This is a genomic window from Mycobacterium sp. E3339 (genome assembly GCF_001666915.1).
Lineage (GTDB): Bacteria > Actinomycetota > Actinomycetes > Mycobacteriales > Mycobacteriaceae > Mycobacterium.
Genome location: NZ_LZIZ01000247.1, coordinates 1 through 55,632, shown reverse-complemented (window position 1 = coordinate 55,632; position 55,632 = coordinate 1). Strand labels below are relative to the sequence as shown.

Below are 55,632 nucleotides of genomic sequence, written 5' to 3'. Positions count from 1 at the left end.
TGCTCGGCCTGTACGTGTCGGGGCATCCGCTCAACGGGGTGGCGCACCTGCTGGCCGCCCAGGTGGACACCCAGATTCCGGCCATCCTGGACGGCGATGTCCCCAACGAGACGCAGGTGCGGGTGGGCGGCATCCTCGCGTCGGTCAACCGGCGGGTGAACAAGAACGGAATGCCCTGGGCGTCAGCGCAATTGGAAGACCTCACCGGCGGCATCGAGGTGATGTTCTTCCCCCACGCGTATTCCGCCTACGGCGCCGACATCGCCGACGACGCGGTGGTGCTGATCAACGCGAAGGTCGCCATCCGTGACGACCGCATCAGCCTGATCGCCAACGAGCTTGTGGTGCCGGACTTTTCCAACGCCCAGCCGAACCGGCCGATCGCGGTCAGCCTGCCCACCCGGCAGTGCACCATCGACAAGGTCAGCGCGCTCAAGCAGGTGCTGGCGCGCCATCCCGGCACCGCCCAGGTGCACCTGCGGCTCATCAGCGGAGACCGGATCACCACCCTGGAGCTGGACGCCTCGCTGCGGGTGACGCCCTCGCCCGCGCTGATGGGCGACCTCAAGGAGCTGCTGGGCCCCGGCTGCCTCGGCAGCTAGTGCATCGTGGCGCGCCTAGGGCGACGCCACGTCCACCCGAACCATCGCGCTGTCGGCCCACACGCCGCGGTCGCGCGCGCGGCGCAGCTTCTCGCGCAGCGACAGGTTTCGGTGCACGTTGGTGACGCCCGGGATCTTGAGCAGCGGCACGATGTTCCACTGCCAGCCATACCGTTCGTGCAGCACGCGGTTGGCCCGCTGGGCGTCGTCGCCCGAGAGGATGGTGGCGCGGCCCGCAAGGGTCGTCGCGCCCGGTCGCACCCGGCCGCGGTAATCGCAGGCGGTGAGTTCGACGTCGCGGCGCGTGGCCAGCCGCTTCGTCTTCGGCCCCACCTTGGTGCGGAACAGCAGTGCGTCGCCGTCGACCCCGAACCAGATCGGGGTGTCGACGGGGGTGCCGTCGCGGCGAAACGACCGGAGCAGGGCGTAGCGGGCCGCGGCCAGCCCGTCGAGTGAATGTGTGTGCATGGCCCCAGTCAACGACTTAGAGTTGGCTCTAAGTCAAGGAGGCCGGAATGAGCGCACAGCTGACCATCGGCGAGGTGGCCCGCCAGGCCGGCGTCGCCGCGACCACGCTGCGCTACTACGAACAGATCGGGTTGGTGCCGCCGCCGGTGCGGCTCGGTGGCCAGCGTCGCTACGACGATTCGGTGCTGGCCCGGCTGGAGGTCATCCGGCTGTGCAAGTCGGCCGGCTTCGCGCTGGAGGAGATCCAGCTGCTGTTCGCCGACGACGCCCCCGGGCGGCCCGCCAGCCGCGCGCTGGCCGAGGCCAAACTCGCCGCCATCGACGCGCAGATCGAGTCGCTGGCCCGGGCGCGCGCCGTGATCGAATGGGGCATGCGCTGCACGTGTCCCTCAATCGACGCATGCACGTGCGGGATTCACACCGCGTTGCCCGCCTGAGCAAGGGAGTTCCATGAGCCAGCCGCCCACCATCGCGGTGCAGAACTTCTCCCACGTCTGCATCGGCGTCTCCGACATCGAGGCGTCGCGCGAGTTCTACACCGCGGTGCTGGGCATGGACGTCGTGTTCGACATCGAACTCGACGGCGCGGGCCTGGCCGCGGTGACCGGCGGGGTCACGCAGCGGGGCCGGATGATCGGCGGGCTGATCGGCGGCGCCATGGTCGAACTGCTGTCGTTGGGCGACGTCCCCGAATGCCCGAGCGGGCCGCACCTGGGCTACACCAACGTCTCGTTCCGCGTCGACGACCTCGACGCCACCTACGACGCCGTGCGGCGCGGGCATCCCGACGTCCGCGCCGAGCCGCCCGTCGACATCGGCGGGGTGCGGATGTTCTTCATCCACGACCCCGACGGCACGCCCATCGAATTGCTGCAGCTGCCCGCCCGCATATCGAGCACGCTGCAGCTGTGGCGCCCCGATACCGCGTGATGTGTTCCGCGCCACTACCCACGCACGTACGCTCACACACATGACGACACCCGAGCGTCCCGTCACCCTATGCGAGGCGTTTGCACGCAACGCGTCGATCGATCCGGACGCCGTCGCGCTCCGCACGCCCGGCGACACCCAGACGCTGACGTGGACCGAGCTCGCGGCGCAGGTGCGCAAGGTCGCCGCGGGCCTGGCCGGCCTGGGGGTGGGCCGCGGCGACACGGTCTCGCTGATGATGGCCAACCGCATCGAGTTCTACCCGTTCGAGATCGGCGCCCAACACCTGGGCGCCACTTCGTTTTCGGTGTACAACACGCTGCCCGCCGAGCAGCTGACGTACCTGTTCGAAAACGCCGGCACCAAGGTCGCGATCTGCGAGGAGCAGTACGTCGACCGCATCCGCGCCAGCGGCGCGCCGATCGAGCACATCGTCTGCATCGACGGTTCGCCGCCGGGCACGATCTCGGTGGACGACGTGTACGCCGCCGCGCGCGAGGGCTCCGACTTCGAGGCCACCTGGCGGGCGGTGCGGCCCGACGACGTCGTCACGCTCATCTACACCTCCGGGACCACCGGAAACCCCAAGGGCGTCGAAATGACCCACGCCAACCTGCTTTTCGAGGCCTACGCCCTCAACGCCGTCCTGCCGTCCCAGTTCGGCGACCGGGTCACCTCCTACCTCCCGACGGCCCACATCGCCGACCGGGTGATGGGCCTGTACGGCCTGGAGGTGTTCGGCGCCCAGGTGACGGTCGTCTCCGACGTCCGCGCCATCGCCGCCGCGCTGCCCGACGTGCGGCCCACGGTGTGGGGCGGGGTGCCCCGCGTGTGGGAAAAGCTCAAGGCCGGAATCGAATTCGCGATCGACAACGAGGCGGACGAGGTCAAGCGTCAGGCGCTGCGGTGGGCGATGTCGGTGGCCGCCAAGCGCGGCGCCGCCCTGCTGGCCGGTGAGCCGATCGCCGACGAGTTGGCCGCCGAATGGGCCCAGGCCGACGAGCTGGTGCTGTCCAAGCTGCGCGAGCGGCTGGGCTTCGGTGAACTGCGCTGGGCGGTTTCGGGGGCGGCGCCCATCCCCAAGGAGACGCTGGCGTTCTTCCTCGGTCTGGGTGTTCCGATCGCCGAGGTGTGGGGGATGTCGGAGCTCAGCTGCGTCGCCAGCGTCAGCCACCCCCGCGACGCGCGCCTGGGCACCGTCGGCAAGCTGCTTCCGGGGCTCGAGGGCAAGGTCGCCGACGACGGCGAGTTTCTGGTGCGCGGTCCGCTGGTGATGAAGGGGTATCGCAAGGAGCCCGCCAAGACCGCGGAGGCGATCGATGCCGACGGCTGGTTGCACACCGGCGACATCATCGAGGTCGACGACGACGGCTATCTGCGGATCATCGACCGCAAGAAGGAGCTGATCATCAACGCGGCCGGAAAGAACATGTCGCCGGCCAACATTGAGACCACCGTCCTGGCCGCCTGCCCGATGGTCGGCGTGATGATCACCATCGGCGACGGTCGGCCCTATAACGCCGCGCTGATGGTCTTCGACGCCGAATCGGTCGCTCCATACGCGGCCCAGCACGGCCTGGCCGACGCGTCACCCGCGGCCCTGGCCGCCCACCCCGACGTCATCGCCCGGATCGCCGCGGGCGTGGCCGAGGGCAACGCCAAACTGTCCCGGGTGGAACAGATCAAGCGCTTCCGCATCCTGCCGTCGCTGTGGGAGCCCGGCGGCGACGAGATCACGCTGACCATGAAGCTCAAGCGCAAGCCGATCCTGTCGAAGTACGCGACCGAGATCGAGGAACTCTACGCGCCCGAGCTGCACCCGGACGTGCACGAGCCTTCGGCCGCGACGGTGCAGCCGGCATGAGCGGGGGGCCGGGGTCGACCGCCCGTGAATTTGGCCGAGCCGGCGCACGAAAGCTGCTGCAGCGTACCGGATTAGTCGCGGAATCGACGACACCGCTGCCGACCGACCCGGCGGAGGTCGCCCAGTTGCTCGCCGCGCCGTGGTACGACGAGCGGCTGCGCGGGCTGGCCGACGAGCTCGGGCGCGACCTGGCCGACGTGCGCGCCGAGGCCGCCAGCTACCTGCGGGAGATGGCGCCCTCGCTGGACGAGCGGGCGGTGCGGGGATGGCGCAGCTTCAGCTGCTGGCTGATGCGGGCCTACGACGTGCTGGTCGACGAGGACCAGATCTCGCAGCTGCGCAGGCTGGATCGCAAAGCCACACTGGCGTTTGCCTTTTCGCACCGCTCCTACCTTGATGGCCTGTTGCTGCCGGAAGTGATTCAGGCCAACCGGCTCTCGCCCGCGCTGACCTTCGGCGGGGCCAACCTGAACTTCTTCCCGATGGGGGCGTGGGCCAAGCGCACCGGCACCATCTTCATCCGGCGCCAGACCAAAGACATTCCGGTGTACCGCTTCGTGCTGCGCGCCTACGCCGCCCAGCTGGTGCAGAACCACGCCAACCTCACCTGGTCGATCGAGGGCGGGCGCACCCGGACCGGCAAGCTGCGGCCGCCGGTGTACGGCATCCTGCGCTACATCAGCGACGCCGTCGACGAAATCGACGGCCCCGAGGTGTATTTGGTGCCCACCTCGATCGTGTACGACCAGCTGCACGAGGTCGAGGCGATGACCACCGAGGCCTACGGCGCGACGAAGCGGCCCGAGGATTTCCGTTTCCTGATCCGGCTGGCGCGCCAGCAGGGCGAGCGGCTCGGCCGGGCCTACCTGGACTTCGGTGAACCGCTGCCGCTGCGCAAGCGCCTCGAGGAGCTGCGCGCCGAGGAGTCTCAGACGGGCACCGAGATCGAGCGCATCGCGCTGGACGTCGAGCACCGGATCAACCGCGCCACCCCGGTCACCCCGACCGCGGTGGTGAGCCTGGCCCTGCTGGGCGCCGACCGGTCGCTGTCCATCAGCGAGGTGCTGGCCACCGTGCGGCCGCTGGCGAGCTACATCGCCGCGCGGAACTGGACGGTTGCCGGCGCCGCCGACCTGACGAACCGTTCGACGATCCGCTGGACGCTGCACCAGCTGGTGGCCTCGGGAGTGGTCAGCGTGTACGACGCGGGCACCGAACCCGTCTGGGGCATCGGCGAAGACCGGCATCTGGTCGCGGCGTTCTACCGCAACGCCGCCATCCACATCGTGGTCGACCGCGCGATCGCCGAGACGGCGTTGCTGGCCGCCGTCGAAGACGCCGAGGCCTCGGTCGAGGGCTTGGTGTTGCCGTCGGCCGTGCGCGACGAGGCGCTGGCCCTGCGCGAGTTGCTGAAGTTCGAGTTCCTGTTCTCGGCGCGCGCCCAGTTCGAAAAGGAGCTCGCCGACGAGGTGCGGCTGATCGGGCGGGTGGAAGACACCAGCAAGGCCGCCAGCGCCGCCGATGTGCGGGGGCTCCTGGAGAAGGCCGACCTGCTGCTGGCGCACCTGGTGTTGCGTCCGTTCCTGGACGCCTACCACATCGTCGCCGACCGGCTGGCCGCCTACGACGACGAATCATTCGACGAGGGCGCGTTTCTCGCCGAGTGCCTCGAGGTGGGCAAGCAATGGGAACTGCAACGCAGGATCGCCAGCGCCGAGTCGAGGTCGATGGAATTGTTCAAGACCGCCCTGCGGTTGGCCCGCCACCGCGAGCTGGTGGACGGCTTCGAGGATCTGACCATCGCGAACCGGCGCCGCGAGTTCGCCGACGAGATCGCCACGGCGGTCCGGCGCGTCAACGCGATCGCGGGCCTGGCCGGTGCGCGGTAGGCGGCGGCGCATCGTTGTCGGCGAAAACTTGTCGGACCCCCCTGCGATGATGAATTCATGTCGTCGGTCGCATCGCCTCCCTTAGAGGTGAATCCTGCTGAGCGGCTTGAGGTGTTGTTCGACGAGCTGGCCGAGTTGGCCGGTCAGCGCAACGCGATCGACGGGCGCATCGTGGAGATCGTCGCGGAACTGGGTCGCGGCGACCTCTGCGGCGTTACGGGCGCGCGGTCGGTCGCGGCGCTGGTGGGTTGGAAGATCGGCCTGTCGTCGGCGAACGCCCACACGATCACCACCGTCGCGCGGCGGCTCGAGGAGTTCCCGCGCTGCGCGCAGGCCATGCGGGAGGGGCGACTGTCGCTGGATCAGGTCGGCGTCATCGCGGCGCGGGCGGGTGAGGGATCCGATGAGCATTACGCGAAGTTGGCCCGGGTCGCCACGGTCAACCGGCTGCGTACCGCGGTCAAGCTGGAACCGCGTCCCCAACCCGATGCTCGGCCGCAACCGCAACCCTCGATCACCAAGACCGCCGACGAGGACTTCAGCTGTTGGCGGATCAAACTTCCGCACCCGGATGCGGCGAAGTTCGACGCGGCGCTGGCGTCGCATCGCGATGCGCTGGTCGCCGAGTGGAAGCGCGATCGCGGCAATGAAGGCTGCGCATCCGATGCCGCGCCGCCGTTACCGGGCACGCTAGAGGCGTTCATGCGCCTGGTCGAGGCCGGTTGGGATGCCGAGGCGGCCCGCAGGCCGCACGGGCAGCACACCACGGTGGTGGTGCATGTCGATGTCGAGCAACGCGCCGCCGCGTTGCATTTGGGTCCGTTGCTCACCGACGCCGAACGCCGATACCTGACCTGTGATGCCACGTGTGAGGTTTGGTTCGAGCGGGACGGCGAGGTGATCGGCGCCGGCCGGGCGACCCGGCAGATCAGCCGGCGGCTTCGCCGCGCGCTCGAGCATCGCCACCCCATGTGCGCGGTTCCCGGTTGTGGCGCCACCCGCGGTCTGCACGCCCACCACATCCGGCATTGGGAAGACGGCGGCCCAACGGAGTTGGCCAACCTGGTGCTCGTTTGTCCCTTTCACCACCGGTTGCACCACCGTGGCGGCATCACGATCACCGGAACCGGCGACCATCTCGTCGTCACCGACAGCTCGGGCCGCCCGCTGAGTGCGGGATCGCTTGCGCGTGCGCCCGACCGTGCCCCGCCCGCCGTCCCGCCGTGGCCCGGGCCCTCCGGCGAGCGGGCCGACTGGTGGTGGTACGACCCCTTCGAGCCGCAGCCGCCGCCGGCGAGCAACTAGGTTGGTGTTCGGACCATCAACCGGCCACCGAACGGAGCCTCACGATGACCAGCGTCGACAATCCCATTCCGCCGCAGGACTTATCGGGGATCGTGGGATGCCGGTTCATCTACACCTACGCCAACGGCTGGCGCTACGAGATGTATGTCAAGAACGACCGAACCATCGACTATCGGATCCATTCCGGTCATGTCGGCGGGCGGTGGGTCAAGGGCCAAGAGGTCGACCTGGTGCAGCTCGACACCGACAGTTACAAGATTTCGTGGACCGAGCCGACGGGCACATCGGTGGCCGTCAACGTCATGCCCGGCAAGCGGCGAATCCACGGCGTGATCTTCTTTCCTCAGTGGATCCGCCGGCACGGCGAGCGCACGGTGTGTTTTCAGAACGATCATCTCGACCAGATGCGGGCATACCGCGATGAGGGACCGACCTACCCGATCTTCACCGTGCCGGAATTCGCCTACATCACACTGTTCGAGCGTGTCGGTGCCGACGACGAATCGGTGATCGACGTCGCCCCCGGCCAGCTTCCACCGGGCTGGGCCGACCGCACGAATTGACACGTCGCCACGTACCGAATCGAGGAGTCGATGAGTGACAAGTCCGGCGAGCCCACCCGCCCGCTGATCGCGTTCACCACCGGTGCCAACGCGCCGCCGATCACACCGGCCCCCATCAGCCGGCCGTGGATGTCGGCGATGCGAAACGGTTGGCCGAACCGGTGCCTGCCGATGCTCATCGCCAACCAAAGTGGCTGGGAATTGCGCAATCCGTGCGCGTTCACCGCCACATGGATGGGCGGGGACGAGAGCATGGGGGTGATCATCGCGCCCGACCGGCGCGACCCCGGTCAGCTCCTGCCGTTCAGCCACTTCGGTCACGGCATCTTGACGTGGCACCTGCCGATGCTGTTTCGCACCCCGCCCGGCTACAACCTGCTGGTCCGCGGGCCGGCCAACTACCCCAAGGACGCCGTGTCGCCGCTGGAGGGCGTCGTCGAGACCGACTGGGCCACATCCAGTTTCAGCATGAGCTGGCAGATCACCCGAAAGATGATGCCGGTGCGATTCGAGGTCGACGAGCCGATCTGCATGATCGTCCCGCAGCGCCGGGCCGAGCTGGAAGAGTTCGCCCCGGAGATCCGGCCGATCGAGTCCGACGAGGACGTGCGCCGCAAGCACGAGTTCTTCCTCCGCTCGCGCAACGAGCTGGGCCAGGCCCAGGCCGCGACCAACACCGCCGTGGGTGAAAAAGTGCCGTGGCAGGGCGACTACACGCGCGGCAGGCATTCCGACGGCGAGGCCGGGGCCCCCGACCACCAGACGCGCATCCACCTTCGCCCGTTCGTCGAAACGCGGCCGTAGGCGATCTCGACCGCACCGGCGCCCGCCGGGCGCGCGGCATAGAGTTGGTGCCATGCCGCTTTCAGGGGAGTACGCGCCGAGCCCATGGGACTGGTCCCGCGAACAGGCCGAGAAGTACGAGCAGTCCGGCGGGACCGAGGCCACGGACATGAAGGGGAAACCCATCATCGTGCTGACCACGATCGGGGCCAAGACGGGCAAGCTCCGCAAGACCCCGTTGATGCGGGTCGAGCACGACGGTCAGTACGCGATCGTCGCCTCGCTCGGCGGGGCGCCGAAGCACCCCGTCTGGTACCACAACGTCGTCAAGAACCCCCGGGTCGAGCTGCAGGACGGCGGCACCACCCGCGAGTACGACGCCCGCGAGGTGTTCGGCGATGAGAAGGCCCTCTGGTGGGAGCGCGCCGTCGAGGCCTGGCCCGATTACGCCGAGTATCAGAAGAAAACGGACCGCCAGATCCCGGTGTTCGTGCTGACCCCGGTGGGCTGAATTCCGAAGTTGGCTCCCCGGCGTGGCACCATTGATCGGTGTCCGCCGAACTGAGCCAGAGCATGGGGCCGGCGGCTCTGCTGTCCGGGGCTGACATCGACGGCGCGGCCAAGCGCATCGCCGCGGTCGTCACGCCGACGCCGCTGCAGTTGAGCGATCGGCTGTCGGCGATCACCGGCGCGAACGTCTACCTCAAGCGGGAAGACCTGCAGGTGGTGCGCTCCTACAAGCTGCGGGGGGCCTACAACCTGCTGGTGCAGCTGTCCGACGAGGAGCTGGCGGCCGGGGTGGTGTGCTCGTCGGCGGGCAATCACGCGCAGGGCTTCGCCTACGCGTGCCGGACCCTGGGCGTGCACGGCCGGGTCTACGTGCCCGCCAAGACCCCCCAGCAAAAACGCGACCGGATTCGCTACCACGGCGGGGAGTTCATCGAGCTGATCGTGGGCGGAACGAGCTACGACCTGGCCGCCGAGGCCGCGCTGGCCGACGTCGAACGCACCGGCGCCACGCTGGTGCCGCCGTACGACGACCTGCGCACCATCGCCGGCCAGGGCACCATCGCCGTCGAACTGCTCGATCAGCTGGACAGGCTCGGCGCGGGGGAGCCCGACCTGGTGGTGGTCCCGGTCGGCGGCGGCGGCTGCATCGCGGGCATCACCACCTACCTGGCCGAGCGGACGGCGAACACGTCGGTGCTGGGCGTCGAACCGGCCGGCGCCGCGGCGATGATGGCCGCGCTGGCGGCCGGCGAGCCGGTGGAGCTGGACCACGTCGACCAGTTCGTCGACGGCGCCGCGGTGCGGCGCGCGGGCACGCTGACCTACGCCGCGCTGGCGGCGGCCGGCGACATGGTGTCGATCACGGCGACCGACGAGGGCGCGGTCTGCACCGCGATGCTGGACCTCTATCAGAACGAGGGCATCATCGCCGAGCCCGCGGGCGCACTGTCGGTCGCGGGGCTGCTGGAAGCGGACATCGAGCCCGGTTCCACCGTGGTGTGCCTCATCTCGGGCGGCAACAACGACGTGTCGCGCTACGGCGAGGTGCTCGAACGCTCGCTGGTGCACCTGGGCCTCAAGCACTACTTCCTGGTGGACTTCCCGCAGGAGCCCGGCGCGCTGCGCCGGTTCCTCGACGAGGTGCTGGGCCCCGACGACGACATCACCCTGTTCGAGTACATCAAGCGGAACAACCGCGAGACCGGCGAGGCGCTGGTCGGCATCCAGCTGGCGTCCTCGGCCGACCTGGACGGCCTGCTGGCCCGGATGCGCGCGACCGAACTCCACGTCGAACGCCTGGAACCCGGGTCGCCGGCCTACCGCTACCTGCTGTTCTAGACGCCGGGCCGCGCTGCATGGACCAGCAGTATGGACCCGGCGCGGGCGGGTTCGGTCTGGTCGGCGCCGGCATCACCGTTTTCCTTGTCCTGCTTGCGTGGCTGGCGATTGGGGTTGCCCGGCGCGGGCCCCCGTTCCGGACGCTCATGGGAAGGGTGTCGGAAACGCTGACCTGGGCCCGTGACCGGATCGGCGACCGGGGGTGGTCGCTGGCGCGTCGGTGGCCCGAGAGCGAGGTCGCCGGTGCCGCGCTGCTGCTCGGGATGGTCGTGGTCGTCGCGCTCGCGGTCGGCTTCAGCGAGGTGCTCGAGTACGTGCTCGAGGGCGACGGCATCGCCGGAATCGACCAGCCGGTGACCCGCTGGCTCGCGGCCCACCGCGAGCTGTGGCTGACCGCCGCCCTGCGGGCGGTCACGATCGCGGGCGGACCGCTATTCCTGACTGCGGTCGCGTTCCCGATTTCCGTTGCCGCGGGTTACCGGTGCCGGTCATGGCGGCCCGTGCTGCTCGCCCTGGTTGGCGGCGGTGTGGTTCCGCTGGTGCTGTTCATCGCCAAGGCCCTGGTAGGCCGAAAACGTCCGCCCCTGCCGTTCGCCCTCGTCGACGCGGACGGGTATTCGTTCCCGTCCGGGCACGCCACCGGCACCGCCGCGATCATGGTGATCTCCGCGTGGATGCTGACCCGCTGGCTGATCCTGCGGTGGGCCGGGCGGGTGATCGTGTGGACCGTCGCGATCGGCTCGGCGTTCCTGATCGGGTTCTCGCGGGTGTATCTGGGAGTCCATTACGTCAGCGACGTGCTCTCCGGCTGGATGCTGGGCCTGGCCTGGGCCGGCACCGTCATCCTCGTCGGAACCTGGTGGGACGACAGCCTGCGCGTTGCCGCCGTGAGGCTCAGGCCCGGCGCTCCCTGAGGTATCCCGGCACCGGCAGCGCCGGGGCGAGGTCCGCGGCCGGCACCGGCGCCCCGGCCGTCACGCTCAGCGGCACCACTCCCGCCCAGTAGGGCAACGCGCAATCCTCCGGATCGTCGTCCGGGCCGCCGGCGCGCACCTTGGCCGACACCTCCAGCAGGTCCAGCGCGAGCATCCCGGTGGCGGCCAGCTCGCGCGGATCGGGGGGCCGGCAGTCGGCGGCGCGCCCGGGCGCGATGTGGTCCAGCAGGCCCGCCAGCGCCCGCGATTTCTCGCCCGCGTCGTCGACGACGCGCGCGGCGCCCAGCGCGACCACCGAGCGGAAGTTCACCGAGTGGTGCATGGCGGCGCGCGCCAGCACCAGCCCGTCGACCAGGGTGACCGTGACGCACACGGGCAGGCCCGACGGGGCCGCCCTGGCGGCGAGCAGGGGACCCCCGCCGGTCGAACCGTGCAGGTAGAGCGTCTCGCCGAGGCGGACGTGGGTGGTCGGCAGGACCACCGGGCGGCCGGCGCTGAGGTAGCCCAGGTGGCAGATCGGCGACTCGTCCAGGATCCGGTGCACGGTCTCGCGGTCGTAGCGGGCGCGCTCCCGGTAGCGGGTGGGCGTCGTGCGCGGAGTCGGCTGGTATCCGGTGTCCATTGCGTATGCCTTTGTTCTAGTACATAATTAATTGCGTGCCAGTACAAAACAGCATAACCGGAACGGGCGCGGAGTCCATAGCGGCCAGCATCGAAGAGGCGGTCTCGACCGGCGCGCTGGCGCCCGGTGACGCCCTGCCGCCCGTCCGGGAACTGGCCGCCCAGCTCGGCGTCAACGCCAACACCGCGGCGGCGGCCTACCGCCTGCTGCGCCATCGAGGGGCCGTGGAAACGGCCGGTCGCCGCGGCACCCGGGTGCGGCACCGCCCGGCGACCACCCCCCGGTCGCTGCTCGGGCTCGACGTCCCCGCCGGGGTGCGCGACCTGTCGACCGGCAATCCCAACCCCGCCCTGTTGCCCCTGGCGGGCGCCACGCTGCCCGCGCCGGTGGTCGGCCGCCCGGTGCTGTACGGGCAGCCGGCCATGTCGGCGGCGTTGGTCGAGTTCGCCCGGGCGGCGCTGTCCGCCGATGGCGTTGCGGCCGAACACCTCGCGGTGACCAGCGGGGCGCTCGACGGCCTCGAGCGCGTCCTGACCGCCCATCTGCGTCCCGGCGATCGGGTCGCAGTCGAGGATCCGGGCTGGGGGAACGTGTTCGATCTCCTTGCCGCCCTAGGGCTTTCGGCCGAGCCGGTCCGGGTCGACGACGATGGACCGCTGCCGGCCGACCTGGCGGCGGCGCTGGACCGCGGTGTGCGCGGGCTCATCGTCACCACGCGCGCCCAAAACCCCACGGGCGCTGCGCTATCCGCCGAGCGCGCCGACGCACTCCGGCAACTGCTGGCGCGCCGGGGCGGTGACGTGCTGCTCATCGAAGACGATCACTGCGCCGGCATCTCCGGCGCGCCGTTGCACACCCTGGCCGGTGCGACCCGGCATTGGGCGTTCGTGCGGTCCGCGTCCAAGGCGTACGGGCCCGACCTGCGGGTGGCCGTCCTCGCCGGCGACCACCGCACCGTCGAGCGCGTGCACGGGCGGCTGCGGCTCGGGCCGGGCTGGGTGAGCCACCTGCTGCAGGACCTGGCCGTCAGCCTGTGGTCGGACGGGGCGGCCGCGCGCCTGATCGCCATGGCCGAGCGGCAATACGCCGACACCCGCCGGGGGCTATCCGCCGCCTTGGCCGAGCGTGGCGTCGCCGCGCACGGCAGGTCCGGGCTCAACGTGTGGATCCCCGTGCCCGACGAGACCGTCGCGATCACCCGGCTGTTGCGCGCGGGCTGGGCCGCGGCACCCGGCACCCGATTCCGGATCGGCACGCCGCCGGGCATCCGCGTCACCATCGCGGACCTGACCGCCGGCGAGATCGGCCCCCTGGCCGACGCGATCGCCGAGGCAGTGCACAGCGCGGGCCGCCCCAGCGTCTAGATCAGGCCCCTTCGGGGCCACCCAGGCCGGGACCGGTCCACAACAGCGCGACGCTGCGGTCCCGCGGCGCCTCGTCGACCACGACGAGCGGAGCCGGCACCGGCTTCTTCTTCCTCAGCAGGCCGATCAACCGGCCGAACGCGAATTGAGTCATGGCCGAATCATCGGCGGTGGCTCGCCCCGCCGCTCACCGTTATCCACAGCGCAGGATGGCGACCGACTGGCCTTCCAGCACCGCGCCGTCGGCCTCGACCGCGGGCTCGCCCCACGCCAGGATCACGTCTCCGGCGACGGGCACCCGAACCGGTTCGGCGCCGAGGTTGCACACGATGCGCAGCCCGCCGCGGGACACGCTGATCCAGCGCTGTTCCTCGTCGTAGTCGACCGCGAGCCGCTCCAGCCAGGGGTCGGCCAGGTCGGGGTCGCCGTGGCGCAGCGCGATCAGGTCGCGGTAGAACCGGTGCAGCCGGCCGTGTTCGCCGGCGTCGACCTCGTCCCAATCGAGTTTCGAGCGCGCAAACGTCTGCGGGTCCTGCGGGTCGGGGATGTCGTCGGCGTCCCAGCCGTGTTCGGCGAACTCGGCCTTGCGCCCCTGGGCGGTGGCCTGGGCCAGCTCCGGCTCCGGGTGGGAGCTGAAGAACTGAAACGGCGTGGACGCCCCGTACTCCTCGCCCATGAAAAGCATTGCGGTGAAGGGCGTCCCGAGCGCCAGCGCGGCCTTGATCGCCAGCTGTCCGCCGGTCAGGTTCTGCGACGGGCGGTCACCGAGGGCACGGTTACCCACCTGGTCATGGGTGCAGGTGTACGCGACCAGGCGGGTGCCCGGGATTCCCGAGAACTCGGTGGTGTCCAACGGCCGGCCGTGCCGGCGGTGCCGGAACGACGAATAGGTGGCGGCGTGAAAGTAGCCGTGGCGCAGGGTCTGGGCCAGGGTGGCCAGGCTGCCGAAATCGGCGTAGTAGCCCTGGCGTTCGCCGGACACCGCCGTATGGATGGCGTGGTGGATGTCGTCGGCCCATTGCGCCGTCAGGCCGTAGCCGCCGCGGTCCCGCGGGCTGATCAGCCGCGGGTCGTTGAGATCGCTCTCGGCGATCAGCGACAGCGGGCGCCCCAATTGCTGTGCAAGCCAATCCGTTTCGGTCGCAAGCTCCTCGAGGATGTGGATGGCGGTGGTATCCACCAGCGCGTGCACCGCGTCCAGTCGCAGCCCGTCGGCGTGAAAGTCGCGCATCCAGCGCAGCGCGCAGCCGATGATGTAGCGGCGCACCTCGTCGGAATAGGCGTCGGCGATGTTGATGCCCTCGCCCCACGGGTTGCTGGCCGACGACAGGTAGGGCCCGAACTTGGGCAGGTAATTGCCCGACGGTCCGAGGTGGTTGAACACCGCGTCGATCAACACGCCCAGCCCGCGCGCGTGGCAGGCGTCGACGAAGGCGACCAGGCCGTCGGGGCCGCCGTAGGGTTCGTGCACGCTGTACCACAGCACCCCGTCGTAGCCCCAGCCATGCGTTCCGGCAAAGGAATTCACCGGCATCAGCTCGACGAAGTCGACGCCCAGGTCCACCAGGTAGTCCAGCTTCTCGATGGCGGCGTCGAAGGTGCCGGCGCTGGTGAAGGTGCCCAGGTGCATCTCGTAGATCACCGCGCCCTCGACCGGCCGGCCCTTCCAGTCGCCGTCGGTCCAAGTCGCGCCTGCCGGGTCCCACAGCTGGGAGCGGGCGTGCACGCCGTCGGGCTGGCGGGCGGAGCGCGGGTCGGGCAGCACGGTCGGGTCGTCGTCGAGCAGGAAGCCGTAGCGGGCGTCCGGGGCGGCGTCGACGGACGCGTGCCACCAGCCGTCGTCGGAGCGGGTCATCGGGTACACGCCGCCCTCGACGTCGAGCCGAACCGACTCCGGTTTGGGCGCCCACACCCGGAATTCAGTCATGATGGCGCTCCAGCAGCGCGACGGGCAGCTCGGCGAACAACTGGGCCGCCGCCGTCGGCCCGTCCGCGATGACCCCGCTGAGCGCGTCCTTCCAGGTGCCCTCGGGCAACGCCAGAACGGTGTTGCCCCAGCCGCTTTCGGTCAGGCGCACGGTCCACCGGGTCACCGCGACCACGACGTCGGAGCCCCGGCGGAAGGCCAGCACGTGATCGCCGGCGTCGCCGTTGGCCAGCACGGGGACGTAGTCGCCGCGCAGGAAGCTGTCCGGGTGGGCGCGTCGCACCTGCAGCGCCGTGGTGACGACCCGGATCTTGGGATGCTCGAGCGCCTTCAGCGCGGCGCGCCGGGCGGCGTAGTCGACGGCCCTGCGGTTGTCCGGGTCGACCAGGCTGTCGTCCCACAGCTCGGTGCCTTGGTAGACGTCCGGTATCCCGGGAACGGTCAGCGCGAGCAGCTTCTGGCCCAGGGCGTCACTGGCGGCGTGCGGATTGAGCTGGCCGACCAACTCGGTCAGCTGGCCGGCCAGCGGGCCGTCGAACACGCCGTCCAGCCACCTGTGCACCGCGTCCTCGAACTCGGTGTTCGGCTCGTTCCACGAGGTGTGCCAGGCCGCCTCCCGGATGGCCTTCTCGGCGTAGGCGTGCAGCCGCTCGCGCAGCTCGTCGGTGATTTCGCCGCTGACCGGCCACACGCCGAAGATGTTCTGCCACAGGAACTGTCCGGTCGCGGGGTCGGGGGACGGTGCGGCGACCTCCCAGCGGGCGAGGAACTCCGTCCACAGCGACGGGACCTGGGAGAGCACCCCGATCCGGGCCCGGACGTCCTCGCCGCGTTTGGTGTCGTGGGTGGTCAGCGTCGTCATCGTGTGCGGCCACAGCCGGGCGCGGGCCGCGGAGCTGTGGTGGAACTCGGCCGCGCCGACACCGAAACGGTGCGGTTCGCCGCCCACCTCGTTGAGCGACACCAGCCGCGCGTCGCGGTAGAAGTAGCAGTCCTCCACCGACTTGGCGGTGACGGCACCGCAGAGCTGCTGCAGCCGGGTTGCCGGTTCGCCGCCGCGGGCCAACGCCGCGGCGAGCACCTGCAGGGCGGGCCCCAATTCCGGTGACTGCGTTTGCGTTTCGGCCAGTGCGGTGGGCATGACCGCCGCCAGGCCGGGGTAGTCGCTGCGGTACACACCGATGTGGGTGAGCAGCGCGGCCACCGCTTCCGGCAGTTGCGGGTGATCGGTTCCGGCGGCCGCGACGATGCTGCGGCGCAGCCGGCGCAGTTCGCTTGCCAGCGTGTCGGTCGTCGCGCGGATCTTCAATTCCGCCAACATCTTCGGGGTCGCGGCGTAGTCCACTCCCGCCGACTCCACGAGCGCGGTCAGCGCCGGTGCGCCGTTCGGGTCGACGAAGACACCGCCGATCTCGCGGAGCACGTCGTAGCCGGTGGTGCCCCCGATGGGCAGCGTGGGTTCGAGCGCCTCGTCGACCGCGAGGATCTTCTCGATGACGATCCAGGTCTGCGGGCCAACCGATTCCCGCAACCACGCCAGGTAGCCGCAGGGATCCGACAAGCCGTCCGGGTGGTCGATGCGCACGCCGTCGACGAGCCCGTCGGCCGCCCAGCGGGCGACCTCGGCGTGGGTGGCGTCGAACACGGCGCGGTCCTCCTGGCGCAGCCCGGCCAGGGAGGTGATCGAGAAGAAGCGCCGGTAGCCGCACACGCCGTTGCGCCAGCCCACCAGCCGGTAGTGCTGGCGGTCGTGCACCTCCGGTCCGGAGCCTTCGCCGGTGCCGGGGGCGATGGGCAGCGCGAGGTCGCCCAGCCGCAGCAGGTCGCCGTCGACCTTGAGATCGGCGGCGTCGTCGTCGGAACCCAGGATCGGCAACACGATGCGGCCGTCCTCGTCGAGCTCCCAGTCGATGTCGAAATACGTTGCGTACTGCGACGATCGGCCATGCCGCAGGACGTCCCACCACCAGGCGTTCTGTTGGGGCTGGTCGACTCCGACGTGATTGGGCACGATGTCGACGATCAGCCCGATGCCCCGTTCGCGCGCGGCCGCCGAGAGCCGGGCCAACCCGTCGCGGCCGCCGAGTTCGGGGGAGACCGTGGTGGGGTCGGTGACGTCGTAGCCGTGGTTGGAGCCGGTGGCCGCGGTCATGATCGGGGATAGGTAAACGTGGGAGACCCCGAGTTCGTCCAGGTAGTCCAGCAGGTTTTCGGCGTCGGCGAAGGTGAACGCGAACCCGCTGGCCTCACCGCGCAGCTGCAACCGGTAGGTCGAGAGTATCGGAAAAGGCATGCGTCACATGGTCTTACGTAAGACCAGAAGGGAGCGCCCGGGCAGCGAGACCTTCTCTTCGGCGTTCACCTGCTGGTCGGCGTCACCCGCCGGGTGATTGGTGTCCAGTTCCACGGTCCACTCCTGCGCATAGTCGTCGTTCGGCATCACGAACTCAACCGGTTCCTCACCGGCGTTGAAGCACAACAGGAATGAGTCGTCGACCACCCGTTCACCGCGTGCGTTGGGTGCGGTGATGGCCTCGCCGTTGAGGAACACCGCCACACACTTGTGAATGCTTTCGCCCCAGTCCTCGTGCGTCATCTCCCGGCTGCTCGGGTTCAGCCAGGCGATGTCGCGGACCTCTTCGCCGGTTCGGATCGGCTCGCCCTCGAAGAACCGGCGCCGGCGGAACACCGGATGGTTTTTGCGCAGCGCGGTGACCTTGCGCGCGAAGGCCAGCAGGTCGGCATTCTTGTCAACCAATGACCAATCCATCCAAGACAATTCGGAGTCCTGGCAGTACACGTTGTTGTTGCCGTTCTGGGTGCGGCCCAGCTCGTCGCCGTGCGCGATCATCGGCGTGCCCTGGCTAAGCATCAGGGTCGCCCAGAAGTTGCGCATCTGGCGCCGGCGCAGCGCCATGATCTCCGGGTCGTCGGTCGGTCCCTCGACGCCGCAGTTCCACGAGCGGTTGTGGCTTTCGCCGTCCCGGTTGTCCTCGCCGTTGGCCAGGTTGTGCTTTTCGTTGTAGGAAACCAGGTCATTCAGCGTGAACCCGTCGTGGGCGGTGACGAAGTTGATGCTGGCGCTGGGACGCCGGCCGGTCGCCTCATACAGGTCCGACGACCCGGTCAGCCGGGAAGCGAATTCGCCCAGGGTTGCGGGCTCGCCCCGCCAGTAGTCACGCACAGTATCGCGATACTTCCCGTTCCACTCCGTCCACAAACCCGGGAAATTGCCGACTTGATAGCCGCCCTCGCCCACGTCCCACGGCTCGGCGATCAATTTCACCTGGCTGACGATCGGATCCTGCTGCACCAGGTCGAAAAAGGCGCTCAGCCGGTCGACGTCGTGCAGCTCGCGGGCCAGCGTGGCGGCCAGGTCGAATCGGAACCCGTCGACGTGCATCTCGGTCACCCAGTAGCGCAGCGAGTCCATGATCAGCTGCAGCACGTGCGGGTGGCGGGCGTTGAGGCTGTTGCCGGTACCGGTGTAGTCCTTGTAGAGCCGCAGGTCGGTGTCCACCAGTCGGTAGTACGCGGCGTTGTCGATGCCGCGGAAGTTGATCGTCGGACCGAGGTGGTTGCCTTCTGCGGTGTGGTTGTAGACCACATCGAGGATGACCTCGATGCCGGCCTCATGAAAGGTGCGCACCATCCACTTGAACTCTTGGACGCTCGCCTTGCGGTTGGCCGCGTACTGATTGTGCGGGGCGAAGAAACCGAATGTGTTGTAACCCCAGTAGTTTCGCAAGCCCAGGTCGAGAAGTCGCGAATCGTGCATGAACTGGTGCACCGGCATGAGCTCGATCGCCGTGACGTTCAGCGATTTGAGATGATCGATGACCAAGGGATGGGCCAGGCCGGCGTAGGTGCCGCGGAGTTCCTCGGGGATGCCCGGGTGGGTCCGGGTCATGCCCTTCACGTGGGCCTCGTAGATCACCGTCTCGTGGTACGGGGTGAGCGGCGACCGGTCCGAGCCCCAGTCGAAGAAGGGATTGCTCACCACGCTGGTCATGGTGTGGCCCAGCGAGTCGACCATCGGCGGCGTCCCGGGGTCGGCGTTGTCGCCGTCGGGGCCGACGGCCTTCAGGTCGTAGGAGAACAACGCCTGGCCGAAGGTGAAGTCGCCGTGAAAGGCCTTGCCGTACGGGTCGAGCAGCAGCTTGCTCGGGTCGCACCGGTGGCCGGCGGCCGGGTCGAACGGCCCGTACACGCGGAAGCCGTAGCGCTGGCCCGGGGTGATGTTGGGCAGATAGGCATGCCAGACAAAGCCGTCGACCTCATCGAGGGGAATCCGCGTCTGGCCCCCCGCGTCGTCGATCAGACACAACTCGACCTTCTCGGCTATCTCGGAGAACAACGAGAAGTTGGTCCCCGCGCCGTCATAGGAGGCGCCCAGCGGGTAGGGGTTGCCCGGCCAGACGGTGGCCAGTCTCGGCTGTTGGTTGCCAGCTACGCCTGTTTCTGAAGCGTGATCGTTGGTCGGCACCATCTGACCTTATCCGCGCTCGGCGGCGCGGGGCGCGTCACCACCAACCGGTATTGGCCGCGATCTGGCGGCCCAATTCGCCCACCATGGTCCGCACGTACGTGGGGGTGAGGTGATGGGCTCCGTGGTAGATCAGCACGTTTCCTTCGACGGGGCGGCACACGTCGGCACGGCAGATCGCGTCCGACATGTCGAGGACCTTCAGCAGCGGGAACTGGGTGACGAAGTCCAGCGTCTGATTGCGGTCGGACAACACGTCGGATCGCTTGATCGCGCACGACTGGGGATTGCCTTGCTTCTTGGCCAGGCAGTCCGCCGGGTCGAATGGCTGGCCGTTCTTCACCAGCCATGGGGTGTCGCGCATGCCGAGGATCGGAATGTTGTTGTCGGAGAAGCGTTGCCAGATTCCGATGTAGGTGGCCGGCATCACGTCGCCGGACTTGATGTTCCACGGCCGCGTGGTCGTGGTGAACACGTAATCGGGGCGGTCGGCGATGACCTTCGCCATGGTCTGTTCCACCCACTGCCGGCACTGCGGGTAGGCGGCGTTGTTGCCCATGATCAACGGGACTTCCTCGGTGGACAGCGGGCAGCCCATCTTGAGGTATGTCACGACCTTGAAGTGGTGCATCCTGCCCAGCAGCTCCAGCGCGGGCAGCCAGTGTTCGGCGTGCGAGCCGCCCGCCAGCGCGATGGTGCGTTCGGCGGCGACGTCGCCGTAGGTGCACACCACCACCGCCGGGTTGACGAAGTCGCTGATGCAACCGTCGCGGGTGGAGGTCGGCAGGTCCTCCTTGACCTCCAGGACGCTGGGCCGCATCGGCAACGCTGGCACCCGCAGCCGTTCGGTCAGGGCGCGCGCCCCGGGGTAGTCCTGCGGATTGAGCACGCTGAGTTCCTTGCCCGCGGCCCGCAGCACCGTGACGTGCTGACGCCAGGTGAACGACGTGGCGGTCAGCGTGACCCCGAGCAGCACGATGGCGGTGCCCAGCGCCACCGTGGGCCGGGGCAGGCGCGCCAGCCACGCGGGCGCGGGCGCCGGTGACCGCCCGGCCGTGCGGTACCGCAGGGGATCCTCGACGAGCCGGGTGGTCAGGTGCGCCAGCAGGCCCGAGACCAGTAGCACCGCCGCGCCCTCGACGAAGCCGGCGTGCCGGTGTCCGGTGAACGACAGCCAGAAGATCAGCAGCGGCCAGTGCCACAGGTACAGCGAGTACGCCATGGCGCCCAGCGCCACCAGCGGCGGGGCCGCCAGCAGCCGGTTCGGCAGCGGTAACCGGCCGCCGGCGGGGGCGCCCCGCAGGTTGGCCCCGGCGAGGATCATCAGCATGGTGGCCCCGACGGGGACCAGCGCCCACGGGCCCGGAAACTCATTCACGCCGTCGATCAGCGCCCCGCATGACACGATCGCGGCCAGCGCGACGGTGGCCACCACCGTGCGTACCCACATCGGCCACCGGATGGCCGGCACGAGCGCACCGACCAGCGCGCCGAGCAGCAGCTCCCAGCCGCGCGCGAAGCTGTTGTAGTAGGCGGCGGCCTGGTCGTCCTGATGCGCCACGATCGCGTAGACGAACGAGGCCACCGTCAGCGCGGTCAGCAGCACCAGGAACAAGGTGCGCAGGTGCTTGCCCAACGGGCGCCGGAACAGGTACGCGCACCCCGCGATCACCAGCAGGAAGCCGACGTAGAACTGGCCCTGCACCGACATCGACCAGATGTGCTGCAGCGGGCTGACGGATTCACCCGCGCGCAGGTAGTCCGACGCGGTGTTGGCCAGCTCCCAGTTCTGGTAGTAGCCGAGGCTGGCGAGGCTCTGGTCCGCGAACGTCTCCCAGCGGGTCTCCGGCTGCACCAGGATCGTCAGGACGGCGCAGCCCGCCAGCACCACGACCAGGGCGGGGACCAGGCGGCGGACGAGCCGGGTGAGCTCCGCCACCGGCGACAGGGTGACCGCCGGGTTCAGCGCCGCGCGAATGATCTTGCCGCCGAAGAAGAATCCCGACAGCGCCAGGAACACGTCGACCCCGCCGGAGACCCGGCCGAACCAGATATGGAACACCGCGACCAAGGCGATCGCGATGCCCCGCAGGCCGTCGAGGTCGTAGCGGTAGAACCCCTCGCCACGCGCTCCCTTCGCGACCGGTTCCGCGGTCGCGACCGGTGTGCAAGGCGGTGACAGGGTCGGCATGGTTACCAGTTAATTTACCGAAAACCGCCACCCGCTCCCGATTAGGAGCAGGTGGCGGCGTTAGGGAGTCCCGGGCGGCGCCGGGAATTTACCGGGTGGTGCCGGCGGCCGGGGGCAAGAACGGAGATTGCTGGGGCGGCAGCAGCTGCACCGGGGCCCGCTGCACCGGCGCTTGCTGGATCGGCGGCTGCCACAGCGGCGCCTGCGGCGCCGGGACCTGCTGCACCGGGGCCTGCTGCACCGGCGCTTGCTGCAGCGGGGCCAGCGCGGACTGCTGCTGCAGCGGCGCCTGCTGCACCGGTGCCTGCGGCGTCGCCGGCTGCTGCACGGGCGCTTGCTGCAGCGGGGCCTGCGCGGTGGGCGCCTGCGCGGCGGGCAGTTGCTGGAGCGGGGGCTGTTGCAGCGGGGCTTGCTGCGCCGGCAGCTGCGCCGGGACCTGCTGCGGCAGCGCCTGGACCGGCGCCGAGTCGGCGCCGAGGACGCGGACCATGTACGGCGTCATGCCGTTGGCGCGCACCGGCGAGACCTGCACGACGTCGCCGACCTCGAGCATCTGGTTGTTGCCCAGGTACATCGCCACGCTCTGCGTGCCCTCGGGCCCGTAGAAGATCAGGTCGCCCTTGCGCGCCTGCTGGGGCAGGATTTTCTGGCCGACGCGGTAGATCGCCCCGGACGAACGCGGCAGCTTGATGCCGGCGCCGGCGTAGGCGTACTGCATCAGGCCGGAGGCGTCGAACCCGACGGTGTTGATGCCCGTCCCGGTGCCCCGGGTGGGCCCGTTGATGCCGCCGCCGGCCCAGGAGAACGGCACGCCGCGCTGGGAGAGCCCGCGCGCGATCACCACGTCGGTGGCCTGCTGGTAGTCCATCGGCCGGGTGCCCGGGTCGGCGGACGCGATCAGCGGAGCCGCCACCGGCGCCGCGAGCATCGCCAAACCGATCGCGAAGGCGTAGATGCGTTTCATTGTTCTGGCCTCTCAGGGGCTCACGGGCCTCGGCGCGGTGACTTCACGCCTGGGCCGCCTGTTCATGACCCGGGCGGGACCCCCACGTTGGGGCCGACGCCGCTGCATGACGCTTGCGGATGTGACAGCGGGTCAAAGCCCCTGTTTCACATCAGTCACTAAAGCCACTCTGACAACAGAAGTTATTAGCCGCCAGGCCGCCGGGGGATTTTTTGTCGTACCGTGACCGGACGGTGACTGGGTGACCCAATTCCGTATGCGCCGTTGTGATTTGGGTCTCAGTGAAAGCGGCGAGGCCCGGGCCGCGGCGGCGGTGCGCCTACATCCAATAGCGTTCGCTAAAGGTCGTCAGGATCGAGCCGGCGACGGAGCTGACCATGAGCAGCGTGAGGGCCAGCACTGGCCAGAAGGACATGAACCAGCCCTTCAAGATGGAAACGAGCGGGCCGACGACGGCGGCGGCGATCGCCGCGCCGATGCCGCCCCACACCACCGGGCGGATGTAGTAGTCGACCCCGAACGGCACCGGCCCGCAGGTCTCGTCGGCGCACACGTGCTCGAGGAAGCCGAACAGCCGGGTGGGCCAGGTCGTCGCGGTGGCCAGGACGATGAGCAGGGCCAACAGGGCGACCGTGCAGACGACGTCCCACGCGGCCAGCCGCACCCGCATGACCCGCGGGGCTTCGTCGTCGTAGTCGACCAGCGGGGAATCGGTGTCCGCGGCGGGATTGCCCGGCGGATGCGGCGTAGCCATCGGCTCCCATGCTCCCCGATGGCCGGAATTTGTGCGACTCGGCTGCTTTACCCTCGATCACTATGCCTGCGGCGAGGGCCGGGTTGACGCCCGAGCAGATCAGCGTGATCGACGCTGCGCACGTCTGGCACCCCTACAGCACAATCGGTCGCGAGGCCGTCGCACCGGTGGTGGCGGTCGCCGCCCGGGGCGCCCGGCTGACCCTGATCCGGGACGGCGAGCCGATCGACGCGCTCGACGCGATGAGCTCCTGGTGGACGGCCATCCACGGACACGGCCACCCGGCCCTGGACGCGGCGCTGACCGCCCAGCTGGCCACGATGAACCACGTCATGTTCGGTGGGCTCACCCACGAACCGGCCGCGCGGCTGGCGCAGCTGCTGGTGCAGATCACCCCGCCGGGCCTGGACACGGTGTTCTTCAGCGACTCGGGGTCGGTGTCGGTCGAGGTCGCCGTCAAGATGGCGCTGCAGTACTGGCGCAGCCGCGGCCGGCCCGCCAAGCACCGGCTGATGACCTGGCGGGGCGGCTACCACGGGGACACCTTCACCCCGATGAGCGTCTGCGACCCCGACGGCGGCATGCACTCCCTGTGGACCGACATCCTGGCCCGCCAGGTGTTCGCCCCGCAGGTGCCGCGCGACTATGACCCCGCCTACAGCGCGGCGTTCGAACAACAACTGGCGGCGCACGCCGACGAGCTGGCCGCCGTCGTCGTCGAGCCCGTCGTGCAGGGCGCGGGCGGGATGCGCTTCCACGACCCCCGCTACCTGCGCGACCTGCGCGAGTTCTGCCGCCGGCACGGCGTGCTGCTCATCTTCGACGAGATCGCCACCGGCTTCGGCCGCACCGGCGAGCTGTTCGCGGCCGACCACGCCGGGGTGAGCCCGGACATCATGTGCGTCGGCAAGGCGCTGACCGGCGGGTACGTCACGCTCGCGGCCACGCTGTGCACCACCGACATCGCGCACACCATCAGCGCCGGCGAGGCCGGCGCGCTGATGCACGGCCCCACCTTCATGGCCAACCCGCTCGCCTGCGCGGTCTCCGTGGCCAGCGTCGAGCTGCTGCTGGGCCAGGACTGGCGCGCGCGGGTCGGCGAGATCGCCGCCGGGCTGGCCGCCGGGCTCGAACCCGCCCGGGCGCTGCCCGGCGTGACCGACGTGCGGGTGCGCGGGGCGATCGGCGTCATCGAGTGCGACCGCCCGGTCGACCTGGCCGTCGCAACCCCGGCCGCGCTGGATCGCGGCGTCTGGCTGCGTCCGTTCCGCAACCTCGTCTACGCGATGCCGCCCTACATCTGCCCGGCCGCCGAGATCGCCCAGATCACCTCGGCGATGGTCGAGGTGGCCCGGCTCGCCGGCTCTCGTAGTCTTTAGGGCGATGAGGGCACCGATCGAGACTTCCCCGCTGGCCTGGCTGGAGGCGGTGGAGCGCCAGCGCCGCGAGGCCGGGCTGCGTCGCTCGCTGCGGCCGCGCCCCGCCGTGGCGACCGAGCTCGACCTGGCGTCCAACGACTACCTCGGCCTGTCCCAGCACCCCGACGTGATCGACGGCGGCATCGCGGCGCTGCGCATGTGGGGCGCCGGGGCCACCGGCTCGCGGCTGGTCACCGGCGACACCGAACTGCACCAGCAATTCGAGTCCGAGCTCGCCGAATACGTCGGCGCCGCTTCGGGATTGCTGTTCTCGTCGGGCTACGCGGCCAACCTCGGCGCGGTCGTCGGCCTGTCCGGCCGGGGTTCGCTACTGGTGTCCGACGCGCTCTCGCACGCGTCCCTGGTCGACGCCTGCCGGCTGTCGCGGGCCCGCGTGGCCGTCACCGGACACCGCGACGTCGACGCCGTGGAGGCGGCCCTCGCCGGACGCGACGAGGAGCGCGCCGTCGTCATCACCGAGTCGGTCTTCAGCGCCGACGGCGCCCTGGCGCCGCTGCGCGAGCTGCACGAGGTGTGCCGCCGCCACCGCGCGCTGCTGCTCGTCGACGAGGCACACGGCCTGGGCGTGCGCGGCGCCGGGCGCGGGCTGCTGCACGAGCTCGGGCTGGCGGGCGCCCCCGACGTGGTGATGACCACGACGCTGTCCAAGGCGCTGGGCAGCCAGGGCGGCGTGGTGCTCGGGCCGGCGGCGGTGCGGGCGCACCTCATCGACGCGGCGCGGACGTTCATCTTCGACACCGGCCTGGCGCCCGCGGCGGTGGGCGCCGCGCGGTCCGCGCTGAACGTGCTGCGGGCCGAACCGTGGCGACCCGAGGCCGTGCTGCGGCACGCCCGCGTCCTGGCCGACGTCTGCGACGTCCCCGAGACCCCGCAGTCGGCGGTGGTATCGGTGATCCTGGGGGACCCGGAGGTGGCGCTGGCCGCCGCGACCGCCTGCCTGGACGCCGGCGTGAAGGTGGGCTGCTTCCGGCCCCCGACGGTGCCCGCCGGGACGTCGCGGTTGCGGCTGACCGCGCGCGCGTCGCTGGACGCGGCCGAACTCGACATCGCCCGGCGGGTGCTCGCCGACGTGCTCGCTGTGGCGCGCCCTTGACCGTCCTGGTCATCACGGGGACCGGCACCGGGGTCGGCAAGACCGTCGTCACCGCCGCCCTGGCCTGTCACGCCCGCCGGGCCGGCGTCGACGTGGCGGTGTGCAAGCCGGTCCAGACCGGCACCGCCTCCGGTGACGACGACCTGGCCGAGGTCGCCCGGCTGTCCGGCGTCACCCAACTGGCCGGGCTGGCCCGCTACCCGCAGCCCCTCGCGCCGGCCGCCGCGGCCGAGCAGGCGGGCGCGGCCCTGCCGACCGGCGACGAGTTGCTGCGGCTGGTGGCCGGCCTGGACCGCCCGGGGCGGCTGACGCTGGTCGAGGGCGCCGGCGGGCTGCTGGTCGAGCTCACCGCCGCGGGTGTCACCCTGCGCGACCTTGCCGTCCAGCTGGGGGCCGCGGCGCTGGTCGCGGTCAGTGCGGAACTGGGCACCCTCAACCACACCGCGCTCACTCTGGAAGCGCTTGCCGCGCGCAATGTTTCGTGCGCAGGATTGGTGATAGGGAGCTGGCCGGGCAACCCCGGGCCGGTGGAAACGTCGAATCGCTCCGCCCTGGCCCGGCTGGGTGCGGTGCGGGCCGCGTTGCCGGCGGGCGCCGGATCGATGGGCGCCGCACAGTTCGCGGACATGAGCGCCGCGGCGTTCGACCGCGACTGGGTCACCGCGCTGGTCCGCTGATGGTGCATTCCATCGAGCTGCTCTTCGACGGCGAGACCGAGGCGACCATCCGCGGGCTGTGGGACGCCCTGGCCGACGCCGGGATTCCCAGCCAGGCGCCGGCCGGGCGGCCACACGTCACGCTCGCGGTGGCCGACCGCATCGCCGACGAGGCCGACGCCGCGCTGCGCCCGCTGATCGAGCGGTTGCCGGTGGGCTGCGGGGTCGGCGCGTCGTTGCTGCTCGGGCGCTCCAACGCGATCCTGGCCCGGCTCGTCGTGCCGAGCGCCGTGCTGCTCGAGTTCCATGCCGAGGTACACCGGCTGGCAGGGGAGCACCTGGCCCCCGCGCCGGCGCCCACCAGCCTGCCCGGCCAGTGGACGCCGCACGTCACGCTGGCCCGCCGCGTCGGCGGACCGGCGCTGAGCCGCGCGCTGCGCATCGCGGGGCGCCCCCCGCTCATCGAGGGCAGCTTCGCCGCCCTGCGGCACTGGAACGGGGAGAAGAAGACCGACCACCTGATCGGCTAGCCGCCGAACAGCAGGTACAGCCCGGTGAAGGTGTAGCCCACCATGACCAGCATCATCGTCAACTGCCCGGTGAGCTGATGGCCGCTCGGCAGCAGCCGCAGGGCCTTGTCGTGGGCGGCGATCACCGCGAGGATGTGGCCGGTCACCACGCAGGCCACCTTGATCCCGGCCAGGACCGGCGGATGGGTGGACAGCACGTAGGCCACCTGCTGGTGCGCCAGCCCGCCCCAGCCGCGGCCGAACGGATCGGCCAGCGCGATCACGGCCTGTTGCCCGCGCTCGACGAGGTAGGTCAGGTAGTGGGCGAAGATGTAGCCCACCACGATCGGGATCAGGGAATGCGCCAGCTGGCCCGGCAGCGCGCGGCGCCGCTCGGAGTCGACGCCGCCCGTCGCGCGCGCGGCAAGCGAAAAGGTCACGGCGACAACCGAAATGAAGACGATCAGCCCGAGCGTCCGCAGCAGCGACGACGACGCCGCCGGCGCCAGGCCGATGCCGCGGGAGGCCTTGTCGGCGAAGCCGCGCCATGTCGGCGACGCCGAGAAACTGTCGAACGCCGTGGACCCGAGCAGCACCGCGAGCACCATGACCACGCCGGGGCGCACGGGCAGCGACGGCAGATGGTCGAGGGGGTTCCCGACGACGATGCGCCCGGTTTCGGGGTTGCGGCGAAACGGCGACAGGCGCGACACCGCCATGCTGTACACCCCGAACGGGTCGGCGCGGGCCAGCCAGCGCTGGCCGCACAACCAGGCGCCCACCAGCATGACCACGGCGTACCCGGCCAGCCACGCCCGCACCCACGGCAGCGATGCCGGGTTCGGGCTGGCCAATTCCATCCAGACGAACGCGAACAGGCCCAGCGCGGCCGGGCGGTAGCCCCAGCCCTCGGGATAGGACAACCGCGGCGAGTGCAGGCGCTCGGGCGTGGCGCGGCACAGCAGCAGGTACACCGTCCGCATCGGCGAGAGAACCCGCCAGACGGGCCCGAACAGCAGCGACAGCGCCACCAGCCCGACCCACAGCAGCACGTAGAACGCGCCGAGCAGGGCGTTGGTCTCCGATCGCGGACCCCACACCCCGGCCGCCACCGCCCACGCCGCGAACACCAGACCCAGCGTGGCGGCCGTCCACCGCGTCGCCCGGGCGTCGACGACGGCGGTGACCGCCGAAGGCAGCGGGCGGCCCGGCTTGCCCGGATCGAACCGCGGCCGCCGCCACGCGAAGGCGACCAGCGCGAAGGTGAACGTCAGCGCCCACGCCGCGCCGACCATCGCGTACATGTACGGCACCGGAAGGTCGCCGGATCCGCCGAGCCCGTGCGCGAGTACCGCGGTCGCGCCGCCCGCGCTCACGGTTGGACTTGGATGGTCGCGATCGTGCGGTCGAGGTGGTGCAGCTCCACCTCGACGTTGCCGGGTACGTCGACGGCGAACTGGAAGGTTTGGTTGGGCGCCGCGGCCACCGGGAACTTGTGGTCGGGCGTCGAGTGCACGTGCAGTTCGTCGGCGGCGTCACTGGTCACGCGCAGGGTGATCTGCTGGTGCACCTTGGCCTGCAGCGTGGCGTTGGTGGGCGTCACCTGCCCCTTGGCGATCGTGACGTCGACCGTCGGGCCCGCGGCCGGGGCCTGCTGCTGCGAACCGCCACAGCCGATCAGCGCCCACGCCAGGATCGCCACCCACGCCGCGGCCAGGGCGCTACGCATTCCCATCGATCACGCCGCCCGGGGCGTATCGGGCACCGGGTGCTTTTGTTCCTCGGGCCGCTTCGGGAGGCTGTCGTAGTTGTTGATCCGGCCCGCGCCCCAGCTCAGGGCGGTGATCACCGCCAGCGTCAGGAACAGCACCACGATCCCGCCGGCGGTGAACAGCCAGGCCGGCGCGCTCTGGTCGCGTTCGCGCTGCAGGATGGTGACCTCCAGGACGAACGGCCGCGTGCTGGACGCGAGCGCGGGGACCTCGGGCGCCGGGATGGCGTCGTCGGCCGGCTCGTAGATCGGGACGGCCGTCATCATCCGGCCGTCCTGCACGCGCAACAGCGTCTTCCAGTCACCCCACACCGGGACCGGCTGGGTGGACCGGTAATGCCCGGGCCCAACCTTGGCGAGCTTGTCGATCATCAGGCCCCGGTGGTTCTGCATCCGCCCCTGCCAGGACAGGATCGTCAGCCAGTCCGGGTTGTCGCTGACCATGGTGGTCGGTGAGATCATCACGTCGGCCGAGACCATGCGCTGCCCGGGCGGGCTCGGCTGGTCCGTCAGGGTCACGGTGGCGGTGTTCTTGCTCGGCACGGTGATGTGCAACCCGTTGGCCACCGCCACGCCGATCACCAGCACCGTCAGCGCGACGACGGAGATGCCGAGCCGGCGGCCCGGCAGGCGCTCGCCGGTGAGGACCATGCCGAACATCGCCCCGCAGGTTCCGGTCAGGACGGCCACCGGCACCGCCATGGCCAGCGCCTCGCCCCACATGCTGGTCGGCCATGGGTAGTTGTAGACCGCCCCGATCCACAGCGACTCCAGCCACAGCCCCACGGTGGCCACCGCGAGGCCGGAGACGGCGCCGAAGTCCAGCGGGCGCTTGATCAGCGGGGTCAGGGCCACCAGCTCGACGACGAGGGCGGGGCCGAGGTACAGCGGGAACCAGTTGATCGGGGCGCCGAGGATGGGCCCGACAATCACCGCAACCGCGCCCCGCAGCGCGATGGCGAACACCGCCGCGATGATCGCGGCGCCGCGGCCCATCGTCAGGCGCGCGGCCACGGCCGCCAGCGCGGACGCCGCCGCGATCAGCATCGGCTGAAACACCAGCCGGAACTGCGGGACCCCGAAGTCGAACTCGATCTGATAGACGGACAGGCCGATGAACAACCCGCCGAAGGACAGGTACCGCAGGAACGTGATGAACGCGCCGTGGAATACCTCCCCGGCTTCGTGCGCCTCGCCTTCACGCTCCAGCATCAGCACCGAGAACAGCGAGAAACACGCCCCGCCGATCATCATCAAATGCGTTGGGCCCCAAAGGGTTACGTCTTGGCCGAAGATCCGGTGCCAGATGTCGTCGAGCGGGAACCCGATCATCGCGTACATGCCGCAGCCGGCCATCAGGATGCCGCCGACGGGCGCGTACCAGTTGCGGGTGATGCGCACCGCCGCGGGCCCCGGCTTGTCGAACGGCAGCACCATCGAGACCGCGCCGCCGACGAAGATTCCGAACAGCCCGATGATGATGAAGTAGTGCGCGGGGTTGGCCAGCGGGCCGGGGTCGCGCCCGTTGCCGATGTGCCAGCTGACGTCCCAGATGAACCCGAACAAGGCGCAGATGATGAACGTCGTGAAGATCATGACCGGCAGCGCCACCCAATTGGGCCGGTGGAACTTCTCGCCGAGCTTGTCGGCCACCCGGGTCAGCCACTGGATGCGATGCGTGCGGTGGGCGTAGCCGACCCAGAGCATGACCGCCGCGATCACGACCGCCGCCACTGACAGCCCGATCACCTGGTTGAGGCCGGCGCCGCGCGCCGGCGCCTCGGCAACGAAAGTGAGTTCCGCCGATTTCATCGTCCAACCCTCCCAACAGCGCCCGACCGCCTGGCGAGCTGTGATGCAGCTCGCACGAAGCGGAATGCCCAAATCAGGGGCCGATCAATCACCGATTTTCGTCGGTGCGGCTCTCGGTGTCCTCCGACTCGCCGGGGGAGCGGCGGTCTTTCAGCGCGACGTACAGGATCACGCCGACGACGATGATCGCCGGCAGGAACGCCGGGATCGCCAGCAGGATCATGTGGTGGGCCACATAGGCGACGTGCGGATCGGTCATGGTGGTGAGATACCCCGGCGGACGGCATGTACTGCGGCCGTTACCCTACTTTGAACACTTTTATCCAGGCCACCACGACCGTGGGGCAGGGGGTCGCGCGCGCGGCGCCCGACGATGCAGGGGAGTACTGGTGACTCAAGCGGCAACTCGACCGGTGACCGGCGCCAACGACGCGGACATCCTGGCCGTGGCCCGTGAACAGGTGCTCGAGCGCGGCGAGGGACTGAGTCGGGACCAGGTGCTGCGGGTGCTGCAGCTGCCCGACGACCGGCTCGACGACCTGCTCGAGCTGGCCCACGAGGTGCGGATGCGCTGGTGCGGACCCGAGGTCGAGGTCGAGGGCATCATCAGCCTGAAAACCGGCGGCTGCCCCGAGGACTGCCATTTCTGTTCGCAGTCGGGCCTGTTCGCCTCCCCGGTGCGCAGCGCCCGGCTGGACATCCCGAGCCTGGTCGAGGCCGCCAAACAGACCGCCAAGTCGGGAGCCACCGAGTTCTGCATCGTGGCCGCCGTGCGCGGGCCCGACGAGCGGCTGATGGCCCAGGTCGGGGCCGGCATCGAGGCGATCCGCAACGAGGTCGAGATCAACATCGCCTGCTCGCTGGGGATGCTGACCCCCGAGCAGGTCGAGCAGCTCGCCGAGATGGGCGTGCACCGCTACAACCACAACCTGGAGACCGCCCGCTCGTTCTTCACCAACGTCGTCACCACCCACACCTGGGAAGAGCGCTGGCAGACCCTGTCGATGGTGCGCGACGCCGGCATGGAGGTGTGCTGCGGCGGCATCCTGGGCATGGGCGAGACGCTCGAGCAGCGCGCGGAGTTCGCCGCCGAGCTGGCCGAGCTGGGCCCCGACGAGGTGCCGTTGAACTTCCTCAACCCGCGCCCCGGCACACCGTTCGGCGACCTGGAGGTGCTGCCGGTGGCCGAGGCGCTGAAGTCGGTGGCCGCGTTCCGGCTGGCCCTGCCCCGCGCGATGCTGCGCTTCGCCGGGGGCCGCGAGATCACGCTGGGCGACCTGGGCGCCAAGAAGGGCATCCTGGGCGGCATCAACGCCGTGATCGTCGGCAACTACCTCACCACGCTCGGCCGGCCGGCCGAGGCCGATCTGGAACTGCTCGACGACCTGCAGATGCCCATCAAGGCGCTCAACGCCACCCTGTAAGAAGCGTGGAAACCGTGGTTGGGGATCTGGGCGCTCCGGTCAGCGCCGGCGTCTACAACGTCTACACCGGCGAATTGGGGGGCACCGCGGTGCCGACGGCGGCGCAGTTGGGTCTGGAGCCGCCGCGATTCTGTGCCGAATGCGGGCGCCGGATGGTGGTGCAGGTGCGCCCCGACGGCTGGCGGGCGCGGTGCTCGCGGCACGGTGAGGTCGACTCAGTCGACCTGGAGGACCGGCGGTGACCGGGGCCACGGCGGGTAGGCCGCGCTGGCGCGCCGTCGCCGGCGCCGGGCTGGGGTCCGCGGCGGCCGGCGCGGTGCTCGGCGGGGTGTGGGGCTGGATCGCCCCGCCGATCCACGCCGTGGTGGCCGTGACGCGGGCCGGCGAGCGGGTGCACGACTATCTCGGCACCGAGTCGGAGCACTTCTTCGACGCGCCGAGCCTGATGTTGGGTTTGCTGACCGTGCTGGCGGTGGTGGCGCCGGTGCTGGCGTGGCAGTGGCGCGCGCGCCGCGGGCCGGGGATGGTCGTCGCGCTCACGGCCGGCCTGGTGACCGCCGCCGCGGTCGCGACGGCGGTCGGGGCGGCCCTGGTCCGAATCCGCTTCGGCGCGTTGAACTTCGATGCGGTGCCGCTGACCAAGAGCCCGTCGGTGGCCTACGTCGTGCAGGCGCCCCCGGTTTTCTTCGCGGACCACCCGCTGCAGGTGGCGCTGACGCTGCTGTGGCCCGCCGCTATCGCGGCGCTGGTGTATGCGGTGTTCGCGGCCGCGGACGCCCGCGACGACCTGGGGGTCCCGCCGGCGGGCGACCGCTCGTCGGCCGCGTTGCCGGTGTCTTCAGGGGGCGCCGCCGAAGCGGCCGTGTCATAGCGGGCGGCGGTGAATGCTGCGGCCGAAGACGACCTTCGCCGCGATCTTGGCCAGCCGGGCCATCCCGACGTAGGTCATCGGATGGAACATCGTGGGCCAGGTGGTGCGGATCAGGTGCTCGGTCAGCGGCCTGCCGTCGAACCGGTCCGTGAGCCAGCGCAGCGTCATCGGCGCCGACAGCGGGTGCAGCAGCATGTGCTCGTTGAACGCGTCCCGGTGGTAGGTGACCCGCGCGCCGCCGGCCGAGTAGGCGTCGGCGAGCACGTCGATGTCGTTGACGTCGATCAGGTAGTCGTGGACGGCCTGCACGATCAACACCGGCGGCGTCGGCACGGCGGCGCCCAGCTTGATGCTCTCGAAGACGTGCGTGACCTCGGGCGTCGACAGGATGGTCTCGAGCGGCTCGTCGAGGTAGTCGCCCATGTTCTTGCCGGCCATCTTCACGACCGCCTCCACGGTGGTCATTTTCTCCAGCGACTCGAGCAGGGCGCGGCCCTCCTCGTTGCTGTGCTCCTTGATCACCCGGTCCAGCTCGGGGTAGATGTGGGCGAGTGCGGCGACCACGAGCGCCGGCAGACCCGACAGGAAACTGCCGTTGAGCCTGCGGAAGGTGTTGCCCAGGTCGCCGACGGGCGATCCCAGCACCGCTCCGACGATGTCCAGTTCGGGCGCGTAGTCGGCGCACATCTCGGCCGCCCAGGCGCTGGCCAGGCCGCCGCCGGAGTAGCCCCACAGCCCGATCGGCGCCGCCGGCGACAGCCCGAGGCGTTCCGAGCCCAGGGCGGCCCGGATGCCGTCGAGGACCCGGTAGCCGGGTTCGTACGGCGCGCCCCACAGCCCGCGCAGCCCCTCGTGGTCGGGCACCGAGACGGCCCAGCCCTCGGCCACCGCGGCGGCGATCAGGAACAGCTCGAACTGGCCGATCGATCCGAGGGCCTTCGCCCGGCGTCGCAGCGCGTAGGACGGGAAGCAACGCGACGACACCGCGTCGATCGCGCACTGGTAGGACAGCAGCGGGCAGGGCCGCTCCGGGGCGAGTTCGGCGGGGACGATCACCGTGGTCGCCGCCGCCTCGGGCTCGCCGTGCATGTCCATCGTCCGGTAGAGCAGCTGGACGGCCTTGATCGGCTGCGGGATCAGCCCCAGGAAGGCGAGCTCGACGTCGCGGGAGCGCAGCACCGTCCCGGGCTCGGCGTGCTGGAAGCCGAGCGGCGGCTGGTAGAACGGGTCGTCCGAGGGCAGCAGCGGGCGGATCTTGCGCTGCAGTTCCTCGTGCGGCGGCCGGGCGATCCATTCCGCGCCACGCGTGCCTGCCAGATTGCCGAGCTCAGCCATTGAGGCTCCCTTCTAGGCCACCCGGCATTCTCGCGCACCAACGGCAGGTAACCAAAACGTAATCGCCGTGTGTGAGCGAGTTCGTCTGTGTGCCCGCAGGTAAGACGCGCCACTGATGGCGCCCTAGTCGCGTCCCCCGGAAGACCTTCCGGTCCAGTTTAGTGGAGGCGGCGGCGGGCCCCGGTCGTCAAATCTGGCCCGGCGGCCGCAGCGCGGCGAATTCGTCGGTGACCCGCAGCCTCGAGTCGGTGAAGTGGTAGAGGGCCGCCGGCCGCCCGCCGCTGCGCCCGGACTGCGCGATGGTGCCGGTCGCCGTGATGACCCCGCGGCGGGCCAGCACCCGCTGCAGGTTGGTGGCGTCGACCTGGTAACCCAGCGCGGCACCGTAGATGTCACGCAGCGTTGAAAGAGCGAATTCCTTTGGCGCCAAGGCGAATCCGATGTTGGTGTACGACATCTTGGCGACCAGCCTCGTGCGGGCGTGCTCCACCATCGGGCCGTGGTCGAACGCCATCGGGGGCAGCGCACTCACCGGGTGCCAGCGGGTGTCCGGCGGCAGTTCCGGGGTGGCGGGGGAGGGCACCAGGCCCAGGAAGGTCGAGGCGATCACCCGGTTGCCCGGCACCCGCTGCGGATCGGAGAACACCGCCAGCTGCTCGAGGTGGGCCAGCTCTTTGAGGTCCACCTTTTCGGCCAGCTGGCGCAGCACCGAGGTGGTCATGTCCTCGTCGTTGCGCAGTCGCCCGCCGGGCAGCGACCAGGCGCCCTTCTGCGGGTCTTTGGCGCGTTGCCACAACAGCACGTTCAGCTGCGGTTTCTGTCTTCGCGGTGCCGCCGTTACCTGGCGAACCTGAAACACGACCGCAAGTACCTCGTGTTCAGTGCTAGTATGGCCCATGTTTTCGATTATAAGTCGAAAACCTGTCGGGCTGAAAGGAGCCGCCGTGACGGTTATCAATCGCATGGACACGCTCGCCGAAGACATGATGGCCGACGTCACCAATTCGCCCACCGGCTACGCCGGCGTGGACGGCGACGCGCAATGGGCCGCCGAGATCCGCCGGCTGGCCAACCTGCGCGGCGCCACCGTGCTCGCGCACAACTACCAGCTGCCCGCCATCCAGGACGTCGCCGACCACGTCGGCGACTCGCTCGCGCTGTCCCGGATCGCCGCCGAGGCGCCCGAGGACACCATCGTGTTCTGCGGCGTGCACTTCATGGCCGAGACCGCCAAGATCCTGAGCCCCGACAAGACTGTGCTCATCCCCGACCAGCGGGCGGGCTGCTCGCTGGCCGACTCGATCACCGCCGACGAACTGCGCGCCTGGAAGGACGAGCACCCCGGCGCCGTCGTGGTCTCCTACGTCAACACCACCGCCGCGGTGAAGGCGCTCACCGACATCTGCTGCACATCGTCCAACGCCGTGGACGTGGTGAATTCGATCGACCCCGACCGTGAGGTCTTGTTCTGCCCGGACCAGTTCCTCGGAGCGCACGTGCGCCGGATGACCGGCCGGACGAACATGCACGTGTGGGCCGGGGAATGCCACGTCCACGCCGGGATCAACGGCGACGAGCTGTCCGAGCAGGCCCGGGCCAACCCGGACGCCGACCTGTACGTGCACCCCGAATGTGGTTGCGCCACTTCGGCGTTGTACCTCGCCGGCGAGGGCGCCTTCCCGGCCGACCGGGTCAAGATCCTGTCCACCGGCGGCATGCTGGACGCCGCCCACCACACCCGGGCCCGCAAGGTGCTGGTCGCCACCGAGGTCGGCATGCTGCACCAATTGCGCCGGGCCGCACCGCAAGTCGACTTCCGCGCGGTGAACGACCGCGCGTCGTGCAAGTACATGAAGATGATCACGCCCGCGGCGCTGCTGCGCTGCCTGGTGGAGGGCGCCGACGAGGTCGACGTCGACCCCGAGATTGCCGCCGCGGGCCGGCGCAGTGTGCAGCGCATGATCGCAATCGGTCAACCGGGCGGCGGCGAATGATCGTCCGGCCGGCCTGGACGCACAGCGCCGACGTCGTCGTCATCGGTACCGGCGTCGCGGGTCTGGCCGCGGCGCTGGCCGCCCACCGCGCCGGGCGCAGCGTCGTCGTGCTGAGCAAGGCCGACCAGGCGCGCGGGGTGACCGCCACCCACTACGCCCAGGGCGGCATCGCGGTGGTCCTGCCCGACAACGACGACTCCGTCGAGGCCCACGTCGCCGACACCGTGACCGCGGGCGCGGGCCTCTGCGATCCCGACGCAGTGACCTCGATCGTCGCCGACGGCTACCTCGCGGTGTCCGAATTGGTCGGTGCCGGAGCGCGATTCGACGAGGCGGTGCCCGGCCGCTGGGACGTGACGCGCGAGGGCGGCCACTCGCGCCGGCGGATCGTGCACGCGGGCGGGGACGCCACCGGCGCCGAGGTGCAGCGCGCGCTCGACCACGCCGCCCGGCTGCTCGACATCCGCACCAGCCACGTCGCCCTGTGCGTGTTGCACGACGGCTCCTTGGGCGGAGAAGCCGTGACCGGCGTCGCGGTCGGCAACCCCGACGGGTACGGCATCATCAGCGCGCCCGCGGTGATCCTGGCCTCCGGCGGGCTCGGCCACCTCTACGCCGCGACCACCAACCCCGAAGGCTCCACCGGCGACGGCATCGCCCTGGCGCTGTGGGCCGGCGTCGCGGTCAGCGACCTCGAGTTCATCCAGTTCCACCCGACGATGCTCTACGGTGGCGGGGCCGGCGGGCGGCGCCCGTTGGTCACCGAGGCCATCCGCGGTGAGGGCGCGATACTGGTTGACCGGCAAGGCAATTCGGTCACCGCGAGTGTTCACCCGATGGGCGACCTGGCGCCGCGGGACGTCGTCGCGGCCGCCATCGACGCGCGGTTGAAGGCCACCGGCGACCCGTGCGTCTTCCTGGACGCGCGCGGCATCGAGGGCTTCGCGGCCCGCTTCCCGACCGTGACCGCCGCGTGCCGGTCCGCCGGCATCGACCCGGCCCGCCAACCCATCCCGGTCGTGCCGGGGGCGCATTACAGCTGCGGCGGCGTCGTCACCGACGTGCACGGGCAGACCGAGCTGCCGGGGCTGTTCGCCGCCGGCGAGGTGGCGCGCACCGGCATGCACGGCGCCAACCGGCTGGCGTCCAACAGCCTGCTGGAAGGCCTGGTGGTCGGGGGACGGGCCGGCAAGGCCGCGGCCGCGCACGCGGTGGCGGCGGGGCGGGTCCGGGCGACCGCGCCCGAGCCGAGCGTGCACACCGCCCCGCGGCGCGCCGAACTGCAGGTCGCGATGAGCCGCGACGCCTCGGTGGTGCGCGACGCCGCGGGACTGAACCGGCTGTCCGACGCGCTGTCCGGGGCGCCCGCCCGGGCCATCGGGGGCCGCCGCGACTTCGAGGACGTCGCGCTGACGGTGGCCGCGCGCGCGGTGACCGCCGCGGCCCTGGCCCGCAGCGAGAGCCGCGGCTGCCACCACCGCGCCGAGTATCCGGACCCGGCCCCGGAACAGGCCCGCAGCAGCGTGCTGCGGCTGGCCGACGACCAGGTGCTGGTGGAGGCGCTGGCGGCGGTGGGCTGATGATGCAGCCCGAGGAACGCAGCGCCGCCCAGGACACCATCCGGCGCGCGCTGGAAGAGGACCTGCGTTACGGCCCCGACGTCACCACACTGGCGACGGTGCCCGCCGGCGCGGTGGCCACCGCGTCGATGGTGCCCCGGGAGCCGGGCGTGATCGCCGGCGTCGAGGTCGCGCTGCTGGTCCTCGACGCCGTCCTCGCCGGGGGCTACGACGTGCTGCACCGCGTCGAAGACGGCGCCCGGTTGCAGCCGGGCGAGCCGGTGCTGACCGTGCGCGCGGACACCCGCGGCCTGTTGACCGCCGAGCGGACCATGCTGAACCTGGTCTGCCACCTGTCCGGCATCGCCACCACGACGGCGGCCTGGGTGGCGGCCGTGGACGGCACCAAGGCCAAGGTCCGCGACACCCGCAAGACCCTGCCCGGGCTGCGCGCCCTGCAGAAGTACGCGGTCCGGGTCGGCGGGGGCGTCAACCACCGGCTGGGGCTGGGGGATGCGGCGCTCATCAAGGACAACCACGTGGTGGCCGCCGGCTCGGTGGTCGACGCGCTGCGGGCGGTGCGCGACGCGGCCCCGGAGCTGCCGTGCGAGGTCGAGGTGGACTCCCTCGAGCAGCTGGACGAGGTGCTGGCCGAAAAGCCGGAACTGGTCCTGCTGGACAACTTCCCGGTGTGGCAGACGCAGATGGCCGTGCAGCGCCGCGACGCCCGCGCCCCCGCCGTCCTGCTGGAGTCCTCCGGCGGGCTAAACCTCGACAACGCCGCCACGTACGCCGCCACCGGGGTGGACTACCTGGCCGTCGGCGCGCTCACGCATTCGGTGCGCGCGCTCGACGTCGGCCTGGATATGTAGGGCTTCTAGCCGTTGGCGCAGCCGCGTGCGCCTGGGGCTTCGGGCGTGCGTCCATGGCGAAGACATTGCGAAATCCCCGCCGTGAGCGCACTCGCAAAGCCGTCAGCGCGCTAGCCGCGCAGCAGCGTGCGCGCCGCCGGCTTGGCCGCGTCCAGCGCGCCCGCGTCACCGGAGGTCCGGGACAGGATCAGTGCCCCCTCGATCAGCGAGATCACCGCCAGCGCAACCCGGTTGGCCTCGTCCTCGGCCCAGCCGTCGGAGCGCAGCCGTTCCTCGACCGCCGCGCACCAGCCGGCAAAGGCGCGCGCCGACGCCTCGCGCACCAGCGGGCTCGCGTTCACCGACTCGGTAGCGATCGGCTCGATCGGGCAGCCGTCGCGCCGGTCACCGGCCAACCCCGCCGCCAGCAGGTCGATCCAGCGATCGACGATGTCGGCCGGCGGCCGGCCGGTCGCCAGGAACCGGCGCAGCAATTGCTCGATGCCCGTCCCCTCGATCTCGACGACCGCCGCGGCCAACTGCTGCTTGCCCCGCGGGAAGTGGTGATACAGCGAACCGGGCTTGACGCCGGCCTCCTCGAGGATCTGATTCAGGCCGGTCGCCGCGTAGCCCTGCCGGCGAAACAGGGTGGCGGCCTTCTCGATCAACGCGGTGCGGCTGCGATCCGGTCTCGGCATGCTCTTGACTTTACTTGAATGATCACTCAAGAATGCAGAGATGAGGCAGCTGACATACGAAGACACCGGGCGGTACGCGTGGCGGGAGGTGCCCGAACCCCAGCTCGGCGCGCCCGAGCAGGCGCTGGTCCGGCCGCTGGCCGTGGCGTGTTGCGACCTCGATGTCGCGGTGTGCAACGGGCGGCTACCGCTGCCACCGGGGTACGCGGTGGGGCACGAGGGATTGGCCGAGGTCGTCGCCGTCGGCGACGCCGTCAGGGGCGCCCGGGTCGGCGACCGCGTCGTGGTGCCGTTCCAGATCAACTGCGGGGACTGCCGCGAATGCCGCCGCGGCGTCACCGGTTCGTGCAGCGCCGTGCCGTTCATGGCGGCCTACGGGATGGCACCGATCGCCGGCCTGGACGGCGGCGGCTTCATGTCCGACCTGGTGCTGGTCCCGTACGCCGACGCGATGCTGATCCCGCTGCCCGACGGCGTCGACCCCGTTTCGGTCGCGTCCCTGTCGGACAACATTCCCGACGGCTGGCGCACCGTCGGGCCGTTCGGTGCCGAACTGGACGCGCTCGACCCGGTCGATCGCCGCGTTCTCGTGTTCGGACGCCTGTCGATCGGCCTGTACTCGGCGGCGATCGCCGCGGCGCTGGGCGCCCACGTCGACTACGTCGACACCGACCCGCAGCGGCTGGCCGCCGCCGAGAAGCTCGGCGCGGTGGCCCACGACGCCGCCAAACCCGACAAGTCGTGGGGCGCTTACCCGGTCACCGTGCACACCACCAGCGATCCGGCGCTGCTGGCGGCGACGCTGCGGGCGACCTGGCCGGACGGCGTGTGCACCGACACCGGCATCTACCCCGAATACCGGGTCGAGATGCCGTTGCTGCCGATGTACTCGCGCGGCGTGCGGTTCATCACCGGACGCGTCAGCGCGCGCACGGTCATCCCGCGGGTGCTCGAACTGCTGGCGGGCGGCTTGAACGTGGCGCCGGCCGTCGACCGCGTCGTCGCCTGGGAAGACGCCCCCTCGGCCTGGCCGGCGATGACCGGCAAGACGGTCTTCACCCGGGCGTAGGTGGTCGGGTGTGCGTTTACGGCCTCGCGCGTGCGCCCAGGGCGGGGAAATCGCGGGAATCCCGCCGTCAGCGCACGCGGAAAGCCGTCAGCGCACGCGGGACGCCGTGAAGAAAGTCAGGCGATGTCGCCGACGAACACGCCGATCCGGCGCAGCTGGATGCGGGCCATCCGCGGCAGGCGCTCGGCGTCGGGACCCTCGGTGCCGGCCGGCAGGATGCGCGGGTTGGTGATGTGCACCACGCGGTTGCGGCCGAACTGGACGTCGGCCTCGCCGGCCGCCAGCACGTTCTTGACCCAGTTCGTCTTGCCGTGGCCCAGCGCGATCGCCAGCACGTTGCCCTTGCGATAGGGGGTGATGATCGTCTCGTACGGCGTGCCGGAGGTGCGGCCGCGGTGCTTGATGGTCGCGGTCCCGGGCAGAAAACGGGCGATCGGCTTGACCGCCGGGTTGAAATACTTGATCTGGAAACGCTCGAACCAAGGCGGGAACACCATGGGGACGCCCGGGGCGTTGTTGGGGTGATCCTTCGCGGACATGACGGCTCCCTGCGTTGTGTGGGCCTTTGATCGGCACTGTACCGGTCGGAAATCGACTTGAGTTGCTCTGGGACAATGGAGGCGATGAGTACCGGTTCCGCGCCCGTGATGGCCCGCATCGACCTGCGGGGCGTCGAGCTGACGGCTGCCCGCCTGCGGACCGCGCTGCCGCGCGGCGGTGCGGACGTGGAAAGCGTGCTGCCCAAGGTGCGGCCGATCGTGGCGGCCGTGACCGAGCGGGGCGCCGAGGCGGCGCTGGAGTTCGGGGAGTCGTTCGACGGGGTGCGGCCGGCGTCCGTCCGGGTGCCCGAGGCGGCGCTCGAGGCCGCGCTGGTCGGGTTGGACCCCGACGTCGTCGACGCCCTGCGGGTGATGATCGAGCGCGCCCGCGCCGTGCACGCCGACCAGCGCCGCGCCGACGTCACCACCACCCTCGGCCCCGGCGCGACGGTGACCGAGCGGTGGGTCCCGGTCGAGCGGGTCGGCCTCTACGTGCCCGGCGGCAACGCCGTCTACCCGTCCAGCGTGGTGATGAACGTGGTGCCGGCGCAGACCGCCGGCGTCGGCTCGCTGGTGGTGGCCAGCCCGCCGCAGGCCCGCTATGACGGCCTGCCGCACCCCACCATCCTGGCGGCCGCCCGGCTGCTCGGGGTCGACGAGGTGTGGGCCGTCGGCGGCGCGCAGGCGGTGGCGCTGCTGGCCTACGGCGGCACCGACACCGATGGCGCCGAGCTGGCGCCGGTCGACATGATCACCGGACCCGGCAACATCTACGTCACCGCCGCCAAGCGGCTCTGCCGCTCGCGGGTGGGCATCGACGCCGAGGCCGGCCCCACCGAGATCGCCATCCTCGCCGACCACACCGCCGATCCGGCGCACGTGGCCGCCGATTTGATCAGTCAGGCCGAACACGACGAGATGGCGGGCAGCGTGCTGGTCACCCCGAGTGCCGACCTGGCCGACGCCACCGCCGCCGAGGTGGCCGAACAGCTGCGAACCACCGTGCACCGCGAACGGGTGGCCGCCGCGCTCGGCGGCCGCCAGTCGGCGATCATCCTGGTCGACGACCTGGACGACGGGGTGCGGGTGGTCAACGCCTATGCCGCCGAGCACCTGGAGATCCAGACCGCCGACGCGCCGCGGGTGGCCGCCCGAATCCGTTCGGCCGGAGCGATTTTCGTCGGGCCCTACTCGCCGGTGAGCCTCGGCGACTACTGCGCCGGATCCAACCACGTGCTGCCGACGGCGGGCTCCGCCCGCCACTCCAGCGGCCTGTCCGTGCAGACCTTCCTGCGCGGCATCCACGTCGTCGACTACACCGAGGCCGCGCTCAAGGACGTCTCGGGCCACGTGGTCACGCTGGCCAAGGCCGAAGACCTGCCGGCGCACGGCGAGGCGATCCGGCGGAGGTTCGAGCGATGACCGCACCGGAGAACCCCACCCTCGAGGACCTGCCGCTGCGCGACGACCTGCGCGGCAAAACGCCCTACGGCGCACCGCAATTGGCGGTCCCGGTGCGGCTGAACACCAACGAGAACCCGCACCCGCCCAGCCGGGCGCTGGTGGACGACGTGGTGCGGTCGGTGGCCGAGGCGGCCGCGGACCTGCACCGCTATCCGGATCGGGACGCGTCTGCCCTGCGTCGCGACCTGGCCGCTTATCTCACCGCGCAGACCGGGGTGCCGCTCGGAACGGAAAACGTCTGGGCGGCAAACGGATCCAACGAGATCCTGCAGCAGCTGCTGCAGGCGTTCGGTGGGCCCGGGCGCACCGCGATCGGGTTCGTCCCGTCCTATTCGATGCACCCGATCATCTCCGACGCCACCCGTACGGAATGGCTGGAGGGGGTGCGCGCCGACGACTTCAGCCTCGACGTGGACGCCGCCGTCGCCGCCATCAGCGAGCGCCGACCCGACGTGGTCTTCATCGCCAGCCCCAACAACCCGTCCGGGCAAAGCGTTTCGCTGCCCGATCTGCGCCGGCTGCTCGACGCGGTGCCCGGCATCCTGATCGTCGACGAGGCCTACGGCGAGTTCTCCTCACAGCCCAGCGCCGTGGGGCTGGTGCGGGAGTATCCGACCAGGCTCATCGTCACCCGCACCATGAGCAAGGCGTTCGCCTTCGCCGGCGGGCGGCTCGGGTATCTGATCGCCACGCCCGCGGTGATCGACGCGATGCTGCTGGTGCGGCTCCCGTACCACCTGTCGTCGGTCACCCAGGCGGCGGCGCGGGCCGCGTTGCGGCACGCCGACGACACGCTGAGCAGCGTCGCGGCGCTGATCGCCGAACGCGAACGCGTCTCGAACGCGTTGACGCGCATGGGTTTTCGGGTGATCCCCAGCGACGCGAACTTCGTGCTGTTCGGGCAGTTCGCCGACGCTCCCGCGGCGTGGCGGCGCTACCTGGAGGCCGGCATCTTGATCCGCGACGTCGGGATTCCCGGCTATCTGCGCGCGACGACCGGACTCGCCGAGGAGAACGACGCGTTCCTGCGGGCCAGCGCCCCGATCGCCGCCACCGAACTCGCCCCAGCCACCCCCGTAGGAGCCCCGTGACCACCACCGAAGCAGGAAAAGCGACGCGGCGCGCACGTATCGAGCGCCGCACCAAGGAATCCGACATCGTCATCGAGCTGGATCTCGACGGGACCGGGCAGGTCCACGTCGACACCGGCGTTCCCTTCTACGACCACATGTTGACCGCCCTGGGCACGCACGCCAGCTTCGACCTGACCGTGCACACCAAAGGTGACGTCGAGATCGAGGGGCATCACACCATCGAGGACACCGCGATCGCGCTGGGCCAGGCGCTGGGGCAGGCCCTCGGCGACAAGAAGGGGATCCGGCGGTTCGGCGACGCCTTCATCCCGATGGACGAGACGCTGGCCCACGCCATCGTCGACGTGTCCGGCCGGCCCTACTGCGTGCACACCGGCGAGCCGGATCACCTGCGGCACACCACCATCGCCGGCAGCTCGGTGCCCTACCACACCGTCATCAACCGGCACGTCTTCGAGTCGCTGGCGATGAACGCCCGTATCGCGCTGCACGTGCGCGTCCTGTACGGGCGCGACCCGCACCACATCACCGAGGCGCAGTACAAGGCCGTGGCCCGCGCGTTGCGGCAGGCCGTCGAGCCCGATCCGCGGGTGTCGGACGTGCCGTCCACCAAAGGTGTTCTGTGACAACACCATCCGTCGTCGTCCTGGATTACGGCTCGGGCAACCTACGGTCGGCCCAGCGCGCGCTGCAGCGGGCGGGCGCGTCGGTCGAGGTGACCGCCGACGCCGACGCCGCCGCGGCCGCCGACGGCCTCGTGGTGCCGGGCGTCGGGGCCTTCGAGGCGTGCATGACCGGCCTGCGCAAGGTCGGGGGAGACCGCAGCATCGCCGACCGGGTGGCCGCCGGGCGCCCGGTGCTCGGGGTCTGCGTCGGCATGCAGATCCTGTTCGCCACCGGCGTCGAATTCGGCGTGCGGACAACGGGTTGCGGCCAGTGGCCGGGCGCGGTCACCCGGCTGGACGCCCCGGTCATTCCGCACATGGGCTGGAACGTGGTCGACGCCGGCGCGGGCACCGCCCTGTTCAAGGGGCTGGACGCCGACACCCGGTTCTACTTCGTGCACTCCTACGCGGCGCAGCGCTGGGAGGGATCGCCCGAGGCCGTGCTCACCTGGGCCACCCACCAGGTGCCGTTCCTGGCCGCCGTCGAGCTAGGGCCGTTGTCGGCCACCCAATTTCACCCGGAGAAGAGCGGCGACGCCGGTGCGGCCGTGCTGCGCAACTGGATTGAGGGACTGTCGTAATGCCGCTGATTCTGCTCCCCGCGGTCGACGTGGTCGACGGCCGCGCTGTCCGGCTGGTCCAAGGCAAGGCCGGCAGCGAGACCGAGTACGGCTCGGCGCTGGACGCCGCGCTGGGCTGGCAGCGCGACGGCGCCGAGTGGATCCACCTGGTGGACCTGGACGCGGCGTTCGGGCGCGGCTCCAACCGCGAGCTGCTGGCCGAGGTGGTCGGCAAGCTCGACGTGAACGTGGAGCTGTCCGGCGGCATCCGCGACGACGACTCCCTGGCCGCCGCGCTGGCGACCGGCTGCACCCGGGTCAACCTGGGCACCGCGGCGCTGGAAAACCCGCAGTGGTGCGCGCGGGCGATCGCCGAACACGGCGACAAGGTCGCCGTCGGGCTGGACGTGCAGATCGTCGACGGGCAGCACCGGCTGCGCGGGCGCGGCTGGGAGACCGACGGCGGCGACCTGTGGGAAGTGCTGGAACGCCTTGACGGCGAGGGGTGTTCGCGGTTCGTCGTCACCGACGTCACCAAGGACGGCACGCTCGGCGGCCCCAACCTCGACCTGCTGGCCACCGTCGCCGACCGCACCGAAGCGCCGGTGATCGCCTCCGGCGGGGTGTCCAGCCTGGACGACCTGCGCGCCATCGCCACCCTCACCGAACACGGGGTGGAAGGCGCCATCGTCGGAAAGGCCCTCTACGCCGGTCGGTTCACGCTGCCGCAGGCGCTGGCCGCGGTGGCCGGGTAGGGCCGCGATGGACCTGGACGCGTTGGTGGCCAAGGCCTCGGCCATCCTCGACGACGCCACCGAGCCGTTCGTCGCCGGCCACCGCGCCGATTCGGCGGTGCAGAAGAAGGGCAACGACTTCGCCACCGACGTCGATCTGGCGATCGAGCGGCAGGTGGTCGGCGCGCTGGAGGAGACCACCGGGATCGGTGTGCACGGCGAGGAATACGGCGGGGCCGACGTCGACTCGGAATGGGTGTGGGTGCTCGATCCGGTGGACGGCACGTTCAACTACGCGGCCGGGTCGCCGATGGCCGGGATATTGCTGGGCCTGCTGCACCACGGCGATCCGGTGGCCGGGCTGACCTGGCTGCCGTTCGTGGACCAGCGCTACACGGCGGTGGTGGGCGGCCCCCTGATGAAAAACGGTGCGGCGCAACCGTCCCTGGCCCCCGTCGACCTGTCCGACGCGCTCGTCGGCGCCGGCTCGTTCAGCGCCGACGCGCGGGGCCGGTTCCCCGGGCGGTACCGGATCGCGGTGCTGGAGAACCTCAGCCGGGTCTCCTCGCGGTTGCGCATGCACGGTTCGACCGGCCTGGACCTGGCCTACGTGGCCGACGGCATCCTCGGCGCCTCGATCAGTTTCGGCGGGCACGTGTGGGATCACGCCGCCGGGGTCGCGCTGGTCCGGGCGGCCGGCGGCGTCGTCACCGACATCCACGGCGAACACTGGACGCCCGCGTCCGACTCCGCGCTTGCGGCGGGGCCCGCCGCGCACGCCGAGATACTCGAGTTGCTGCGCGGCACCGGACGGCCGGAGGACTACTGACATGTCCGCCGCCAGTGGCCTTGCGGTGCGGGTGATCCCGTGCCTGGACGTCGACGCCGGCCGGGTGGTCAAGGGCGTCAACTTCGAAAACCTCCGCGACGCGGGTGATCCCGTCGAGCTCGCCGCGGCCTATGACGCCGAGGGCGCCGACGAGTTGACCTTTCTCGACGTGACCGCGTCGTCGTCCGAGCGATCGACCATGCTGGACGTCGTGCGGCGCACGGCCGAGCAGGTGTTCATCCCGCTGACCGTCGGCGGCGGGGTGCGCACGGTGGCCGACGTCGACGTGTTGCTGCGCGCCGGGGCCGACAAGGTCTCGATCAACACCGCCGCCATCGCCCGGCCCGACCTGCTCGAGGAGATGGCAAGGCAGTTCGGCTCGCAATGCATCGTGCTGTCCGTGGACGCCCGCACGGTGCCGCCCGACTCGCCGCCGACACCGTCGGGCTGGGAGGTCACCACCCACGGTGGGCGCCGTGGGACGGGGATCGACGCCGTCGAATGGGCCTCGCGCGGCGCCGATCTGGGGGTGGGCGAGATCCTGTTGAACTCTATGGACGCCGACGGCACCAAGGCCGGGTTCGATCTGCCGATGCTCAAAGCGGTGCGCTCGGCGGTCACGGTGCCGGTGATCGCGAGCGGCGGCGCAGGTGCCGTCGAGCACTTCGCACCCGCCGTCGCCGCGGGCGCCGATGCGGTGTTGGCGGCCAGCGTCTTTCACTTCCGTGAGTTGACCATCGGGCAGGTGAAGGCGGCCATGGCGGCGGAAGGGATCACCGTGCGATGACGCTCGACCCGCAGATCGCCGCGCGGCTGAAGCGCAACGCCGACGGCCTGTTCACCGCCGTGGTGCAGGAGCGCGGCACCGGTGACGTGCTGATGGTCGCCTGGATGGACGACGCCGCGCTGGAGCGGACGCTGGAAACCCGTGAGGCAACGTACTTTTCGCGGTCCCGCGGCCAGCAGTGGGTCAAGGGGGCGACGTCGGGGCACACCCAATACGTGCACGCGGTGCGACTGGACTGCGACGGCGATGCCGTGCTGCTGACGGTCGACCAGGTCGGCGGCGCCTGCCACACCGGCGACCACAGCTGCTTCGACGCCGACGTGCTGCTGCAACCCGAGGCCTAGCCCGGCACCGAGTCCAGCCCGTTGGCCGCGGCGATCGCGGCGCGGGCCCACTCGTGCCGCGCCACGGCGGGCTCGATGTGGCGACGGATCAGTTCGACGTCGATGGCCGTCCTGTTGACCACCGCGTCCGGCACTCGAAACGAGAACGTTGACTCGCCGGTGGCGACGGCCAGGATTGCGTCGCTGTCGGTGAAACCGTTGGCGCGCATGGTGTCTTCGGCCCATCGGAAGGGTTTGCGGCCGCCGAAGTCGTTGACGTAGACCACCCAGAGCCGGGTGCCCCGCCCGTCGTAGAGCTTGGTCAGCGCCCGGTTCACCGCGTCGGATTCGAGCGGGCCGAGCACGCCCGCCCGATCGGTGAGCTGCCCCGACAGCTTGAGCGCCGGAACCGGCCCGCCCGCCGACGTCGCAGGGGGATTGGTGTCAGGCCGGTTGGCGTGGCCGCGAACCAGCAGGATGCCGACCACGGCGGCGATTCCGACCAGCGCGATGGCGATCAGCGCCGCCACCAGTGTCGTCGAGCCCGACCGGCCGCCCCGCCGCGGCGATGGCGCGGCTTCCATTGGTGCGGACGGGGTTTCGGGCTCGGGAGCGCGGACATCCGGCGTTGACGCGATGGCTTCGGTGGGCGCGGCGATCACTTCGGTGCGTCGCGCGCCGTCGAGGCGCCCGGCCAGCGCGGCGGCGAAATCCGTGCAGCTGGCGTACCGCTCGCTCGGGTGCTTGGCCAGGACCTTCGCGATGACCGGGTCGAGCGCGGCCAGGTCGGGCCGCGACTGGCTCAGGCGCGGCGGCGGCGCGGACAGGTGCTGGCTGATGACCACGGCGGGGTTGGAGTGGTGGAACGGCGCCGTGCCGGTCAGCAGGTTGTACGCGGTGCAGCCCAGCGCGTATTGGTCGGTGCTGGCGTCCAGCTCCGCGCCCTGCAATTGCTCGGGGGAGCAGTAGGCGGTGGTGCCCACCAACATGTTCGTCGCGGTGAGCCCGCTGATCTCGTCCAGCTCGCGGGCGATTCCGAAATCGGCGAGCAGGATCCGGCGCCTGCCCGCCTGCGGGGAGCCCAGCAGGATGTTGGCGGGCTTGACGTCACGGTGCAGCAGTCCGCGGGCGTGCGCGTAATCCAGCGCGTCGGCCACCGCGGAGACGATCTCGACGACGTGTGCCGCGGGCATGCCGGACGGATACTGCTCGCGCAGCAGCTGTGCTGCGTCGGTCCCCTCGACGTAGTCCATCGAAATCCACAGTTGCCCTTCGTGTTCCCCGCGGTCGTGGATTCCGACGATGTGCTCGTTGTACAGGTTCGCGGCCAGATCGGCCTCGCGGTTGAAGCGCTGGCGGAATTCGTCGTTCTCGGTCAGCTCGCCGGGCAGGACCTTGAGCGCATCGCGGCGGGGCAGCCTCGGGTGCTGCGCCAGATACACCTGCCCCATGCCGCCGACCCCCAGGCGCCGCACGATCGTGTAACCGGCGAACACCTCTCCTTCGGCGAGGCCTTCGGTCGTCGGCATGTGAGCATGCTACTGAGGCCGCCGTTGCACGGGCCGGTAATTCGGGACCGTGATCGGGCGGGAAGAAGTCGACCGATCGGGTGCCTTCGATGAGAATGGCGGTCGATGTTGAGACGGGTGTCGTGGACCGCGGTCGTGCCGCTGCTTGCCGTCGCCGTGCTGGCCGTGATCTGGGGCGAGAAGCTGGGCCCGGCGCTGGTCGCGCTGGCGGCGGCATTGCTCATCGGCGCCGTCCTGGCCGCCGTGCATCACGCGGAGGTGGTCGCGGCCCGGGTCGGGGAGCCGTTCGGCTCGCTGGTGCTCGCGGCGGCGGTGACGGTGATCGAGGTGGCGCTGATCGTCTCGCTGATGGCGTCCGGGGGCAACGAGGCCGCGACGCTGGCCAGGGACACCGTGTTCGCGGCGGCGATGATCACCACCAACGGCATCGCGGGGTTGTCGCTGCTGCTCGGCTCCCGGCGCTACGGCGTCACGCTGTTCAACGCCGAGGGCAGTGGCGCCGCGCTGGCCACGGTCACCACGCTGGCGACGCTGAGCCTGGTGCTGCCCGCGTTCACCACCAGCCAAGTGGGCAAGGAGTTCTCGCCCGGCCAGCTGGCGTTCGCGGCGGTCGCGTCGCTGCTGGTGTACCTGGTGTTCGTCTTCACCCAGACGGTGCGCCACCGCGACTTTTTCCTGCCGATCGCCCAGAAGGGCCAGCGCAAGCGGCTGTTCGAGGACGAGAGCCACGCCGAACCGCCGAGCCGCGGCGCCGCCCTGGGCAGCCTGGGGCTGCTGCTGGTGGCGCTCGTCGCGGTGGTGGGGCTGGCCGAGGAGGAATCGCCGGCCGTCGAGCGCGCGGTGACCGCGGTCGGGTTTCCGCAGTCCTTCGTCGGCGTGGTGATCGCCGCGCTGGTGCTGCTGCCGGAAACCCTGGCGGCCGCGCGCGCCGCGCGCCAGGGCCGCATCCAGACCAGCCTCAACCTCGCGTACGGCTCGGCGATGGCCAGCATCGGGCTCACCATTCCGGTGATCGCGCTGGCGTCCATCTGGCTCAAGGGGCCCCTGGTGCTCGGCCTGGGTCCCATTCAGCTGGTGCTGCTGGCGCTGACCGTCGTGATCAGCATGCTGACGGTCGTGCCCGGGCGCGCCACCCGGCTGCAGGGCGAGCTGCATCTGGTGCTGCTCGCCGCGTACGTGTTCCTGGCGATCAGCCCGTAGGCGCCGACCGGCCGCGCAGCGTCTCGAGCGCCTTGTCGGCGTGGGTGTCCATGCTGAATTCGCTGGAAATCACGTTGAGCACGGTGCGATCGGTGTCGATGACGAAGGTGGTGCGCTTGACCGGCAGCAGCTTGCCGAGCAGGCCGCGCTTGACGCCGAACTGCGTGGCGACGGTGCCCTCGGTGTCCGACAGCAGCGGGTAGTCGAACTTCTGCAGGTCGGCGAACTTGGCCTGCTTCTGCACCGGATCGACGCTGATGCCCACCCGGTTGGCGCCCACGGCGGCGAATTCGGCGGCCAGGTCCCGGAAGTGGCAGGCCTCCTTCGTGCAGCCGGGCGTCATCGCGGCGGGGTAGAAGAACAGCACCACCGGCCCGCCGGAAAGCAGGTCGCTGAGCTTGCGGGGCGTTCCCGTCTGGTCGGGAAGTTCGAAGTCCGCGACGGTGTCACCAGTTTTCATGGGCGTCAGGCTACGCCCGGGCTGGGCAAATGCATCTGCGAGGATGGTTCGGTGCACGCCCACCTCGCCGCGACGACCTCCCGAGAGGACTTCCGCCAGCTCGCCGCCGAGCATCGGGTGGTTCCGGTGACCCGCAAGGTGCTGGCCGACAGCGAGACGCCGCTGTCGGCCTACCGCAAGCTCGCCGCCAATCGCCCGGGCACGTTCCTGCTGGAATCCGCCGAGCACGGCCGATCCTGGTCGCGCTGGTCGTTCATCGGCGCCGGGGCGCCGTCGGCGCTGACCGTCCGCGACGGCGAAGCGGTCTGGCTCGGCGCGGCGCCGCAGGACGCGCCCACCGGCGGCGACCCGCTGCACGCGCTGCGGGCCACCCTGGAGCTGCTGGCCACCGCTGCGCTGCCCGGGCTGCCGCCGCTGTCGGGGGGCATGGTCGGATTGTTCGCCTACGACATGGTGCGGCGCCTGGAGCGCCTGCCCGAGCTGGCCGTCGACGACCTGCACCTGCCGGACATGCTGCTGCTGCTCGCCACCGACGTGGCCGCCGTCGACCACCACGAGGGCACCATCACGCTGATCGCCAACGCGGTGAACTGGAACGGCACCGACGAGCGGGTCGACGAGGCCTACGACGACGCGGTCGCCCGCCTGGACGTGATGACCGCGGCGCTCGGCCAGCCGCTGCCGTCCACGGTCGGCACGTTCGACCGGCCCGAGCCGCGCTATCGCGCGCAGCGCAGCGTCGAGGAGTACGGCAAGATCGTCGACTACCTCGTCGAGCAGATCGCCGCAGGCGAGGCCTTCCAGGTGGTGCCGTCCCAGCGCTTCGAGATGGACACCGACGTCGACCCGATCGACGTGTACCGGATGCTGCGCGTCACCAACCCCAGCCCCTACATGTACCTGATGCATGTCCCGAACGGCGCTGGGGGAATCGACTTTTCGGTGGTCGGCTCCAGCCCGGAGGCGCTGGTCACCGTGCACGACGGCTGGGCGATGACGCATCCGATCGCCGGAACCCGGTGGCGCGGGCAGACCGACGAGGAGGACCAGCTGCTGGAGAAGGAGCTGCTGGCCGACGAGAAGGAACGGGCCGAGCACCTGATGCTGGTTGACTTGGGCCGCAACGACCTTGGCCGGGTCTGCGCGCCGGGCACCGTGCGCGTCGAGGACTACAGCCACATCGAGCGCTACAGCCACGTGATGCACCTGGTGTCGACGGTGACGGGGATGCTCGCCGAGGGCCGGACCGCCTTGGACGCCGTGACGGCCTGCTTCCCGGCCGGCACGCTGTCGGGCGCGCCGAAGGTGCGCGCCATGGAGCTGATCGAGGAGGTGGAGAAGACGCGCCGCGGCCTCTACGGCGGCGTGGTCGGCTACCTCGACTTCGCCGGCAACGCCGACTTCGCGATCGCCATCCGCACCGCGCTGATGCGCGACGGCACCGCCTATGTGCAGGCCGGCGGCGGGGTGGTGGCCGACTCCAACGGTCCGTACGAGTACACCGAGGCTTCCAATAAGGCGCGCGCCGTGCTCAACGCGATCGCCGCCGCCGAGACCCTGACCGCGCCCGACACCGGTCACCATGACTGAGGCGCGGCCGAATCGGCGGGCCCGGCTGGCCGTCCGGGTGGCCCAGGTGTTGCTGGTGGCATCCGCGGCGGCGTTATGGGCGGCGTCACGGCTGCCGTGGGTGGTGGTCCGGTCGTTCGACGGGCTGGGTCCGCCGCGCGAGGTGACGCTGTCCGGTGCGGCCTGGTCGACGGCGCTGGTGCCGCTGGCGGTGCTCATGCTCGCGACGGCCGTGGCGGCGATCGCGGTGCGCGGCTGGCAGCTGCGGGTGCTGGCCGGGCTGCTGGCGCTGGCCAGCCTGGCGGTCGGATATCTCGGGGTCAGCCTGTGGGCGCTGCCCGACGTCGCGGTGCGCGGGGCGGATCTGGCGCACGTCGCGGTGATGTCGCTGGTCGGCAGCGAACGCCGGTACTGGGGCGCGGGCATCGCGGTGGCCGCCGCGGTGTGCACCCTGGTCGCGGCGGTGCTGCTGTTGCGGTCGGCCGGAGACTCCGGGTCGGCCCGGTTGAGCGCGGAAAAGTATGCGGCGCCGGCGACGCGCCGCTCAAATGTGCTACGCGACGAGGGCGACGGCGCGATGCTGGAGCAGCCGGAGACGCCGGAAATGTCGGAGCGGATGATCTGGGACGCGCTTGACGAGGGCGCCGACCCGACGGGGGACCCGACCGATCGCAAGTCGGACACCGAGGGTCGGTGACGGGCCGCGACCCGAGTGCCGCTACCCTTCATTCACGTCGTCGCAATCGGCTATCAGATTGGCGATGGGTGACCGCGCGAAGGGAAGCAACAGGCATGAGTCCGGCTACCGTGCTTGACTCCATCCTCGAGGGAGTCCGGGCCGACGTCGCCGCGCGCGAAGCGCTCATCAGCCTGTCCGAAATCAAGGCCGCCGCCGCCGCGGCGCCGCCGCCGCGCGACGTGATGGCCGCCCTGCGCGAGCCGGGCATCGGTGTCATCGCCGAAGTCAAGCGGGCCAGCCCGTCCGCGGGTTCCCTGGCGACCATTGCCGATCCGGCGAAATTGGCTCGCGCGTACGAGGATGGCGGGGCCCGCATCATCAGCGTCCTGACCGAGGAGCGGCGGTTCCACGGATCGCTCGACGACCTCGACGCGGTTCGCGCCGCGGTCTCGATACCGGTGTTGCGCAAGGACTTTGTGGTCCAGCCGTATCAGATCCACGAGGCCCGCGCGCACGGCGCCGACATGTTGTTGCTGATCGTCGCCGCGCTGGACCAGTCGGCCCTGGTGTCGATGCTGGACCGCACCGAATCACTGGGCATGACGGCCCTTGTCGAGGTGCACACCGAGGAAGAGGCCGACCGGGCGCTCAAGGCCGGGGCCAACGTAATCGGTGTCAACGCGCGCGATCTCGCCACCTTGGAGGTCGACCGGGATTGCTTTGCGCGCATCGCTCCGGGCCTGCCCAGCAACGTGATCAGGATCGCCGAGTCCGGTGTCCGCGGCACCGGGGATCTGTTGGCCTACGCCGGCGCCGGCGCGGACGCCGTTCTGGTCGGCGAGGGTCTGGTCAAAAGCGGTGACCCGCGCGCCGCCGTCGCCGACCTGGTGACCGCGGGCACTCACCCGTCCTGTCCGAAACCCTCACGCTAGTCGTCGAGTCTTGAGCAGCACCGGCGCCGAAACGTTGAACCCCATGAGCCGTATCCGCGTAGAGCATTGGTGATGGTCAATCTGTCCCGCCCGGACCTTCCCCTTCCGAGTGCAGCCGTCGCCGAACCCACCTCCCATGAACCTGACCCGGGTGGTCATTTCGGCGTGTACGGCGGCCGTTACGTCGCGGAGGCGTTGATGGCGGTGATCGAAGAGGTCACCGCCGCCTACGAGAAGGAACGCATCAACCCCGATTTCCTGGACACCCTGGACGACCTGCAGGCCAACTATGCCGGCCGGCCGTCACCGCTGTACGAGGCCACCCGGCTGTCCGAGCACGCCGGTTCGGCGCGCATCTTCCTCAAACGAGAAGACTTGAACCACACCGGTTCTCACAAGATCAACAACGTCCTCGGTCAGGCGTTGCTGGCCAAGCGGATGGGAAAGAACCGGGTCATCGCCGAGACGGGCGCCGGGCAGCACGGCGTCGCCACCGCCACCGCGTGCGCGCTGCTGGGGCTGGAATGCGTCATCTACATGGGCGCCGTCGACACCGCGCGTCAGGCGCTCAACGTGGCGCGGATGCGCCTGCTGGGCGCCGAGGTCGTGTCGGTGCAGAGCGGCTCGAAAACGCTCAAAGACGCCATCAACGAGGCGTTTCGCGACTGGGTGACCAACGCCGACAACACCTACTACTGCTTCGGCACCGCGGCGGGCCCGCACCCCTTTCCGGCGATGGTGCGCGATTTCCAGCGCATCATCGGCCTGGAGGCACGCGTGCAGATCCAGGCTCAGGCGGGCCGGCTGCCCGACGCGGTGGTGGCCTGCGTCGGCGGCGGATCCAACGCCATCGGCATCTTCCACCCGTTCATCGACGATCCGGGCGTGCGTCTGGTCGGCTTCGAGGCCGCCGGTGACGGGGTCGAAACCGGAAGGCACGCGGCGACTTTCGCCGGTGGTTCGCCCGGCGCGTTCCAGGGCTCGTTCTCGTACCTGCTGCAGGACGAGGATGGCCAGACCATCGAATCCCATTCCATCTCAGCGGGTCTGGACTATCCGGGGGTGGGGCCCGAGCACGCGTATCTCAAAGAGATCGGGCGCGCCGAGTACCGGCCGATCACCGACGCGGAGGCGATGGACGCGTTCGCGCTGCTGTGCCGCACCGAGGGCATCATCCCCGCCATCGAATCGGCACACGCGGTGGCCGGCGCGGTGAAGTTGGGCCTGGAGTTGGGGCGGGGCGCGATCATCGTGGTGAACCTCTCGGGGCGGGGGGACAAGGACGTCGAGACGGCCGCGAAATGGTTCGGCCTGATGGGGCCGGGCGAGCGGTGACCGTGGAACAAAAACATGCCAGCAGGCTCGGGTCGGTCTTCGAGGCGTGCCGCAACGACAATCGCGCGGCCCTGATCGGCTACCTGCCCACCGGTTACCCCGACGTGCCGACCTCGGTGGACGGGATGCGCGCCCTGGTGGAATCCGGTTGTGACCTCATCGAAGTCGGGGTGCCCTATTCGGATCCGGGCATGGACGGGCCGACCATCGCCCGCGCCACCGAGGCCGCGCTGCAAGGGGGGGTGCGGGTGCGGGACACGCTCGCCGCGGTCGAGGCGATCAGCGCGGCCGGCGGGCGCGCCGTGGTGATGACCTACTGGAATCCCGTGTTGCGTTACGGGGTCGACGCGTTCGCGC

Annotated in this window: 55 protein-coding genes and 1 pseudogene (1 of these 56 only partly in view); 37 read left to right on the top strand and 19 right to left on the bottom strand. The window is 70.6% G+C overall.

What is annotated here, in order from left to right; genetic code table 11:
* Positions 1-602, top strand: partial view of a DNA polymerase III subunit alpha gene (gene dnaE / locus A5702_RS23570; RefSeq protein WP_068224314.1) — the 3' portion only. It extends 2,935 nt beyond the left edge of the window; the window shows 602 of its 3,537 coding nt (coding positions 2,936-3,537); its start codon lies off the left edge, out of view; its stop codon occupies positions 600-602.
* A gap of 15 nt (positions 603-617) precedes the next feature.
* Here the strand turns inward: dnaE and A5702_RS23565 are convergent, their stop codons facing one another.
* Positions 618-1,070 (bottom strand): PPOX class F420-dependent oxidoreductase, encoded by a 453-nt coding sequence (locus A5702_RS23565; protein WP_068224311.1) that lies wholly within the window; start codon positions 1,068-1,070, stop codon positions 618-620.
* A gap of 47 nt (positions 1,071-1,117) precedes the next feature.
* Between A5702_RS23565 and A5702_RS23560 the strand changes: the two genes are divergently transcribed.
* From A5702_RS23560 to A5702_RS23515, 10 genes are read left to right on the top strand one after another with little or no spacing between them, the layout of a single operon-like run.
* Positions 1,118-1,507, top strand: coding sequence for a helix-turn-helix domain-containing protein (locus A5702_RS23560; protein WP_068224308.1), 390 nt, complete (start codon positions 1,118-1,120; stop codon positions 1,505-1,507).
* Positions 1,508-1,520: 13 nt separating this feature from the next.
* Positions 1,521-2,000, top strand: a complete 480-nt coding sequence (locus A5702_RS23555; protein ID WP_068224304.1) for a VOC family protein — start codon at positions 1,521-1,523, stop codon at positions 1,998-2,000.
* Between the two features lie 40 nt (positions 2,001-2,040).
* Positions 2,041-3,864 carry a fatty acid--CoA ligase FadD11 gene (fadD11, locus tag A5702_RS23550; RefSeq protein ID WP_068224301.1) on the top strand — a complete coding sequence of 608 codons (1,824 nt, stop codon included), beginning with the start codon at positions 2,041-2,043 and terminating at the stop codon, positions 3,862-3,864.
* Positions 3,861-5,753, top strand: coding sequence for a lysophospholipid acyltransferase (locus tag A5702_RS23545; protein ID WP_067814857.1), 1,893 nt, complete (start codon positions 3,861-3,863; stop codon positions 5,751-5,753). The genes fadD11 and A5702_RS23545 overlap by 4 nt, the downstream gene beginning before the upstream one ends.
* Before the next feature lie 57 nt (positions 5,754-5,810).
* Positions 5,811-7,058 (top strand): HNH endonuclease signature motif containing protein, encoded by a 1,248-nt coding sequence (locus tag A5702_RS23540; protein WP_068224298.1) that lies wholly within the window; start codon positions 5,811-5,813, stop codon positions 7,056-7,058.
* 44 nt (positions 7,059-7,102) lie between these two features.
* The gene (locus A5702_RS23535) at positions 7,103-7,621 is read left to right on the top strand and encodes a phenolic acid decarboxylase (protein WP_068224295.1); all 519 of its coding nucleotides are present in this window, start codon (positions 7,103-7,105) and stop codon (positions 7,619-7,621) included.
* A gap of 30 nt (positions 7,622-7,651) precedes the next feature.
* The gene (locus A5702_RS23530; RefSeq protein WP_068224292.1) at positions 7,652-8,425 is read left to right on the top strand and encodes a DUF6065 family protein; all 774 of its coding nucleotides are present in this window, start codon (positions 7,652-7,654) and stop codon (positions 8,423-8,425) included.
* Between the two features lie 52 nt (positions 8,426-8,477).
* Positions 8,478-8,915: a nitroreductase family deazaflavin-dependent oxidoreductase gene (locus tag A5702_RS23525; RefSeq protein WP_067814875.1), complete on the top strand. Its 438-nt coding sequence runs from the start codon at positions 8,478-8,480 to the stop codon at positions 8,913-8,915.
* Between the two features lie 38 nt (positions 8,916-8,953).
* A complete protein-coding gene (gene ilvA / locus A5702_RS23520) occupies positions 8,954-10,252 on the top strand; it encodes a threonine ammonia-lyase (RefSeq protein ID WP_068224289.1) in 1,299 nt (432 codons plus the stop codon).
* Between the two features lie 17 nt (positions 10,253-10,269).
* Complete coding sequence (locus A5702_RS23515) at positions 10,270-11,166, top strand: phosphatase PAP2 family protein (RefSeq protein WP_068224286.1); 897 nt, start codon at positions 10,270-10,272, stop codon at positions 11,164-11,166.
* On the opposite strand, the gene A5702_RS23510 is transcribed toward A5702_RS23515, so the two are convergent.
* Positions 11,147-11,809, bottom strand: coding sequence for a pyridoxamine 5'-phosphate oxidase family protein (locus tag A5702_RS23510; RefSeq protein ID WP_068224284.1), 663 nt, complete (start codon positions 11,807-11,809; stop codon positions 11,147-11,149). The genes A5702_RS23515 and A5702_RS23510 overlap by 20 nt on opposite strands.
* 35 nt (positions 11,810-11,844) lie before the next feature.
* Here A5702_RS23510 and A5702_RS23505 point away from each other — a divergent pair, with 35 nt between their 5' ends.
* A complete protein-coding gene (locus A5702_RS23505) occupies positions 11,845-13,173 on the top strand; it encodes an aminotransferase class I/II-fold pyridoxal phosphate-dependent enzyme (RefSeq protein WP_068224282.1) in 1,329 nt (442 codons plus the stop codon).
* Position 13,174: 1 nt separating this feature from the next.
* Here the strand turns inward: A5702_RS23505 and A5702_RS26540 are convergent, their stop codons facing one another.
* The 7 genes and pseudogenes from A5702_RS26540 to A5702_RS23475 all read right to left on the bottom strand — a co-directional run bounded on the left by A5702_RS26540 (position 13,175) and on the right by A5702_RS23475 (position 23,495).
* Positions 13,175-13,327 carry a hypothetical protein gene (locus tag A5702_RS26540; RefSeq protein WP_156349622.1) on the bottom strand — a complete coding sequence of 51 codons (153 nt, stop codon included), beginning with the start codon at positions 13,325-13,327 and terminating at the stop codon, positions 13,175-13,177.
* Between the two features lie 39 nt (positions 13,328-13,366).
* A complete protein-coding gene (gene treZ / locus A5702_RS23500) occupies positions 13,367-15,100 on the bottom strand; it encodes a malto-oligosyltrehalose trehalohydrolase (protein WP_067814885.1) in 1,734 nt (577 codons plus the stop codon).
* The gene (treY, locus tag A5702_RS23495) at positions 15,093-17,393 is read right to left on the bottom strand and encodes a malto-oligosyltrehalose synthase (protein ID WP_068224280.1); all 2,301 of its coding nucleotides are present in this window, start codon (positions 17,391-17,393) and stop codon (positions 15,093-15,095) included. The genes treZ and treY overlap by 8 nt, the downstream gene beginning before the upstream one ends.
* A 3-nt stretch (positions 17,394-17,396) precedes the next feature.
* Complete coding sequence (glgX, locus tag A5702_RS23490; protein ID WP_055405860.1) at positions 17,397-19,589, bottom strand: glycogen debranching protein GlgX; 2,193 nt, start codon at positions 19,587-19,589, stop codon at positions 17,397-17,399.
* A 34-nt stretch (positions 19,590-19,623) separates the two neighbouring features.
* The gene (locus A5702_RS23485) at positions 19,624-21,777 is read right to left on the bottom strand and encodes an acyltransferase family protein (protein ID WP_068224277.1); all 2,154 of its coding nucleotides are present in this window, start codon (positions 21,775-21,777) and stop codon (positions 19,624-19,626) included.
* Between the two features lie 283 nt (positions 21,778-22,060).
* Positions 22,061-22,741, bottom strand: a pseudogene (gene ripD, locus A5702_RS23480) (NlpC/P60 family peptidoglycan-binding protein RipD); the annotation flags it as partial.
* Positions 22,742-23,060: 319 nt separating this feature from the next.
* A complete protein-coding gene (locus tag A5702_RS23475) occupies positions 23,061-23,495 on the bottom strand; it encodes a hypothetical protein (RefSeq protein ID WP_068224270.1) in 435 nt (144 codons plus the stop codon).
* 62 nt (positions 23,496-23,557) lie between these two features.
* Between A5702_RS23475 and A5702_RS23470 the strand changes: the two genes are divergently transcribed.
* Genes A5702_RS23470 through A5702_RS23455 form a run of 4 tightly spaced genes read left to right on the top strand, consistent with a single transcriptional unit; the run spans position 23,558 to position 27,213 of the window.
* Entirely contained in the window at positions 23,558-24,874 is a 1,317-nt protein-coding gene (locus tag A5702_RS23470; RefSeq protein WP_068224267.1) for an adenosylmethionine--8-amino-7-oxononanoate transaminase, read from the top strand.
* A 4-nt stretch (positions 24,875-24,878) separates the two neighbouring features.
* Entirely contained in the window at positions 24,879-26,027 is a 1,149-nt protein-coding gene (locus A5702_RS23465; protein WP_068224264.1) for an 8-amino-7-oxononanoate synthase, read from the top strand.
* The gene (gene bioD, locus A5702_RS23460; RefSeq protein ID WP_068224261.1) at positions 26,024-26,704 is read left to right on the top strand and encodes a dethiobiotin synthase; all 681 of its coding nucleotides are present in this window, start codon (positions 26,024-26,026) and stop codon (positions 26,702-26,704) included. The genes A5702_RS23465 and bioD overlap by 4 nt, the downstream gene beginning before the upstream one ends.
* Positions 26,704-27,213, top strand: coding sequence for a 2'-5' RNA ligase family protein (locus tag A5702_RS23455; RefSeq protein ID WP_068224257.1), 510 nt, complete (start codon positions 26,704-26,706; stop codon positions 27,211-27,213). Before bioD ends, A5702_RS23455 begins: the two co-directional genes overlap by 1 nt.
* Here A5702_RS23455 and A5702_RS23450 read toward each other — a convergent pair.
* From A5702_RS23450 to A5702_RS26795, 4 genes are all read right to left on the bottom strand, one after another.
* On the bottom strand, positions 27,210-28,496 hold the full coding sequence (locus tag A5702_RS23450; RefSeq protein ID WP_369817970.1) for a hypothetical protein: 1,287 nt from the start codon (positions 28,494-28,496) through the stop codon (positions 27,210-27,212). The two genes, A5702_RS23455 and A5702_RS23450, sit on opposite strands and share 4 nt — an antisense overlap.
* Before the next feature lie 68 nt (positions 28,497-28,564).
* On the bottom strand, positions 28,565-28,921 hold the full coding sequence (locus tag A5702_RS23445; protein ID WP_369808506.1) for a hypothetical protein: 357 nt from the start codon (positions 28,919-28,921) through the stop codon (positions 28,565-28,567).
* Positions 28,922-28,930: 9 nt separating this feature from the next.
* Positions 28,931-30,775 (bottom strand): hypothetical protein, encoded by a 1,845-nt coding sequence (locus A5702_RS23440; protein WP_068224252.1) that lies wholly within the window; start codon positions 30,773-30,775, stop codon positions 28,931-28,933.
* Positions 30,776-30,863: 88 nt separating this feature from the next.
* On the bottom strand, positions 30,864-31,034 hold the full coding sequence (locus tag A5702_RS26795) for a hypothetical protein (protein WP_197281283.1): 171 nt from the start codon (positions 31,032-31,034) through the stop codon (positions 30,864-30,866).
* A gap of 130 nt (positions 31,035-31,164) precedes the next feature.
* Here A5702_RS26795 and bioB point away from each other — a divergent pair, with 130 nt between their 5' ends.
* Genes bioB through A5702_RS23425 form a run of 3 tightly spaced genes read left to right on the top strand, consistent with a single transcriptional unit; the run spans position 31,165 to position 33,070 of the window.
* Positions 31,165-32,199: a biotin synthase BioB gene (gene bioB, locus A5702_RS23435; protein ID WP_068224251.1), complete on the top strand. Its 1,035-nt coding sequence runs from the start codon at positions 31,165-31,167 to the stop codon at positions 32,197-32,199.
* A 14-nt stretch (positions 32,200-32,213) separates the two neighbouring features.
* Complete coding sequence (locus A5702_RS23430) at positions 32,214-32,441, top strand: hypothetical protein (RefSeq protein ID WP_055404217.1); 228 nt, start codon at positions 32,214-32,216, stop codon at positions 32,439-32,441.
* Positions 32,438-33,070 carry a DUF2567 domain-containing protein gene (locus tag A5702_RS23425; protein ID WP_068224249.1) on the top strand — a complete coding sequence of 211 codons (633 nt, stop codon included), beginning with the start codon at positions 32,438-32,440 and terminating at the stop codon, positions 33,068-33,070. Before A5702_RS23430 ends, A5702_RS23425 begins: the two co-directional genes overlap by 4 nt.
* Here A5702_RS23425 and A5702_RS23420 read toward each other — a convergent pair.
* Positions 33,065-34,405, bottom strand: a complete 1,341-nt coding sequence (locus A5702_RS23420) for a lipase family protein (RefSeq protein ID WP_055404194.1) — start codon at positions 34,403-34,405, stop codon at positions 33,065-33,067. The genes A5702_RS23425 and A5702_RS23420 overlap by 6 nt on opposite strands.
* 187 nt (positions 34,406-34,592) lie before the next feature.
* Complete coding sequence (locus tag A5702_RS23415) at positions 34,593-35,303, bottom strand: NUDIX domain-containing protein (protein ID WP_055404195.1); 711 nt, start codon at positions 35,301-35,303, stop codon at positions 34,593-34,595.
* Between the two features lie 46 nt (positions 35,304-35,349).
* Here A5702_RS23415 and nadA point away from each other — a divergent pair, with 46 nt between their 5' ends.
* From nadA to nadC, 3 genes are read left to right on the top strand one after another with little or no spacing between them, the layout of a single operon-like run.
* Positions 35,350-36,399, top strand: a complete 1,050-nt coding sequence (gene nadA, locus A5702_RS23410; protein ID WP_068224247.1) for a quinolinate synthase NadA — start codon at positions 35,350-35,352, stop codon at positions 36,397-36,399.
* Entirely contained in the window at positions 36,396-37,979 is a 1,584-nt protein-coding gene (locus A5702_RS23405; protein WP_068224245.1) for an L-aspartate oxidase, read from the top strand. The genes nadA and A5702_RS23405 overlap by 4 nt, the downstream gene beginning before the upstream one ends.
* Positions 37,979-38,830, top strand: coding sequence for a carboxylating nicotinate-nucleotide diphosphorylase (nadC, locus tag A5702_RS23400; protein ID WP_068224242.1), 852 nt, complete (start codon positions 37,979-37,981; stop codon positions 38,828-38,830). Before A5702_RS23405 ends, nadC begins: the two co-directional genes overlap by 1 nt.
* 110 nt (positions 38,831-38,940) lie before the next feature.
* On the opposite strand, the gene A5702_RS23395 is transcribed toward nadC, so the two are convergent.
* Entirely contained in the window at positions 38,941-39,507 is a 567-nt protein-coding gene (locus A5702_RS23395) for a TetR/AcrR family transcriptional regulator (protein ID WP_068224239.1), read from the bottom strand.
* A gap of 40 nt (positions 39,508-39,547) precedes the next feature.
* On the opposite strand from A5702_RS23395, the gene A5702_RS23390 reads away from it, so the two are divergent.
* Entirely contained in the window at positions 39,548-40,576 is a 1,029-nt protein-coding gene (locus tag A5702_RS23390; RefSeq protein WP_068224235.1) for a zinc-binding dehydrogenase, read from the top strand.
* Positions 40,577-40,692: 116 nt separating this feature from the next.
* Here the strand turns inward: A5702_RS23390 and A5702_RS23385 are convergent, their stop codons facing one another.
* The gene (locus A5702_RS23385) at positions 40,693-41,115 is read right to left on the bottom strand and encodes a nitroreductase family deazaflavin-dependent oxidoreductase (RefSeq protein ID WP_068224232.1); all 423 of its coding nucleotides are present in this window, start codon (positions 41,113-41,115) and stop codon (positions 40,693-40,695) included.
* A 105-nt stretch (positions 41,116-41,220) separates the two neighbouring features.
* On the opposite strand from A5702_RS23385, the gene hisD reads away from it, so the two are divergent.
* The 8 genes from hisD to hisI are packed head-to-tail and all read left to right on the top strand — an operon-like array spanning position 41,221 to position 47,592.
* Positions 41,221-42,537, top strand: a complete 1,317-nt coding sequence (gene hisD / locus A5702_RS23380; protein ID WP_156669726.1) for a histidinol dehydrogenase — start codon at positions 41,221-41,223, stop codon at positions 42,535-42,537.
* Complete coding sequence (locus A5702_RS23375) at positions 42,534-43,670, top strand: histidinol-phosphate transaminase (RefSeq protein ID WP_068224225.1); 1,137 nt, start codon at positions 42,534-42,536, stop codon at positions 43,668-43,670. The genes hisD and A5702_RS23375 overlap by 4 nt, the downstream gene beginning before the upstream one ends.
* Complete coding sequence (hisB, locus tag A5702_RS23370) at positions 43,667-44,299, top strand: imidazoleglycerol-phosphate dehydratase HisB (RefSeq protein WP_068224222.1); 633 nt, start codon at positions 43,667-43,669, stop codon at positions 44,297-44,299. Before A5702_RS23375 ends, hisB begins: the two co-directional genes overlap by 4 nt.
* Positions 44,296-44,919: an imidazole glycerol phosphate synthase subunit HisH gene (hisH, locus tag A5702_RS23365; RefSeq protein WP_068224216.1), complete on the top strand. Its 624-nt coding sequence runs from the start codon at positions 44,296-44,298 to the stop codon at positions 44,917-44,919. The genes hisB and hisH overlap by 4 nt, the downstream gene beginning before the upstream one ends.
* The gene (gene priA / locus A5702_RS23360; protein WP_068224201.1) at positions 44,919-45,653 is read left to right on the top strand and encodes a bifunctional 1-(5-phosphoribosyl)-5-((5-phosphoribosylamino)methylideneamino)imidazole-4-carboxamide isomerase/phosphoribosylanthranilate isomerase PriA; all 735 of its coding nucleotides are present in this window, start codon (positions 44,919-44,921) and stop codon (positions 45,651-45,653) included. Before hisH ends, priA begins: the two co-directional genes overlap by 1 nt.
* Positions 45,654-45,660: 7 nt before the next feature.
* Positions 45,661-46,461, top strand: coding sequence for an inositol monophosphatase family protein (locus A5702_RS23355; RefSeq protein ID WP_068224199.1), 801 nt, complete (start codon positions 45,661-45,663; stop codon positions 46,459-46,461).
* Position 46,462: 1 nt separating this feature from the next.
* Positions 46,463-47,248, top strand: coding sequence for an imidazole glycerol phosphate synthase subunit HisF (gene hisF / locus A5702_RS23350; RefSeq protein ID WP_055404119.1), 786 nt, complete (start codon positions 46,463-46,465; stop codon positions 47,246-47,248).
* Complete coding sequence (gene hisI / locus A5702_RS23345) at positions 47,245-47,592, top strand: phosphoribosyl-AMP cyclohydrolase (protein ID WP_055404120.1); 348 nt, start codon at positions 47,245-47,247, stop codon at positions 47,590-47,592. The genes hisF and hisI overlap by 4 nt, the downstream gene beginning before the upstream one ends.
* Here hisI and A5702_RS23340 read toward each other — a convergent pair.
* Positions 47,589-49,100 carry a serine/threonine-protein kinase gene (locus A5702_RS23340; RefSeq protein WP_068224196.1) on the bottom strand — a complete coding sequence of 504 codons (1,512 nt, stop codon included), beginning with the start codon at positions 49,098-49,100 and terminating at the stop codon, positions 47,589-47,591. The two genes, hisI and A5702_RS23340, sit on opposite strands and share 4 nt — an antisense overlap.
* A gap of 105 nt (positions 49,101-49,205) precedes the next feature.
* Between A5702_RS23340 and A5702_RS23335 the strand changes: the two genes are divergently transcribed.
* Entirely contained in the window at positions 49,206-50,300 is a 1,095-nt protein-coding gene (locus A5702_RS23335; RefSeq protein ID WP_068224184.1) for a calcium:proton antiporter, read from the top strand.
* On the opposite strand, the gene A5702_RS23330 is transcribed toward A5702_RS23335, so the two are convergent.
* The gene (locus A5702_RS23330) at positions 50,290-50,760 is read right to left on the bottom strand and encodes a peroxiredoxin (RefSeq protein ID WP_068224182.1); all 471 of its coding nucleotides are present in this window, start codon (positions 50,758-50,760) and stop codon (positions 50,290-50,292) included. The genes A5702_RS23335 and A5702_RS23330 overlap by 11 nt on opposite strands.
* Before the next feature lie 51 nt (positions 50,761-50,811).
* Between A5702_RS23330 and A5702_RS23325 the strand changes: the two genes are divergently transcribed.
* The 5 genes from A5702_RS23325 to A5702_RS23305 all read left to right on the top strand — a co-directional run.
* On the top strand, positions 50,812-52,350 hold the full coding sequence (locus tag A5702_RS23325) for an anthranilate synthase component I (RefSeq protein WP_055404124.1): 1,539 nt from the start codon (positions 50,812-50,814) through the stop codon (positions 52,348-52,350).
* A complete protein-coding gene (locus A5702_RS23320) occupies positions 52,343-53,026 on the top strand; it encodes a TIGR02234 family membrane protein (RefSeq protein ID WP_068224180.1) in 684 nt (227 codons plus the stop codon). The genes A5702_RS23325 and A5702_RS23320 overlap by 8 nt, the downstream gene beginning before the upstream one ends.
* A 95-nt stretch (positions 53,027-53,121) precedes the next feature.
* Positions 53,122-53,940: an indole-3-glycerol phosphate synthase TrpC gene (trpC, locus tag A5702_RS23315; protein WP_055404126.1), complete on the top strand. Its 819-nt coding sequence runs from the start codon at positions 53,122-53,124 to the stop codon at positions 53,938-53,940.
* 72 nt (positions 53,941-54,012) lie between these two features.
* Positions 54,013-55,275, top strand: coding sequence for a tryptophan synthase subunit beta (gene trpB / locus A5702_RS23310; protein ID WP_068224178.1), 1,263 nt, complete (start codon positions 54,013-54,015; stop codon positions 55,273-55,275).
* Positions 55,242-55,632 (top strand): tryptophan synthase subunit alpha (locus A5702_RS23305; RefSeq protein WP_197506674.1); only part of this gene is annotated, 391 nt, incomplete at its 3' end. The genes trpB and A5702_RS23305, both read left to right, overlap by 34 nt.

What these genes read in the sequence shown, in the direction of transcription:
- priA (WP_068224201.1), top strand. Translation starts at nt 44,919, where the DNA reads ATGCCGCTGATTCTGCTCCCCGCGGTCGACGTGGTCGACGGCCGCGCT.
- treY (WP_068224280.1), bottom strand. Translation starts at nt 17,393, where the DNA reads ATGCCTTTTCCGATACTCTCGACCTACCGGTTGCAGCTGCGCGGTGAG.
- A5702_RS23455 (WP_068224257.1), top strand. Translation starts at nt 26,704, where the DNA reads ATGGTGCATTCCATCGAGCTGCTCTTCGACGGCGAGACCGAGGCGACC.
- trpB (WP_068224178.1), top strand. Translation starts at nt 54,013, where the DNA reads ATGGTCAATCTGTCCCGCCCGGACCTTCCCCTTCCGAGTGCAGCCGTC.
- A5702_RS23525 (WP_067814875.1), top strand. Translation starts at nt 8,478, where the DNA reads ATGCCGCTTTCAGGGGAGTACGCGCCGAGCCCATGGGACTGGTCCCGC.
- A5702_RS23470 (WP_068224267.1), top strand. Translation starts at nt 23,558, where the DNA reads ATGCCTGCGGCGAGGGCCGGGTTGACGCCCGAGCAGATCAGCGTGATC.
- A5702_RS23355 (WP_068224199.1), top strand. Translation starts at nt 45,661, where the DNA reads ATGGACCTGGACGCGTTGGTGGCCAAGGCCTCGGCCATCCTCGACGAC.
- A5702_RS23535 (WP_068224295.1), top strand. Translation starts at nt 7,103, where the DNA reads ATGACCAGCGTCGACAATCCCATTCCGCCGCAGGACTTATCGGGGATC.
- hisI (WP_055404120.1), top strand. Translation starts at nt 47,245, where the DNA reads ATGACGCTCGACCCGCAGATCGCCGCGCGGCTGAAGCGCAACGCCGAC.
- trpC (WP_055404126.1), top strand. Translation starts at nt 53,122, where the DNA reads ATGAGTCCGGCTACCGTGCTTGACTCCATCCTCGAGGGAGTCCGGGCC.
- A5702_RS23540 (WP_068224298.1), top strand. Translation starts at nt 5,811, where the DNA reads ATGTCGTCGGTCGCATCGCCTCCCTTAGAGGTGAATCCTGCTGAGCGG.
- hisF (WP_055404119.1), top strand. Translation starts at nt 46,463, where the DNA reads ATGTCCGCCGCCAGTGGCCTTGCGGTGCGGGTGATCCCGTGCCTGGAC.
- A5702_RS23330 (WP_068224182.1), bottom strand. Translation starts at nt 50,760, where the DNA reads ATGAAAACTGGTGACACCGTCGCGGACTTCGAACTTCCCGACCAGACG.
- A5702_RS23420 (WP_055404194.1), bottom strand. Translation starts at nt 34,405, where the DNA reads ATGGCTGAGCTCGGCAATCTGGCAGGCACGCGTGGCGCGGAATGGATC.
- A5702_RS23385 (WP_068224232.1), bottom strand. Translation starts at nt 41,115, where the DNA reads ATGTCCGCGAAGGATCACCCCAACAACGCCCCGGGCGTCCCCATGGTG.
- A5702_RS23335 (WP_068224184.1), top strand. Translation starts at nt 49,206, where the DNA reads ATGTTGAGACGGGTGTCGTGGACCGCGGTCGTGCCGCTGCTTGCCGTC.
- A5702_RS23390 (WP_068224235.1), top strand. Translation starts at nt 39,548, where the DNA reads ATGAGGCAGCTGACATACGAAGACACCGGGCGGTACGCGTGGCGGGAG.
- glgX (WP_055405860.1), bottom strand. Translation starts at nt 19,589, where the DNA reads ATGGTGCCGACCAACGATCACGCTTCAGAAACAGGCGTAGCTGGCAAC.
- A5702_RS23405 (WP_068224245.1), top strand. Translation starts at nt 36,396, where the DNA reads ATGATCGTCCGGCCGGCCTGGACGCACAGCGCCGACGTCGTCGTCATC.
- nadC (WP_068224242.1), top strand. Translation starts at nt 37,979, where the DNA reads ATGATGCAGCCCGAGGAACGCAGCGCCGCCCAGGACACCATCCGGCGC.
- A5702_RS23555 (WP_068224304.1), top strand. Translation starts at nt 1,521, where the DNA reads ATGAGCCAGCCGCCCACCATCGCGGTGCAGAACTTCTCCCACGTCTGC.
- A5702_RS23375 (WP_068224225.1), top strand. Translation starts at nt 42,534, where the DNA reads ATGACCGCACCGGAGAACCCCACCCTCGAGGACCTGCCGCTGCGCGAC.
- A5702_RS23475 (WP_068224270.1), bottom strand. Translation starts at nt 23,495, where the DNA reads ATGGCTACGCCGCATCCGCCGGGCAATCCCGCCGCGGACACCGATTCC.
- A5702_RS23395 (WP_068224239.1), bottom strand. Translation starts at nt 39,507, where the DNA reads ATGCCGAGACCGGATCGCAGCCGCACCGCGTTGATCGAGAAGGCCGCC.
- A5702_RS23415 (WP_055404195.1), bottom strand. Translation starts at nt 35,303, where the DNA reads ATGGGCCATACTAGCACTGAACACGAGGTACTTGCGGTCGTGTTTCAG.
- fadD11 (WP_068224301.1), top strand. Translation starts at nt 2,041, where the DNA reads ATGACGACACCCGAGCGTCCCGTCACCCTATGCGAGGCGTTTGCACGC.
- A5702_RS23485 (WP_068224277.1), bottom strand. Translation starts at nt 21,777, where the DNA reads ATGCCGACCCTGTCACCGCCTTGCACACCGGTCGCGACCGCGGAACCG.
- A5702_RS23530 (WP_068224292.1), top strand. Translation starts at nt 7,652, where the DNA reads ATGAGTGACAAGTCCGGCGAGCCCACCCGCCCGCTGATCGCGTTCACC.
- treZ (WP_067814885.1), bottom strand. Translation starts at nt 15,100, where the DNA reads ATGACTGAATTCCGGGTGTGGGCGCCCAAACCGGAGTCGGTTCGGCTC.
- A5702_RS23450 (WP_369817970.1), bottom strand. Translation starts at nt 28,496, where the DNA reads ATGTACGCGATGGTCGGCGCGGCGTGGGCGCTGACGTTCACCTTCGCG.
- A5702_RS23515 (WP_068224286.1), top strand. Translation starts at nt 10,270, where the DNA reads ATGGACCAGCAGTATGGACCCGGCGCGGGCGGGTTCGGTCTGGTCGGC.
- A5702_RS26795 (WP_197281283.1), bottom strand. Translation starts at nt 31,034, where the DNA reads ATGACCGATCCGCACGTCGCCTATGTGGCCCACCACATGATCCTGCTG.
- A5702_RS23440 (WP_068224252.1), bottom strand. Translation starts at nt 30,775, where the DNA reads ATGAAATCGGCGGAACTCACTTTCGTTGCCGAGGCGCCGGCGCGCGGC.
- A5702_RS23320 (WP_068224180.1), top strand. Translation starts at nt 52,343, where the DNA reads ATGACTGAGGCGCGGCCGAATCGGCGGGCCCGGCTGGCCGTCCGGGTG.
- A5702_RS23340 (WP_068224196.1), bottom strand. Translation starts at nt 49,100, where the DNA reads ATGCCGACGACCGAAGGCCTCGCCGAAGGAGAGGTGTTCGCCGGTTAC.
- A5702_RS23465 (WP_068224264.1), top strand. Translation starts at nt 24,879, where the DNA reads ATGAGGGCACCGATCGAGACTTCCCCGCTGGCCTGGCTGGAGGCGGTG.
- A5702_RS23445 (WP_369808506.1), bottom strand. Translation starts at nt 28,921, where the DNA reads ATGCGTAGCGCCCTGGCCGCGGCGTGGGTGGCGATCCTGGCGTGGGCG.
- A5702_RS23560 (WP_068224308.1), top strand. Translation starts at nt 1,118, where the DNA reads ATGAGCGCACAGCTGACCATCGGCGAGGTGGCCCGCCAGGCCGGCGTC.
- A5702_RS23510 (WP_068224284.1), bottom strand. Translation starts at nt 11,809, where the DNA reads ATGGACACCGGATACCAGCCGACTCCGCGCACGACGCCCACCCGCTAC.
- A5702_RS23545 (WP_067814857.1), top strand. Translation starts at nt 3,861, where the DNA reads ATGAGCGGGGGGCCGGGGTCGACCGCCCGTGAATTTGGCCGAGCCGGC.
- A5702_RS26540 (WP_156349622.1), bottom strand. Translation starts at nt 13,327, where the DNA reads ATGACTCAATTCGCGTTCGGCCGGTTGATCGGCCTGCTGAGGAAGAAG.
- A5702_RS23565 (WP_068224311.1), bottom strand. Translation starts at nt 1,070, where the DNA reads ATGCACACACATTCACTCGACGGGCTGGCCGCGGCCCGCTACGCCCTG.